The organism is Bacillus sp. FSL W8-0770, assembly GCF_038008705.1.
GTDB lineage: Bacteria > Bacillota > Bacilli > Bacillales > Bacillaceae_G > Bacillus_A > Bacillus_A cereus.
Genome location: NZ_JBBOZR010000002.1, coordinates 1 through 57671, shown reverse-complemented (window position 1 = coordinate 57671; position 57671 = coordinate 1). Strand labels below are relative to the sequence as shown.

Sequence of the window (57671 nt, the reverse complement as noted above, 5' to 3'; positions counted from 1 at the left end):
CTTTTCTCTCTCTGAACGTTTACGGGTGGTTCTAGTATTCTCCACGTTCTATTGTCACCTCCTCTAAAAAGAGAAGGGCAAAGACGGCACATATTCAGTGTACAGTGTTTGACAAATCTCTACAAGAACTTATTTTCTGGTATGGAACATTCGAATATGTAGGATCAATTTCGAGTAAGATGTTTGAAGAAAAGTACAAAGGTTATATGTACTGATTCTCTTTTACTAGATAAATAGTATCAGTGGATTTAAGATTTTTTCATGTTGTAATTAAGCTAAGTTAATGGAATACTATGATGAAATTTAGTGTGATAAAGGGCATAAGTGAATGGAGGGAATTGGATGGTTCATAACATAATACATAATAGATTCAAACTACGAGAAATCGAAGAAAATGATTGGAAGGATATACATATATATACATCACAGTCCATTGTGTACCGATACCAAGCATGGGGCCATAATTCGGAAACGGAAACAAAAGAATTTGTAAACCAAGTTCTTCAAGATGCAAGTAAGGTCCTGAGAAGTCGATTTTCTTTTGCATTGGTTGAATTGGAGTACGAAAGAGTGGTAGGGGGCAGGTGCGATTATGATTCGAGATTTTACTAATAGGGAGGGAGAAATAGGGTATAACATAAATCCAGATTATTGGGGAAAGGGAGTTGCAAGATTGCTGATTACATTTGGATTTGAGGAATTAAATCTTCATCGTATTATCATGATGAGTGCGAATGCTGATGTACGGGTTTGCACTTACATGAAGCAGAAAGTACACAGAATGTGGTTACACCGATTGGTAAAGTAGGGGGGGAATGTGACTTGAAAAACAGCTATATAAAGGGATTTACAATAAATCACTTTATATAGCTGTTTACATAACTGTTTACATAACATATCTAATAGGGATTTATAAAAAACAAGTGAATAAATCTCAAAACGAAAAAAATACTTATGTCATTGAGACGGAAAGAGAAATTTAGTAGTTACATTTTGAAATTTGCATTTAAATAATATTTAGCAGAATGCTTAGCTAAACCGGCTATAATGAAAAGAATTAAAGGAAATGCTCTATTTCGACATCACAACAATTAAATTTTGTAAAATACACCATCTATTTAGTCTTAAGGAGTTAAAGTAAACTGTTTCGCATTAAAATGTTATATATTAGATATGTTCTATAAGCAATCTTTTATAATATTAATATGTATAGCTGAACGTACCAGAAACTAAAAGATATTTATACTGATGAAAGGTAGGGTATATGATGCCTTTATAAAAGCGTGAAAAAATAATCATTAACAACTTCGCACGAAATACCAATTTTACGAACAATAAAGTATTTATATAAAATCAAATAATAGCGTCTAGGGATTTCGAGCTTAGTTGCGTAAATCTTCGTATGTTTGAGTGTGCCTATATAGTTCATATTTTATATAGAAATTATTAAATTTTGAGTTACTCATTAATAATTTCTATAGTAAATTACATATTACTTTATAAGATTTTTTCTCACGTTGATTTAATTAACTCCCTATAATTATGATTAAATAAGCCGATTTATATTTTTATAAAGAATTTTAAACTATATTCATGTATTGATCTTTTGTATGAATTTAGATATCAAATTTGTTTTATTTAACATACATTTATATATAGTTTTTGCACTAATTTTTATAGTTAAATACAAATTTCTCACTTGATTATCTATAATTTTTATTTGAGTAAACACATTATTCCATTCACTATTGAGTGTGTTTTAGTATTTCATAATTTAATTATGTAAATAAGTTTGTGTAAAAATTGAATTTAATGCGAACTTGTGTTCGCGTTATTTTTCTGTTATAGTATATATGAGGTGATTTTTATGGATTACAGCAAGCAACGTCAAAAATCCGTACATCGTAAAAAATTATACGAGAATCTAAATGAAATGCCCTTTTACATAGAAGAATTTGTGGAGTACAAAGAATTGCATGATGCCTCTCCCTCCACCCTACTGAATTATGTATATGATTTTAGGGTCTTCTTTAACTGGCTATTATCTGAACAAATTATTGAATTTAAGCCTATTAAAGACATATCCTTCTCTGATTTGGAGAATTTAAAGAAAAAAGATGTTGAGAACTTCATGAGGTTTCTAAAACTACAACAAAACATGCAGAATTCCTCTGTTAACAGAAAAATTTCAGCCTTAAAGTCTTTATTCAAGTACCTTACTTCCCTATCAGAGAATGATGAGGGAGAATGTTATTTTTATAGAAATGTAATGGCCAAAATTGAAATACATAAAGATAAAGAAACATTAAATGCCCGTGCAAAACGTATGAGATCTAAGATATTTCATAATGATGACGATCAAGAATTCTTGAATTACGTTAAGTACGAACATGAAAAATCTTTAACAAAACATCAATTGTTCTATTTTCTAAGAGACAAAGATCGTGATGTAGCTATTCTTTCCCTTTTTCTTGGTAGTGGTATTCGTGTAAGTGAATTGGCCGATCTCCGTATGGAAGATATAAATATAAAAGAAAGGCTAATTGATGTAATACGAAAAGGAAATAAAGAAGATTCAGTATGGATTACTCCAATTGCGTTAAATGATCTTGAAAAGTATATGGAAATTAGAGATAGCAAATATGCACCAGGAAAAGAATTAAAAAATGTGTTTTTATCGAAGTATAAACATACTGCACAGCCTCTATCAGTTAGGGCCATCCAAGATATAGTAGAAAAATATACTAAGGCCTATGGAAAAAGAATGTCTCCTCATAAATTAAGACATACATTGGCAAATAAGTTATACATGGAAGAGAAAGACTCGTTACAAGTGATGCAGCAACTTGGACATACTAGTCAAGATACAGCATTGTTATATACTCAACTTGGGGAAACAACTATTAAAGATAGCTTAGGTAGACTGGGAAAGAATAAAGAATAAAAGTTCAGCAATTTTATTTTGCTGGACTTTTATTCTGACATTTAAACAAGGTGTATTACTCGGTTCAATCTTTATTTTATTGTGTAAAAAATACATAGTTGGAAATCTGCAGTGAATTTATTTAATATTACAGGATTACTCTTAAAATTACACCAATTCTATTTGTTAGTTTTAGCGAAGACTCTTTAATAATTAATTTAAATAGCAATAGAAAGATTACTTAACATCTCAATTTCCAAATGAATTTGGTTTTTCAGAAAACAAACAGGATTAGTAAGATTTCAATATTATTTTATAACACAATTTTTCATCACGTATGCTTAGCAGATAAATTTTAAAAATACATAAGATGTTGTTAATAATAAAAAAACCAAATTCTAATTGAGAATTTGGTTTTTTTATTATTTTTCCATCTTTTCTTTAATAGCTAAATTGCGTAAATAATCTAAAACGGGGAGCATATCTTTTGGAGCTGTCAAATCGTTTACTGAAAAGGATACATTCTTCTCATCGTCTGTTATTCCCAACTCATAAGAAAAAGCATCCGCTCCTTGGATAGCAGCCCCATTTACTTCACTTGGTTTAAGATGTAAAAGATTAGATTGATGAATTAAATTAATTAATTCCTTAGCTTGTTCCTCTGGTAAATCCATCGTATCTGTCTGAAAGGTTAAGTGGAGGTTAGCTAGTCCCCCGGTACAACTAAATTTAATATGCATATTAGCCCCTCCCTTCATGATACAGAATCTGATTAAGAAGGTAAACCAACCGATTTAAAAGCTGATTCTACTGTTTTTGCAGCTGTTTGCGGAACTTCGCCACTATCTACAAGTTTTTGTGCTGCTTTAGTTACAATTTGCGCAAATTGATTGAAATTAGTAGTTGCAAATAAGCTGTGCATTGCATTATACCATATTAAAGCTGCTTTATCTGTTCCAATTTCCATAGATACAAGATAAAACACTTTATTTGGTATACCACTATTTATATGAACACCGTGGTTATCCTGAGATCCTTGATAATAGTTTTTCATATGATCTGGTTGCATATCCTTACCCATTAGTTTATTGTCAAATGCAGTGCCAGGTGCTTTCATTGAACGAAGAGCTTGTCCTTTTAATGTTGGTCCCATTATATCAGCACCAATTAACCAATCCGCATCGTTTGCCGTTTGCTTTAAATAAGATTGCTTAATTGCAATTCCGAACACGTCCGAAATATGTTCATTCAAAGCTCCAGACTGTCCATCATATTCTAATCCATTAGTAAATTGAGTAATTCCATGTGTTAGTTCGTGCCCTATAACATCAAGTGAATTTGTAAAACTAGTAAAAATAGTTCCATCCCCATCACCAAACACCATTTCATCCCCGTCCCAAAAAGCATTTTGATAGTTATGACCAAAATGAACATTCAAAATGAGATCAAGACCATTGTCATCAATAGAATTGCGGTGGAACACATTTTTGTAATAATCACGTACTATACCAGCATAATCATACGTATGGTTAACTGCGTTATCCTCAATTGATCTATCTCCTTCTTTTCTAACCTCTTTAACTCGAAGGTCTCTTCCACCATTACAATCATATACATGGCGTGCAGATTCACCTTTAGGTCCTGCTCCTGCATCAGTTAAAGCGACAACCCCATTAATATCATATTCTTTCAAGCTTCTACGTTTTCGAATTTGGCGACTTTTTGCTAAACTGATTCGTGCGGCTTCTATATCGTTTTGTGCTAAATTCTCCAGAATATAGGTTGGAACAATAAAGCATTGACATTTCTTATGCGAACAACGTTTTGTATGCATAATTTACACCCTTTCGTGATAGTAGTTTATAACATCTCTATTAATTTGTTCTTTATGTTGGAAATTTATACACTTTATTTAATAAATTCATTAACAATTTATATGCTTTGAGATTATCAAGATCTAAATTTTATAAAGTACTTAAAATAAGTTAGCGTCTCCATATCTTTTTCAATTCATCTATTATTATATGATTAAATTTTAATATACCTTTATTACCTTAAAGAGAATTTAACATGTACTTGAAGGTTATAAGTTAGTTGCCCCTGCCTTTGTAGAAAGCTGTAACAAACTAGAAACCGATATTATCATATAGCAATTATTTAAGTTTTATAATTATATATCCTATTATAAAATTATAGTGAATAAATAAAAAAACGTTCTTAAAAAAAGAGTCATTTTTTGGGTAGATTTTAATTATACAACTAACTATAAACACTCACTTTATTCCTGACTTGATATTAATAATAAAACTAAAATCTTATATTTTTTTCAGCATCGCACCCAAATTTTTACCCTTAACTATATCTTCTATTTATAGCAGCAAATCTTTTTATTTTTTCTACCACTTTTTGTCCCAATACTTATTAAAAGGATATTTTACAAACATTATTTACTTTATAAAGCTTCGTTCACCGCATTGAATGCATCCACTCTACCATGCCCAAACCAAGAGACTCCATGTTCCATCACAACTTCCAATATCAATAAATGCCCCTTTATCAAATGGACTTGGTGGCATCTTTAATTTAGAAGCGGTGCTTTTTAGGATAGAAATTATATTTAGAGCTGTTAATTCAGGATTCGCTGAAATAGTTTAAGCAGCAATTCCCGCTACTAAGGGAGTGGCACTAGAAGTACCTCCAAAACGACTTGTTACGTTTTCTGATATACAAGCTCCATGCAAAACGGAGATAGATCCAGTTGCTGTTGTAATTGATATTCCTGTAATAGTCATTAGAAAATATTCGTGCAGCTTACTACTAGCCGCTGATATTGAAAAGTCAAAACCATAAATTGATTATAATTTCTTAATAGAAAAAAATATTCCCTTCCATTTTATTAATATAACTTTAGAATAAAAAACAAAACACAGATAATACTATATTCTGTTTAAATAAATTTTTAGGAGCTGTTAGCAATGCCGTTAAAAAATTATGGAGTTTTAAAAGGTCAAGTTGTAGGATATACCCCTCCTGACAATCAGGATAGTACACCTCATTTTACAGTTAATATCTCAGATAATAATAACCGTGAATACGAAATTATTATTAATGTCAAATCAAAAGAAAGACCATCAGAGTTATTGTATTATGCAGGTAAAAATTTTCATTCTGAGCAAATTACCAACCTACCTAACTTAAATTACGGCTTCACAAACATTACTAGTAATAATAGAGAAATTGCACTTGATTATATTCGAGGTAATTTACTTGACCGTTGTAAATTAGTCCCACTTCCAGTAACTGCACCTGGTGAGGATAACGATTTGCAAGATAAATTTTTAAATTACATGAAAACATCTGAAAATAATCCAAAAGTTGATATTTATGCATATGGTGAAGAAATCCCTCCTGGAATTCATGATGTCCACATGAACCAAGGAAATGTAGGAAGTTTTAAAAAAGATGACGGCATTTGGCAAGATGGTGGAGTACTTTTCCATTATAAAGACACTGATAAATGGGAAGCTGTCTTTTTAGCGTTCCAGTCACAGTCATGGTGTACAGATGACTCAGGCCATGCAATTAAACCTGTTGAGGATTGTAATTACAAAAGCGATTGTTAGTAATAAAGTTTAGAAATATATTCCTATTAAAAATTAAGAGGTGGTGTAAACTTACACTATCTCTTTTCTGAAATCCAAATAATTTGGGTTATCATTATGTATCTGTTGCTCAAAAGAAAAATAGCATTCAGATTAAAGAGTATTAAAAATATATCATTTACCTTGCATCAAGATAATTTGGCACAAATCCAATTTATTTATTGCTCAAATACTTAAATCTTATTATTAAATTATTAATAATATAATAAAAGAATGTACAATTAATATTATTTTATTCGATTATAAGTATCAAACCTTTTTGGTAGCAAGGTTCTTAGTATAAAAATTAAAATTCACTTTAGTGTTAATGAACAAAAAGAATTATTAATATTCTAGTTCCTTCACTGTAACCAAGGATATTCATAAGTAACCCTATAAAATTATTCAATAAATTATACGAATGTAAGCATACGATTATGAAGAAAGGGCTATTACGTATGACAAAAAATAATTCAAGTATTCCAGAAAATGAATTTTCAGCCTTATTAATGAGTGAAAATGAACAAATTGAACTTCTTAATAAACTTAATAAAAATAAAGGTATTATTGAAAAAGATTCAAAAAAATACTTTGATGATGATGCGGAAAAAAACATTATAGCATCTTATTATAAAACAATAAATTTCGATCAATTAAAACCAAATGAATTATTTAAGGCTTTACATTCCTTAATAGAAAATACACATAAACCGGTTATATATGATCCCACAAAATATTTATATACTTGGGTGGATTTGCAAGAAGACGGAAATTTAAAAAGTATCTACTCAGGGAAGATTCGAAATCCTGAAGACGTTATTGCTGAAGATTTTAAAATACTCACCAAACGAAAAAATGAATTGGACTCACTTCTTGCTAATCAATTATTAACAGAAAATGAGTTAAAAACTCAAAAAAAGCGAATTGAAGAAAACAATAAACTAAACTGTGAACATGTAGTACCACAATCATGGTTCAATAAACAGGAACCAATGAGAGGTGATTTACATCATTTATTCGCATGTGAACCATCATGTAACTCATTAAGGAGTAACTACCCTTATCATGATTTCTCAGATTATGAAGGAGGGAAAGTACTGAACATTATTAGACAAGAATGTGGAAAATTAGAGGAGAGTTTATTCGAACCTGAATATGCTAAAGGAATAGTGGCTCGAGCTACTTTATACTTTTTACTAAGATATCCAGATAAAATTGCAAACGACAAAGAAAAAAATATAGACATTGAATTATTACTTAAATGGCATGAAGAATTTCCAGTAAGTATATACGAACGACATCGAAATCAAAGTATTCAAGACACCCAAGGGAATAGAAACCCCCTTGTTGATTTTCCTAACTATGCCCGTAAAATTAATTTTTCATTGAGTTCTTCTTGAGTTTTTATAATTCAAATAAATATAAGTTAAAAAAGCTTAATACTTACTCCCTTACCTTTTTTAGAGGGAGTTTTCTTTATTTTAACAAAATAAACCTTTTAATAATTATCTACAGAAAAACCATAGAACGTAACTACTTCTACGGTTTTTGATTTATCTATATTTTAATAATAAACTTGAATCCATATACCATTTGTAATTCATCTTACCCCTAAATCACATCATACCTTTTTACTAAATTATAAAAAATAAATTTGAGCTAATGGATAATAGCTCTTTAAAATACCTACATAATCCATACCTTGATCAGCAAGATATTTACTGCTCCATCTACAAAAGTATTCATTTGAATCATTTCTTATACCACTACTATATACAATTAACATTGGTTCGATACTATACGGTTTTGCAATATATTGATTAAACAACTCCTCAACTATATCATCGATTTCAGAAAAAGTACTTCTACCATAATTATAAGATTGATCAAACAAAGGAGTGCTACTAATAGTAAACCCTCTTTCCAAATAATGCTCATTATATATACGATTTAATACAAAAGATGTTATACAAATTATATTAGCCTTAATTGCTTCTTTAGGCCATGTTGGATAAAGTTCTGAAGCAGCTACGTTTTTTACATATTCCTTAAATTCCACTTTATATCTTGGAGCTAATTCATTAGGATTTCCATCATGAACGATAATGTATTGAGGGATGTTTAGGCTATTTGCATGTTGAGGAAAGTGAGAAAAACGGGGATAGTTTGATCGAAGTTGTCTCTCTAAATAATATTCAGTTAATGCATGTTGAGGAATATTAATTGTTTCAATTAATTGGCGTTCTCCTGTTCGATTAACAGGAAGCATTTCCACTCTTTGTTTCGCTGTAGTTTCCGGGAAGATTTGTACACCCCTAATTATTTTAACACCATAGTTAGGTGCTTCGATTGTAAGGACATATTCTGTATAAGGTTTAGGTCCTGAAGGATTCTGAGAATACTCTTTAGGAGGCGCTGATAGAGAAATGGGACTTGTTAAACCAATGTCATTTGTTTGGAGTGTAGCAATAATTTGACTACCTTCATCTTGCTTACGAATGAATACCTTTGCACCCTTAATAGGTTTATCTGTATTCATTTCATAAACAGATACAATTAATTTACCAGTTGATGCCCGATAAGAATGCCGTGTATCATAATAAATTTGATTTTCATTAAAAAATAGATGTGGTTGATAATAAAATTGCTGTCCTAAATCCAATGGATAAGAATAATTTTCATTCAAATCTATTCGTCCTCCCTCTATGTCTGTTCATTTAATTACTCCTTGTTACTTTTACTTACATCACTAATTAAGAATAGGGATAATATCTATTATTATTGTAGAATGATTGTGTCTGCTGATAATTGGACACATTTGTCATAGAAGGGGGATAAATAGATACTGGATTTTGATTTTGAGAAGGCGCTTGTGTTTTAAGATTTAATCCTCTATTCGTTTGCTGCGGAATTGAATTGCTTGTTAAAGCCCCTCGGGAAGTTCCCATAGTATATTCTATCGCTTCAAGGACCATCCATAATTCCTTACGCACTACTCCTGTAACAGTAAAACTTTTTATCTTCTGAAACTCTTTCACTGATACTTCAGTTCCAAGTCCAAAAAAACCATCTAATTGTCCTTCATAAAAACCATAGTCCTTCAATAAATTTTGTAATCTCCTTACAAGTTCTCCTTGACTGCCATTCTGCAAAATAGGATACATGCCAGGGAGATTTGTAACATACACATACATATCATTCATTTTATTCCAAGTTACCTCATCTACAGCTCCATTTTCAGGAAGTTGGAACTGCCTTTGAAAAGCCTTAACTGCATTTGCAGTACTTGAATTGTACGTACCGTTTACTCTTACTTCAGGAATATCTGTATATCTTTTTCTTATATGGTATAAATATTTTTGAATGGTTTCAACAGCAAGATTTTGATCTCCTTCCTTCAAAATTTTCCCAGGGAAAGATTTAACGACTTGTATAAATTCCGCTAAACGGACTTCAATATCTTTATAGTAATGTTTCAAAATATCCAAATGGCTCATGCCTTTTTCTGCCAGGCAGAATGTTCCCCATTGATATAGCATTCCTGGCCGTTTAGCAAATTGGCATGTTTGTTTTTTACCATCACGATATTGTGTAAAAAATGGTGTATTTTCTCCATGCTTTGCAAGATATTGCTTAAATACCTCATCCACTGCATCATCAGTAGATTCAAAGGTATTTCTCCCATGAGTATACTTTTGATCAAACTGTGTAGTACTTGTGATGTCGAATCCTTTTCCTTTAAAAGGGTTTACATAAAGACGATTTAATGTAAAAGTCATTATACAAAGAGCATTAGCTAACAATGCTTCTTTTTTCCAATTCGGATAAACCTCAGAAGCGACTACATTTTTTATATAATCTTTAAATCTCATTTTGTAATTTCGTGCAGGTGTATTTGGATGACCATCGTGAACGATAATAAATTCAGGTATTACAATATCCCTATCCCTATCCTTATCGCTATCTACTCTTATCTCTTGTTGTGTCTCGAGTTCTTTTTGTAGTTCCTGTTGGGATTCCTGCTGGGGATATTGTCCGATTAATGTATGTTCCGGAATATCAATTATTTCAACAGAATCCCGTCCTTCCGTTCCACTAATGGGTATAAGTTCCATTTTCTGAACAGCAGTAACGTCTTCAAAAATTTGTGTACCGCGCAGTACTACAGGTGCATAACCTGCAGCTTCAATGGAAATTGCATATTCTGAATAAGGTTTAGATCCTAAAGGATCGCTCGCATTCTCTTTAGGGGGCGTAGGCAAGGCAACTGTATTTGTTTCACCGAATTCATTCGTATATAAAGTAATAACCTCACTTTGTCGGGAAGCTAAAATACGCCCTTCATTTGTCATTTTATAAATTGATACTTTGACACCCTTAATCGGTCTTTCTGTGTCTTTTTCATATATTTTTGCAAATATCTTTCCGCTTGGTTGCCGATAAAAAGCTTCCTGACCTTCATCACTCACTCCTGCTATAAAATGTGGTGGTTTAGAATTCCCTGAAAAATATGGTGGATAATTATACAAATTCATCTCTCCTCTCATCAAATCCTATTTATATTAAAACTCTCGTATATAAACAAAATAAAAAGGCCCTTTATCCATGATATTATGCTCAACTCTATTTTTTTGAAATCATATAATTGCCTATTTTCTTTAAAGATTCTATAGATTTTTTTAAAAATAAGTATGGACTACTCTATTAATACTTGACCACTTCCTGCTAATCTACCCAAAAACTCCTTCAATCCAAAAGGTTAATCTAGTTATATTTTTGTTACATACTATAAAAGTCAAATAACCTTATTTATAAAGATAATTTTATATAATTCAATTCGATACTTTGCTGAGGCCTTTCTAGAATTAACAGAAAGAATCCAGGCAATATGGACAGCTCTATTTTTATTTCAACTTCTTTCACCATTCTATCCAAATAATTCCTTCAATCTAAACGGTTAATATAATTACATTTTTTACATACTATAAAAGTCAAATAACCTTATTTACAAAGATAATTTTATGTAATTTATATTCATACTTGTCTATTACAAAGAAAGTTATAAATTGAAGATTTCAGTTGATTTATAAAGAGATTTTTTAGAATTACTCCTTTAAAATCTATATTTTATGAGTAGAAAAAACACTTACAAACATTCAAATATAGTAACTTTAATAAAATTGATTTTATTTTTTACGATTAGTACCTGTCATATTAAAGTTCAATTTAACTATAATAAGTAACAGTATTCTAAAATCAAGGGGTGAAATATGGAGAAATTACCCATTCTTAAATTAGGTTCCACAGGCTACTACGTAACCGTACTCCAATTAAATTTAATTGGTTTGGGAGTAAACTACGAGAAACTTCCTATTACCGGCTTTTTTGATGAAAAAACACATAAATGCACAAAAATTTTCCAAGAGAAAACTAAATTAAATCCTAATGGGATAGTAGAAGTTAACACATGGAAATCATTATTTAAGAACGTAATATTAATACAAAAGAAGCTACAATCTATAGGGTTTTATTTTGGACAACTTGATGGATTATTCGGTTTATCAACTACCCAAGCCACACAAGAATACCAAAAAGAGCAAAATTTATACCCTTCTGGTGATATTACACCGAGAACACGCCACAAATTATTTAATCCCAATTCTCAATCTGAATTTTATACTAGCTCTAATCATTTACAATCCTTACATCCATATGTAGAGATATTGGCTAAAGAATTTCTTCAATTAACAAAAACTAATGGCTTAGATGTTCGAATATATTCAGTGTTTAGGAGTTGGAGTGAACAAGATAGGTTATTTTCTTTAGGTAGATGGAAACCGGGTAAAAAGGTTACAAACGCTCGAGGCGGAGAATCATATCACAATTGGGGATTAGCTTTTGATGCTGCACCTTACGAAAATAACTCTATACCCTGGGGTGACATCAAGAAATTCAAGCAAATGGGGTATATAGGAGAGAAACTTGGTTTAACTTGGGGTGGACGCTTTACTACCATAGTTGATTATCCGCATTTCGAATATTCTTTTGGATTAAGTTCTTGGGATCTCCTTAACGGTATTACCCCTCCAATTTTGAATATATAGCTTTTCATGTAACTTAAATCACATCAAGAGTTTTTCTATTCATAAAGAGAAAAACATCTTCCAGATGAGATGCATGTACAGGATTAGGCAGGCCTGATGGAAGCAAGTTAATAAAAGATCTTTAAAATCTCAATGGTTAAAATTAGATGGCCTTATAGGTTAATAGAACATGAAAATGTAACTGTATTAAAAATAACACTAATCTATTTATGAATTTTATCAAATAGATTAGTGTTATTTCCATTTTTTACTTTTCTAAAACAATTTCTGCTATTTCATTAGCATATTTTTTAGAATCAAATCCATCATAGTTACTTAGGACCACAACAGACAAATATTCTTGTGGAAACCGCATGAAGTGTGAACGATAACCCGCCCAACTTCCTGAATGTTCTAAGTACCGACAGTTAAAACCTTCAGCAAGTCTTAGTCCAAAAGCATAATCTTCGTTTTCAATAATCGTCTCTCCAGCTGGAGAAAATTTCGGACCTATTTCGCTCATTCTTTTAACAAGTTCTTTTCCACCAACGGTGCCTGTAGTTAAATTTTCTCCCCATCTTACAAGATCTTCAACATTTGTATGAACTGCTCCATCCCCTGTATGTTCCCAAGGGCTTTCATAGACCATATATGCTCCTTGTTCATTCTTTGAATACCCTCTAGCAATTGATATAGTAGTTGGGTAGCAATCCACAATTGTTGTGTCTTTCATATTTAAAGGATCAAAAATACGTTCCTTTGCAAATTGACGTAAAGACTTCCCGCTTACCTTCTCTACCACTAGTGACAATAAAAAATATCCTGTATTGCTATACTCAAATTTTGTGCCAACAGGGAACCTTGCAATTTGATGACCATTAAGGTGTTTTAACGATTCTTCCACAGTTAATATATCAGTAAATTTAATATTTTCTGCTTGAGCCAATTCCATATAATCAACTAGTCCACCAGTATGATGAATTAGATGTTTCAATGTTACAGGTTCAGCATATGTTCCTATAAAAGGGACGAACCTTACAATTGAATCATCTAAACTCAATCTTCCCTCTTGTTCTAAGAGTAATATAGAAAATGCAGTGAATTGTTTAGAAACTGAGGCAATATTAAAAATATTTTTTGTGGTTATAGGTAAATTTTTCTCTATAGAAGCTAAGCCAGCCGTACCTTTATAAGTTACCCCGCTATCAAAACTAGCAATATATGCAAAGCCAGGAGCTTTTGGTGAAAACTTGTTAAATAATTGTTTAATCAATGTATGTGTCTTTTCATGATATGAATTATTCATCTCAATCTCATACCCCTTTCATTAAATAATTCAAAATAGATTACCCTATTATCTTTCTCATATTGAATTCAATTAACCTTCATATCGAATGTTTGATATAGGGGAAATCTCAAGTTAACTCATTTTAGTTTCCAAGGAAACTAAAATGAGTTATAATTATATTTGCACAATAGATATCGTTTACAAATCCATTGTGCAAATTCTTGTATTAGCTCTTAATTAAATAAAAAAATGGAGGGCATGACATGGAAAATTATTATGATGTAGCGGTAGTTGGCGGTGGTCCGGTTGGACTTATGACAGCATGTGAATTAGCTATTCAAGGTGTAAAAGTTGTCGTTGTAGAGAGAAGATTAAATCGGATAAGAAATTCTAGAGCACTCACACTTCACCCCCGCTCCTTAGAATTAATGGCTATGAGAGGTATTGAAAATCGATTTTTATCTAGAGGGAAGAAATCAGATACCAGCCATTTTGCTGCCCTAGATACAAGATTAAACTTTAAAAATTTAGATACTGATTTTCCATATACGCTTTTTATTCCCCAATCTATTACAGAAGAAATATTAGAAGAGCGTGCGTTAGAATTAGGTGTAGACATTAAACGTGGTCATACTTTAAAAAATTTAAAACAGTATGAAACATTCGTACAACTAGAAATAGAACAAGCAGAAACAATATATAAGATAGAAGTTCAATATGTAGTAGGCGCTGATGGCGCAAGAAGCGTAGTTCGTGAGTTATCACATATACCTTTTAATGGAACAGATACAACAACTACAGCTATATTAGGCGATGTCATTTTAGAAGATGTACCAGATAACCCATTTTTTTCTACATCTAATATAAATGGGTTAATAATAATGGTACCTATTGCACCTAATGTATTTCGTTTTGCAATTGTAGATCCTAAGAATCAGACAATACCTGTTCATGTTGCTGTCACAGAAAAAGAGCTTATCGATAGTATTTATAGTATTTATAGTATTACAGGTGAACATGTTCAAATTAATAGCTCAATATGGCTTTCTCGTTTTGGAAATGCAACCAAACTAGCAAATACTTATCAACATAAGCGTGTATTCTTGGCAGGTGATGCAGCGCATATTCATTTCCCTGCAGGAGGACAAGGTTTGAATATAGGTTTACAAGATGCTTTTAATTTAGGATGGAAATTGGGACTCGCTATAAAACAAAAAAAATATGAAAGCCTATTAGAAAGTTATCATTTTGAACGACATGCTGTGGGAAAACAATTTTTAAAGGATGTACAAGCACAAGAACAATTAATGATAAACTTTTCAAATGCAGGTATAGAATTAAGAGAGTTATTCTCGCATTTACTCACATACCCAGAGATGAATAAAGATTTAGCTGAAAGAGTAAGTGGCTTAGGGGTTATATATTCCTCTATGCATACGAAAGAAAAGCATCCATTAATAGGGAAAAGATGTACAAATCTTACTATTTCTTCTCAAAATAAGAAAACTTATAAACTCTTTGAATTGATGCAAGATGGTAAATATATTTTATTAATACATCCTTCTTATAAAGAAGAAATAGATAAAATAAACATTGATTCGCACACAAAGGTGGTTGTAGGAGAAATACAGGATTATCAATTAAAAAATATTGATGTCATTTTAATTCGCCCCGATGGTCACATAGCTTACATTGAGTATGATGAAAGAAAAGACTGTACAGATTTGAAAATAAAATTGAATAATTTTTAAAAACTACTATTTATGTAATGTTCTTATGGCAGTTAGCTTTTGCTAACTGCTTTTTATTATTAAGTATGTCCTCATCAAAATGATGAATCCCTAACTATTAGCTCAGCTCTTTCTATCTAGAAGAGTAGTTTGTACTTTTACTTAAAATTCCTTAAAAACAATTTGAGCATAGATTTTTCCCATAAAAAAAGGAGAGATTATAATCTCTCCTTCTAATCCATACACTATATAATTAGCGAGTGAATCGACCGACAAGTTGTTCCTCAGCCATTGCTATTAGACGTTTTGTAATTTCATCACCAACAGTCCGTTTGGACGAGCGGTTGCGTCTGCACCAAGTTGTACATCAAACTCTTATGCGATTTTATATTTCATTTGATCAATTACACTTTCAGTACCACGAACTAATAATTCGTTATGGCTTCCACTATTCTTACGTATACTCGTCAAATTTCATGCTCATACTGTTTAGAGACGGTAGTCCATGCCATTCGGATTGACCTCCAGCACATGATAAATTTATAACCGTTCCTATAATTAGGAGCGGTCTTATTTCATTTCCTATAATTCTAATGATAAGAAATCATTATTTGTTCCCTTCCGATAGCTATCTATAGTCACCTTTAGAGGGAAACATATCAATTTATTAGGAGAATACCTTTTTAATATGGATAATATAGTATCATTAGATTCTTTAAAGCCACTAAAACTCTCTTAACGTTTTTAAATACGAGGGAAGCGTCTTAAAATGGGCATAGCGTTGTAAACCCGCATTTTTCTGATGGTACCCCATGACCATTAACTTAATAATTTTATAAAACCCCCAGGATGAAAATTTTGTGTATTTCTGATAGAGGGCAACTTATTTTTTCGTTTTGGGGAAGAATGTATTTCTTAACCTGATAGCGATGGGGTATAGCCGAGATACGTATAAAAATAGGCCATAGACTTACGTTTATTTCCAATTTCGTTTGAAATCAGCTATTATATTTCCATAAAATTACAGCTTAGATGATATTTAGCTAATTGTCTAAAGAAAATGTATGCATAGCTTTGCTGTGTGTTTTATCAATGTAGTTTTTGAATTTTAGAAACAAGAAAAGGAATCCTTAATAGCTTAAGGATTCTGCAACAGGAAAGAACAAATATATAATAATAAAAAGAATTACTTATATTATAATTTTTAAAAAAGACAAATATGTTGAGAAAACTCGGAATGGATTGAATATTTATATGTGCTTATTTATAATTAATTAAGAGTTGGAGTAGTAATCTGTCATCTGTTCCTTTTTTAAAGAAGATTGATCTCAATCTTCTATTTTTTTGTGTTTTTTCCTCTTCTCTCGAAAAAAGGAAAAAGAATTACTTAAGAATTGTGGAAATTACTTGCTTGTAGACTAGTTGTTGCTTACCATGAACCATTATTAGAACGGTAATTTTATCTGTTGCAAGGATCTGCCCACGTACTGGAACACCATTTCCTAAAAATACAGTTACTTCCCCTTTTTTCTCTTTCAATTGTTCATACATATCTTCTTGTAAGTTATACATGAAATACGCACCCTATTTGTATCTACTTTTCTTTTAATACTTGCTGCCGCTCATTGTTATCTATTTGTATTTCCCATTCACCTTCTATTTTTCTAAACCATTTTCCTATTTTGCTTACATAATATTTTTTCACTTCACCATTTGGAATCCATATTTCTTGTTCCTGTATTTGACTCATCACTTCATGAAGAATCTCATCATGCTCGTTTTTTCTAGGTTTTCGATGATGCGTTCTTACAAACTGTATGTATTCCCTACGTAACCAATTAGAAATATGATCTTTTTGTTTTTGCCGGAGATGTGACCACTTTTTATTAGTCTGAAGGAGTTTTCCGTTTACCATTGTATGGTTTTTCATCAACACTCATCCCCTTTTACCTTCTAAATGCATATATACAATTATCGTATCACATTTAAATTAATATACGGCTCTAGATACATATTTCGAAAGAAATCTATCCTAAATAAAAATAATATCTCCATTTCACATAAAGTAGTATCCAAAATAGACGAGACCGAATCCATTAAGCGAATTAATTAGAGAGTCCCACCAATAAAACGCGAGTTTCGTACGCTAAGGATTTATTTCTTTAAAGAACTTGGTTTTTTCATACGTTAGGAAGGTTCCTTAAATGGTCGTTTTTAGAATTTGATAATCGAGTATATTTTATTGAAAATTTAGAGTTGACCATAAAACCAATATCCGATATATTGGTTTTATGAAAAAAGATATTATTAAACCCATTAAACGTATGTCATTTAGAGATGAAGTATATCTAACTTTGAAAAAAGCAATCGTTACATTAGAGCTGCAACCGGAGCAACGCTTAAATGACAAAGAATTAGCAGAAGAATTTGGAATTAGCCGTACTCCAGTTAGAGAGGCGTTGAAACGTCTTGAGGATGAAGGACTTGTTGAATCTATTCCTGGTTCAGTTACTCGTGTTGCACCATTAAATATTGAGGAGGCGAAACACGCATTTACTGTGGTAGCAGTTTTACATTCGTTAGCTGCTCGTTTAGCAGTACCATTATTAAAAGAATCGGATATTCAAGAATTAGAGTTCAGTAATAAGGCTTTACTATTATCTATTGAGAAAAAAGATATTATAAAATCAATTGAAGCTGACGAGTTATTCCATAATGTTTTTTTAGATGTGGCAGGAAATCCTGAAATCATTCGTGCGTTAGAACGAAGTATATCTAAGATTCAACGTCTCGAAATTTCTCAGTTCACTTCGATAAATGGTCTAAAGTCAGTAGAACAACATCAGCAAATTATAGAGGCGTGTAAAAATAAAGATAAAGAAACAACAGCGCATCTTGTAGAACAAAACTGGTTAAGCCTTGAGAAATTAATGACTTATGAGGTAGATTAAAGTGAGAAATTTGCGTCCTCTTTTTTTAGGTATATGTGCTGCTTTCTTTTTTGCTTTCACATTTATATTAAATCGAGCAATGGAATTATCAGGTGGTAGCTGGATATGGAGTGCTTCATTAAGGTTTATTTTCATGCTGCCATTCCTTTTACTTCTTGTTATGAGTCGAAAAAAATTAAAAATATTATTACAAGTTATGAGAGAGGATTTAAGTGCATGGTTTTTATGGAGTTTTGTAGGTTTTGGTCTATTTTATGCTCCATTATGTTTTGCCGCTGCACATGCACCAGGATGGATTATTGCGGGGACATGGCAAGTTACTATTATATCAGGATCTTTGTTAGCTCCTCTTTTTATCCAAACTTATCAAACACCAGATGGAATTATTAAGAAAAGAGGAAAAATTCCAATGAAGGGTATGAGTATGTCATTAATTATTCTTCTTGGTATTTTCCTTATGCAAATGGAACAAGCAAAATCGCTTGCTATAAAAGATATTATGTTAGGTATTATCCCTGTTATTGTAGCTTCTTTTGCTTACCCACTCGGGAATCGTAAGATGATGGAGGTTTGTGGAGATCGTCTAGATGCTTATCAACGTGTCCTTGGAATGACATTAGCTAGCTTACCATTTTGGTTTTTATTATCCTTGTACGGTCTTTTTACAGCAGGAATACCTAGTAAGGAGCAAACTATGCAATCTATTTTAGTTGCTATTTGCTCTGGTGTAATTGCAACTATCTTATTTTTTAAAGCTACTGATATGGTTAAAGGAGATATGCAGAAACTTGCAACTGTTGAAGCAACACAATCTATGGAGGTCCTTTTTGCTGTTATTGGAGAACTAATCTTATTACATTCTTCATCCCCCTCTATTTTATCTTGGTATGGCATTTTTGTAATAATGCTAGGAATGATAGCACACAGTTATGTTTCCCATAAAGGTGAAACAGTGCATAACCAAAATATTAGTGCTTAATTGATATTTTAAAATGTACAGTATCAACCCTTTTCTAGCTAGTAAAAGTAATGTTATTATTATAGGTTTTATGTCAGAAATTAATTAAGTAAAAGAATATGAATAAAAGCCGATACCCTTAATATATAGGGAAATCGGCTTTTTCTTTATAAAATTTTTTCTTAGCTTCCTTTACATTAAAGGATTAGTTTGTATACTTGAGGAGATGTGCGGGACAGGTGTACATTTAGGATGATCTAATATTTTCCATTCGAATATGATAGAATAGAAGTATATCCAAAATGGAGGAATAGCAAATGAACTCAAACACAAAACAGTTTATTTATGATATCCAGCAAAGAAAGAACAATTATATAGAAAATGCTTTAATAGCAATACAGCACCCTAAAAAAGAGCAATCTGAACAGGTCATTCAAAATATAGTAGAAAAGATGGATATGATGATTAGTCTAGTTACTACGTACATGAAGATTGAATCAGGATCTACGGAAGAATTAAAAGAACTTCAGAAAGAAATTATCCATGCTCAAGCATATATCCAAAAAAGAAAATTTGAAGAAACACAGAGATAAACCCCTGTGTTTTTCTTTGGACGTCTATTAAACCAATTTTTTATAAATCAAATTACATATAATTTGATCATTGTTTTGGCATAATCCATACAATTTGTTGAATTCGTACAATATACGGTACCGTATATTCAATGAGCAAATGATCTGGTTTCACATCCTTTAACTTTCCTCTTACATTACCTCTTACAGTTTCAATAACCACATGTTTACCCATTACTGATTGTAATGTCTGATATACGTAGGGATTAGGCACACTTACCATATTTTATTCACTAACGTCATTTCCCTCCAAATTACTCACTCTATAAGACTCCCTTCTAACTTTCATTCTTTCTCCTAATATATGATATAAATCTTATATATATGCTAGAAGGATAATTCATTATAGGAACGGAAATAACATTTTAATAAGGTACGGTTTCTATTCCTAAATTGCTAAAAAACTATTTATATAAAGTTACTTTTACTAGTTAACAGATGATGATATAGGGATATTTTGAATGTACATCTAGTTTATTCCTTTCAGGATATGTATCATTTTAAATACGCCCTTTATTTGAATATTGCTCATGCTTTTTTGAGGTTCTTTAGTAATACGAACGTTAAGTAAAATTACTAACAATAAAAACACTACATATTTTCCTCCTGTAGCTCCTATGATAACTACACTACTACAAACAAATAAAATTAATAGGAGAAACGAAATAAATACGGTTATAGTTCTTTGACATCTTCTCGTATTTTCTGCGTTCTTTCCTTGCATCCATTTAAATTCCTCCTTTAAATTATCTATTTCACTTTAAATAATGCCTTAAAATCCTCTTTTTTCACCCTCTATTCCTATCATGTGGTATCAGCCTTCCTTTTTAGTAATACTTTAGTAAACTAGACAACAAAAATGATATAGTCTAACATCTGTAAACGGTTTGCAGGATTCCGATTAGTTTTCATAAAAAATCTGTTGTTTTCGTTGAAATGGATAAGTTGTAATCTCATCTGCATCTAAATTTTCATGAAACAAATTGACAGCTGTAATCTGCCGACACTCATAGGTATGGTAATAATAAGTGCCTGATTCCATGCACATTGCGCTGGTATAGATGGTATTATCTAATACTCCTTCTTCCGTTATCACTCCACCTTTAGGAAGCTCGCAAGTTGATAAGATATGAAAAACTGCCGATACCCCCTCCTCTTCGTTATCTATACCTTGGATATTTTGTTTGCCATATGCTGCCCGAACAAATCTTGATGGTGGGGTAAAATCACCCGGAAGCCCTATTGAACCTGAACCTTGTCCAAAAGCACTTAATGATAAATCCCCCCATTGTGTAGACTCATAGGGCTGCGATCTAAGACCAATATATTGTCTTAAATTTTGAAGATGCCAGTTAAACTCTGGACTATTGGTCATTACCCCTAACGGATTGTCATACACTTTTAGCCCCTCAGTTGTCGGCTCTAGTACAATACATTCTCCCCATTTATCCGCTATAATCCAATGTAGTGGAGGAGTAAGTCCTAAAATAGGTAATGGTACATCCAAAAAAGAAATACTATCAACAGACTTTCTTAACTCTTCAATAGAATTGAACTGCGTGAGACTCCAAGCCACAAAATCAAATGGAGCCAGATTCGTTTTATTGTCATCTATACTTTCATTATAAGTGGCGAAACCTGGGAAATAGAGTGTTGCACAAGTCATACCTGCTTCATTTACTCCATCTGCCAGAATGACCCTTCCTTGATAGTTAATCCCCATCCCGACAACTGCTTGTTTCGTTTCGATGGTTTCACCTGTTATATTGTTCCATCGATAACTTCGAGGAACTATTATTACTTCTTGATTGAAATCTAATGTAAAATCCATCGTTCTTGCAAAAAAATGTTGACCATTTTTTGTCTGTAATGTCAAACTAGTACACATAAAGAACACCCCTTTGTTTAGTTTATTTAAACAAAAACCCATTTAATTGCTATCCTTAAGTTGATAGGCACGTATCTTTTTTCTTACTCATATTTATTGATACTCCTTTCAAAATTTGAATTTTCTAATACAATAAGTCCATTACTATAAGGAAAATAAAAATGATCAAAGAGATTACTAATCTCCTTTATGATTCCCCCTAACAAGTTAAAAAGCTATTATAAACAAACTTCAATAAAAGATACTTTCTCCCTCCTTTTTTATTACTGGATTTTTAAGTGGTTGGATGTTATCTAAAACAGAATTATTTATTGCATATGCTTCTTTCTAATTAACTAAATCCCCTAGTGAATAAAAATAAATGTTTGATGTGAATGTGTTAGATTTATTAAATGGAATGCAAGCAGTACTTACTTCTATTATTGAGTGCCAAATAAATAATTAATAAAAAATTAGGGGTTATCTGGAATATGTTTAGAATCACTTATTTTGCATTTTTCTTATTCTCCTATTTAAAAGGTATTTACTATGTAATTGTGCATATTAACCAAATACTTAACAAACTCAATATTACATGTGGTAAAATATATGAGAAAGGTACTTTCTATAAAGTAGGTTCTTAGACCAGAAGCCATAACGCATCTTATATTCATGATGTAGCGTTACTGTTATCACCCATACAATATGTAAACTATTTTTCAAATGAAGTCTATTGATGTCTAGGATCCTGTTTTATAGGAAGTGTTTTTATGGGATGGGGAACATATATAGGAACATGGTTCAAGTTAAAGAAAAGGCACTCCTAGGAGTGCCTTTTCTTTAACTATTTAAATGTGCGAACGCTTTCAAAACTATTGGATATAAATTGATGTACGCATTGTATTAAATAGTGCATTTATAGATGTCTTTTGGTACTCAAACGTTCCTTGTGTGAAAAGCATAGTAATAAAACTGAAGTGGTTCTGTAGATTTTTAGTAAGGATGGCTCCAACTAAATCTTAGTAAACATTATTCGATTGAGGATATATCAAAAATTCAATTAATGTTAAAAGCTAGTTAACTCAATGTTAGGTGATTTTCTTTAAAAAGATTTCTACATTTCTTTGGTAACGTACCTCTCCTTTCATACAAAAAACTGAACATTATTACATCAAAAAGGTTCTTTATCAAAGCATGTGGAATTAGCACATATGCAGGTTTTTATAAATGAAGAGGTGATTGTGTTGAAGTATTTAACAAAAGCAAAAAACTCATGAACAATTCTGAGAGGGTATTTGGAATCCTATCCGTTAACTTCATTTTTTGTAATGGCATATTTATTTTCATGGGTTGTATTAATTCCATTTATCTTCTCACAATGGGGTATTTTCCCTAAAACAAAAGTATTTGATATTTTCTTTTTTGCCAATGCATTTGCAGGCCCTATGTTAGCAGGGTGTATCATGTTTCGAACTCTTGAAGGCAAAGAGGCATGGAAAAAAGTTAGAAAAAGCATTCTCACTACTAAGGTCGGTTTAAAGTGGTACTTGTTTACTCTCATCGTTATCCCCGCTGCAATGTTTCTAGGTATGGTGATATTAAATGGAGAGGTACCCACTTTCCGTGACCTTAATTTTGAATTTTTTATAACCTATCTTTTCTCTTTTGTAGCAATTTTCTTTCTCGGTGGACCTTTACCGGAGGAAATCGGATGGCGTGGTTTCGCTCTGCCCCGATTACAATCGAAATTTGGACCGTTAAAAGCTACATTACTACTTAGTGTTTTGTGGACTTTTTGGCATCTTCCACATTTCTTAACAGCTGCACAAAGGGGTGGCCCAGGTTCTGACCTTTCTCTCCTATATATTCACTTGCCAATTTTTATTTTACTATGTTTGCCGATCTCAATCATTCTTACTTGGGTCTATAACTGCAATCACGGTAACTTATTTATTGTCATGCTAATTCATGCGAGTGTAAATACGTTTAGTTTGGCACAAACTCATTCCACCAACCCTATTTTAAAGAATACAGATATATTTGTAGTGATAGGATTGGGATTTGTCGCTTTACTTATTCTTATTTTCACACGAGGCAATCTGGGATATAAACAAACTTTTAATGAAGTAGAGTACAGTAAAAATGAAAATATAAGTAAATAGAAAAAAATCATAGAATAATAGGTTAATGACAATAGTGTACCGCACTGCTATCAAGTTATAAATCATATTCTTCTTCAAAAAAACGTGCTTCTTTATTCAAGCTAAAATACAATTGTTTGCAAAGAGATTCTCAGATATTTGGTATCATATACCTTGCAGAAATAGGATTTTTTCAACAGGAAAATAATTTATAGTGGAAAGAGTATAATCATATTGATTATACTAATGTGTTTTGAATTGTACCTTTAAGGAGGCGTTGTCGATGAGAAAATATTTATATTTAATTTTGAAAAAAAACAAGAGGATAACGTACCACTAACCCCTAAAATACGTGCTTCCTCTTCAATATTGGAAGGAGAGTATCAGATTGAAGAAACTTTATTTAAAGGCTATTGACAAAAATAATTGGGAAGAAGCAATTAGGCTGTCAGTTAAAGAAGAACAACAAACATTTATTGCATCCAACCTTTATTCTATTGCAGAAGTTCAATTTCTAGATAATTTCTATGCAAAAGGGATTTATTTTGATGAGAAAATGATAGGATTTACTACGTTTGGGATAGATCCTGATGATAATAATTATTGGATTTATAGACTTATGATTGATGAAAAATTTCAAGGGAAAGGTATAGGTAAACAAGCTATATATCTGGTAATTGATGAGATAAGAAGAAATAATAATGCAAACATTTCTATAATAATGATTGGATATGCTCCTGAAAACCTTACAGCTAAATTTGTATATAAAAAAGCAGGATTTATTGAAACGGAATTATCATCTTGGGGTGAACAGTTAGCTAAGTATTCCTTGTAAGCACTTGAATCTTTTAGACTTATTAAAGAAAAGAGTCTGATAGTATAGTAATGCAGATAGGAAATAATTAAACTTTTTTCAAACACGAATTTTTTCTATTCTTAATGGTTCTAATATACAAATAAAAAGTAGGAGGAGCCTATCGTGATAGACTCCTCCTAAAATACAACTCCCGTATACATATCGGAAATGAATTTATTTTACTAATAATGAATATTCACCGTTTTTATCATCGAATTTATATACATTTAAATAATATTTCCCTGGTTTCGCTACGACTTTTCCCTTTATAGTATTTCCTTCATCTTCACCACAAGCTACATAATTTTGCATGTCTGATTCATGATAAAGTACCCATGTCATCCCAATATTTTGTTCATTTACCACAGAAATCTGTTTCAATAAATGATTGATGTAGATGGAAAGGAATACATGAATGAACTATAAAGTAATTTATGTATATTAATTAATAATTACTTATTAATATTTATTTTCAGAAAAGAGGAACTTATTTTGTGGATCTTTACATAAAGTAATACTATAAAGAATAAGTTCCAAATAACACTAGGGATCCATGGTGGAATCCATTTTATACTGTTTTTATATGAAAAATTCTCTTCAAAACGCAAATAAAAAAGGGCAATTTCAGCCCTTTTTTATTTATAAATCCTCTATATCATATTCAGTATATCCCTCATAATAATAACTAATATCAATGCCTTTCATGAATACTTCACGACTATTAATTTTATCTACTAGTGCATTTTTGAGTAAATGCTTAATTTCAATATCTTTAATCGGGCTGCGTTCCATTGCCAGTAAATAATCTTCTTTATCAATCCTATTCCAGTCAACCACCTGTTGAATTTCATTCTTAAAGATTAAATCTAACCATATTCTAGTCGCTCTACCGTTTCCTTCTCTAAAAGGATGAGCAATGTTCATTTCAACATACTTTTCAACGATTTCATCAAAGGTTGTTTGTGGCATAGTATTTATATGTTCTAGTGAATGGCTTAGATACATAACAGGAGCAAATCGAAAGTTCCCCTTCGCTATGTTAACCTTTCGAATCTTCCCAGCAAAGAAATAAATATCTTCAAATAGATAATTATGAATGTCAGAAAGACCCTTAAATGTGCCAACTTCTATGTGGTTTATTTCTCCTGAATCATATAAATCTTTGGCTTTCATTTTTGATAGTCGTTCTTCCACTCGATTCAATTCCAACTGATTTTTGATACCTAATTTATTTTCTAGCACGGTCATTCTCCTCTTTTTCTGCCATTAATCCTTTTAGCATATCCAAATCTTCTTGTGTGGCTAAATTCTTGATGAAACTTCTAGCCATAGTTTTATAATTGAGATATTTCGTTTGTTCTGGATTACGTTTTTTATAGTTTTTTGTGGCTTCATTTTGCGCCTTGCTATATGCCATTCTCTCCCTCACTTTCAAGTATATAAGCATATTATATATGACTTAGTAATATATTCAAGCGAAAGAAAAGCTAGTGCCGAAGCCCTAGTCTAACACTATACCAAATATATAATTTTAAATTTTATCATTTCACAATATTTATCTTTTTAGAATAATCTCTCATATGTAATCAAGATTTTTCACTCTCTGTAAAAAGTGATTTATGTTCTACTGGAGAAGAAAGCACTATTAAGGTTGTAGGCTTTCCATACTCTAAGCACAAATTAATATAGTCTTCAAGTGTATGTACTGATTCTGTCACTACCTTTGTTAGATAACTGTATAAACCGGCAATACGATGGCATTCGACTACATCTGGATGTTCCATTGCAAATTTTTTATATTTGTTGCAATCTCTTGGTTCCATTAAAACAAACGCGGTAATATGTTTTTTTAATTCTTTCGGATTAACAATCGTACGATAACTTATAATGACACCCTGTTCCTCTAGTCTTCTGACTCGCTCTGTAACAGAGGGGGAACTCAAACCTACCAGCTTTCCTATTTCAACCATACTTAAACGTGCATTTTCCTGAAGATGTGAAAGAATCTTTAAATCTGTTTGATCCATTAATGTATCTCCCCTTGATTAATTAAGAATACAATTAATAATTCTTAAATTTTTTAAGAAAATTATAATTAATACATAAATTATAGCATGTTATCTTTTTTTAAAACTTTATATAATTGATATCAATTAACGAAAGAGAGGCTGAGTATCTTGACACAACAATCATTGAAACGTTCAATTACTTGGGTACAAGGGACTGCATTAACCATAGGGGCTGTGTTGGGTTGTGGAATTCTTATATTGCCCTCAATTACTGCAAATAGCGCTGGACCAGCTTCGCTTTTATCTTGGGTTATCATGTCTATATTAGCTTTTCCCATTGTCGCAACTCTGGCGCATCTTGCTAAAATAATTCCTAGTGCAGGAGGAATTACAGCTTATGTTCAAATGGCATTTAATGCAAATACGAGTGCAATCCTAGGATGGATTATGTTAGGATCTATTCCTATTGGATTACCTATTATCGCTTTAACAGGTGCCCATTATATTGGTTATGTTTTTCCAATAAGTAATGTAGGAGTTATAGGCATCGCGGCAGTAATTTTGATTACTTCTTTACTCTTACATATTAAAGGAATTGAGTTATCATCAAAAATAAGTGTGTTTGTCATTTGTATAATTTCACTTCTAATAATTGTGGCTGTTGTCGTTTCTATCCCCTATGTAAAATTAAGTTCTTTTACACCTTTTGTACCAAACGGATGGTCTTCTGTTGGAGCTTCTTCTGTAATTATCTTTTTCTCATTTGTAGGATGGGAGATGATAACCCCATTAGCTGAAGAGTTTAAAAGACCTGCTAAAGATATTTCCATTAGTCTATTTTTAGGGGCAATTTGCATCTCAATTATGTACATTGCAATATCTTTTGTAACAATAGGGACTCACTCATATGGTGATAAGAACCAGATAGCTTCCCTTAGCATTCTAATATCAAAAGGATTAGGACCAATAGGTACATATATAACCACTATTTTAGCAATTTTCATTTCATTTCGTTTAGTGCTGTACATGCTAACATTGCAGGTTTTTCAAGAATGATTTACGCCCAAGCTAGAGAAGGACATTTCCCTTCCTTCTTTGCTAAATTACATTCTAAATTCCAAACTCCAACTAGGGTTTTACTAGTTTTAGGCGGAATTTTTAGTTGTATTTTAATTTTTTATGGTATAGCACGACCAAATTTAGAGATGCTTCTAAAAGGCCCTAGTGTAATTTTTATTACCTCGTATATTTTTACAATGCTAGCTGCTCTTAAGTTATTAAAAGTTCAAGATATAGGTTGGTGGATGGCATTCTTATCTTTAGTTATATGTATTTTTGTATACTCATTTAGTGGTTGGGCGATTTTCTATCCAGTAATCTTATCATTCATAGGTGGGATCTATATACTTATGAATAAAAGGTCCAGCACAGTAATCAATCATCAATTAGATACACCCAATGAAAAATAGTTTCATAATCTCTATAAACTAATTCTACAAATTATATAATGTTATTAACACTATCAGATTGGAATAGATATAAATTCTGCTAACTTATAATTAACTCAAATTAATTTTATGAAATATGAATAATTATGTGTATTCAAGAAAAACCCAGGATAACTTTTTAAAATCATCCTGGTTTTTTCTGTATAAAATGAATTTCGTTATTTTATTTATTTCCCCAATTATATATTTCTTCACAATTAATAAACAAACATATAAATCATTTAATTATGTAAAAAATATATAATTAAATACCCCTATAAACTATATAAAGTTTAAACCAGCATATCAGCGAAAGTAGATCCAACGTTGTTTTTACGCTTCATATGCTTTTCTAAATATATTTTAGTCGTTTGAATATTTTCATGGCCAAGTGTTTGCATTAAATGATATAAATCTGCATTACCTTGTTCTACTGCCATAATTGCGAAAGCATGACGGAATGTATGCGCCGTTACTGGATTTTCACGATACAGTAGAAACTCTAAGTTTGTCTTTTTTATCATATCTGTTACTTGATTCGATAATGTTTTAGAGTTATAAGTATTTCCTCTTTGATTTATAAATACCGGACTCTCATCCCCTTTATCCAATACCGTTTGGAATCCTCTTCTCAGCCTCATTTCACAAATACATTGATATAAATGTTCCGAAATAAAAAGTTCACGCACTTTATCCCCTTTTCCAGTGACTTTTAACCAGTACTTTCCGTCGTAATGTAAATCTTTCACTCTCGCGGTGCACAATTCTTGAATTCTTGCACCAGTACTTGCTAGAGCCAGTAAAATTGTATAGTTTACTAAATGTCCTCTTTCTTTAAAAAACCCTAAAATTTTCATAACCTCATCATAGGATAGGTCCCGATTTGGCCGATCCTGCTCATTTACATTTGCGCGCTGTAGTTCTTCATGAAGAGGCTTTTCAATATAAGAAAATGCATGAAGATGTTTTAGAAAAGAACGAATGAGCACTGTTTTCTTTGCAAGTGTTGCGACTGCATATGTGTCACCATTCCTACCGTTCTCTACTCGTTTCAGCCAAGAATTGTATTTACGAATATGCCAAGGTTGCAATGTTTTCAATAAAGAGTCATTTTTCTGTACCTCTTCCCCATTCAATTCAAATTCTTCTGCATGCTGCACCATGCACTGACAAAATGACAAGATTTCAGAAACATAACTCTTTTTCGTATCCTCTTTTCTATTCTTCTTCTCATCCATATCTTTTTGTAAATGTACGAAATGATAAATAACTTCCAGGTCACTTAAATACGTATATTTACTCTTTCCCTCTTTTTCTGCAAGCTCCATTTTCTCTTCCAATTTATCCACATAACTATCGTTATACAGAAATGGCACTACATCTCTTAAATTCTCTACATATGTATCTATATATTCACTATGTTTATTTATAATAGATAAATTTTCTTTTTCATTTTTATTATCCATATTTCAAATTTACCTCTCCTATTGAAGATTATAATAATACTTCTCTTTATTACCTATAATTATTATTTTATTTTACTTCTATTAATTATACAAATGATAATTCATTTTCCTTCTGTAAGAACGTTATATTCTTCACTATTTACTTATAATTATATTTTTTTATAATTTATTATTAAATAGATATCTTTTAACAATTAAATAATTAAAATCTATAGTGATTTTATAATAAAAACAACTATAATAATTCATTAACATATAGTTTGAATGAAAAATATTTCTAAACGATAACAATGAATACTATATTTAATAAAATCTATTTCTTATTTTAAATATAAATCAGATTCTGATATGATATATACATACCTAAAATATTAACAAACAATAGTTATGGAGGTGTCCTTTTATGACACAAGATTTATTGTTCATTACAAAACCTACTGTAACGACCAAAGAGGCAGCTGACTTATTAGGAGTAACGGTACAAACAATTTTAAAAAAAGAAAAAGATGGATTAATAGAATGTGTATATAAAGATAACTGGAAGCAATTCGGTAGTAAGATTTTCTATTTAGAGGATATTGAACGTTTACAAAATGAAAATAAGGTTAAAGGCCTTAGCACAAAAGAAGTAGCTGAAATTCTTAATGTTGCACCATCTACTATCTTTACATACATCAAATCTGGAAAATTACCCGCCACAATGGTAGAAAAAAGAGGAAAACAAGTATATCTTATCGATGAGGAAGAACTAGAGATTTTTATGCTTGATTATGAAAAAACCAAAACAAAAGAGCGAAAAACATTCATTACGAAAATTCAAAATGAAGATATATACTTATATCAATTATTAACACATCAACATAACGGAAAAACAGCTAGGGTAATAGAGATCAATGGAGCAGACGGTAAGATTCTTACAGAAGACGAGGATATTTTCCCTCTATCCACTTATAAACAACATGATTACACCTTTGAACCATTCATTAAAAAAGCGGTAATTACAAAACGAGGGTATTTATCTTTTTCCTTTAAAAAACCTCAATTATTTAATTCCATTACTTATAATCTAATAAACTTATTTTATAAGGAGCTAGGTATCACAAATATGAGATTGAGTATTTCAGCAGATACTATCAAATTAGAAATTAAACCTTTCGTATTACAAGTAGATCCATTGCAGTTTCAAGAAGAGATTAAGTACTTACATTCTCATATGAAATCTGGCACGATTCTTCCACATGTAGAAGGTATTTACTTTAAAAGTAATGTAGAGCCATTAACTTTTCATGCAGATCATGAATTTAAGCAAAAAGTAGTTCAAATGGCAGCGGAAGCTGGTATGAGGCAGGAAGAATTCTTATTGCAAGCTGTAAAATCTTATATAACAAATTTAAAAAAACACTAAATCTACTACTTATTAAAAGAAGCGTAGAAATAAAATCTTTCTACGCTTTTAAAATATTTGTCACTCGCAATGAATACAACAAAGGGAAAATATCATAAAATCAAAATGTACATTTCCTATTTTTGTAAATCAAAGGGATCCATACCAAAAAATGTATAATTTATTTGTATATAATTATATAAAAGCGATTAATTCTTTATAGATTACTCAAAATAGTCACTTAACTTAAACTAGCTATGAATTATAAACCTAAAAATCAAATAAGCTACCGCTATAATAGGAATAGAATTTCAGTATCCAAGAGTTCGTTATATCAGAATTTAACGAACTCTTGGATGATGGTCAGTTCATCTCCCCTTCTATTATTGTACTGTACAAAGACATGAAACTCTAAACTATTTAGACAAGAAAGTCTAAACTTTTGTTTTTGGAACTTGATTGGGACAAGAAAGTCTAAACTAAAGCTTTTTTAGATTTACATGCTAAACCAAAAAAAATTTCATTTTGCGGATTAAATGTACTATACGTATAAACGTTTCAAAACTTGTTTCATTTCTGAATTAATATTAATAATTGAACTAATCTCTTTTGCTGATTGTTCGAGATATTTTAATTTATACTTAAAAAACTACACCCTATATAGAATGTAGTTTTTTATCTAGGTTATTACTTCTTATTTAATTTCTTTAATATATTTTCTGGAATCTCTTCTTTTTTAATAACTGAAATATCATGCATTCTTGTATCACTTCCCCTTTTCGCAGCTTTAATATATGTGCCAATAGGGAATTTGTTATCTGACCCAAAACCTAAGTCTATTTTATTTAAACTCTCATCATATCCAATTAAATCATATGAATAATGAATTACATCTTTAGGGGCCTTAGTGTCTCTTTTAGCTTCTTCTTTCACTACACCATATACATCTATCGCACTTACAAACGGACTATAACGATTCCATTGCTCGCAGCCAGCCAATCCAATACTAAATAGCATAGATAACATTATTATAAAAAATCTATTTCTCATTCTTATTCAATCCCACTGTAATTTATAGTTCTATAAAAATAGCGTACAGACGTACATATATGGATTGTTCTCCTAAGATTGCTTCTTAGTTTGTATATCCCTTACAGGCATCAATCCACTTTAAATATTTTGAGTATCGTTCTAGTTCTTCTATTGTTAATTCAATAGCACTATTTCCACTTCCACAAGCAGGACAAACAGTTATAAATCTTTGTAGTGATACATCCAAATACACTTCTACATCTTTATTTACAGCAAACGGGCAAACACCACCTATTGCATGTCCAATTAACTCTTCCACTTTGTTTGCATCGACCATCTTAACTTTAACACCAAACTGTTCCTTGTATTTACGATTATCAATTTTAGTATCACCTGCAGTTACTATTACTAAAACACGATCTTCTATTTGAAAAGATAAAGTCTTTGCGATTCTTTGAGGTTCACATTGTAACGCTTTTGCTGCTAATTCAACTGTTGCACTAGATTCTGTTACCTCTATAATTCTATCTTCCATACCATATTGTTTAAAATAGGAAATAACTTTTTCTAATGACATTTTACGGACCTTCCTTTCCCTTTTGGGGTATCATGTTAATGTGAGATTTATAAAAATATTAAGATTTATTTATATATCCTCTAAATAAATGTTTTACATATCTGTTTGGATATAAATCATTAATCATTGCATACGGACTATTTTCATATTTATGTTTCAATACGCCACGTAAACGATACTTTGCAATTAATGCGTTATTCCAATTCTGTTTGATTTCTTCTTCGTTCCAATTTAAAATGTTTGTTACTAAATATCTTGTTACTCTTTAGCCATTTCATTATTTTCATCTAATTTCCAAGTGTTTGGCGGGAATCTATTTCTTTTTCCATCTAATATCTCCTGATAAATTTCCTCTATAGTAATTGCTTTAATCTGCATTTCACAAGTTGCATTCCTTTCCTGGAGTTTGAATGAAGAAAATTCTGACTTTATGATGTGAGTTAATACTATTACTTTGCTCTTCTAGTGAAAAATTTCAATAAAGCTTTACATGAAAATACAGGTTGGTATCTATAAAATGATTCATATTGCCACTGATCATTATTGGAAAGTTTAAGAGCTTTACATTTGGTTTGATTATCATTGAAATCGTTCTTTTTATTCATATATTCTTCTCCATGTAATGCAAGTATTATAATTGAAAGTTAAATTTTAATACTTGCTGAATATGTCTAACACTAGCATGTGATTTTAGTATTAATTATTATTTTTAAGGGGAAATTTCATTTATAATTAGCTTATTGGCCCTGAATTTCGAAGATAGAATCAATTTCCACTGTGATATTCATGGGTAGCTGATTCACTCCAATTGCCGTTCGGGCATGTTGACCTTCCACTCCAAAGATATCATGTAATAATTTTGAAGCAGCATTAATAACAATATGTTGTTGATTGAATTCAATTTCACAATTCACAAAGGCTTGTAGTTTCACTACATTTACAATACGGTCTAAATCACCAATATACTCTTTGACTGCTGCCAGTGTATTAATAATACAAATTCTTGCTGCTTCTTGTGCTTCTTCTAAGGTTCTTTCTCCACCGACTTTTCCTGTATAAGCGGGTGTACCATCTATAAATGGAGCTTGTCCTGAAACAAAAAGGGAATTCCCTAATTGTTTGACAGGTACGTATAATGCTTTAGCAGGCGAAGTATTAGTTAATATAATACCTAGTTCTTCCATTCTTTGTTCTATTTTCATGTTCTAGCCTCCTTTTTATTAAATTTGAATCTCACCAATGGCATATACAACTGCTGTTCCCGCAATCTTTACTCTGTCTCCCTCATGTTTACAATATAATGTTCCGCCTCGGTCAGACAGCTGCCTTGCTACCATTTCATCTTTACCAAGACGTTGTGCCCAAAATGGGATGAAACTACAATGCGCTGAACCGCAAACTGGATCTTCATTTACATTTAGTTTTGGAAAAAAAACTCTGGAAACAAAATCATATTTAGCACTTCTGGCAGTAACTGATACGGCTAATCCTTCTGTTAGCTCCTTCATTTTCGCAAAATCAGGAGTTAGATTTTGAACATCCTCTTCATTTTCTAATATGAAGATCAAATCTCTACCTAAGTAGCTTTCAATAGGGTTTATTCCAATGGCTTTAACCATCTCATCTGTTAATGTAATCTTTTCAGGCATTCTGCTTGGGAAATCCATCTCATAAAGATTACCGTTCTTGGATACAACAAGTTTTCCGCTCTTTGTTAGAAATATAATTTCCTCAATACCTTTTTCATAATAATTTGCAATAACGTATGCTGCTGCTAAAGTTGCATGGCCACATAGATCAATTTCTCCTCCAGGAGTAAACCATCTTAGTTGATAGCACTCCCCTTCTTTTACAGTATAAGCTGTTTCAGACAGATTATTTTCTATCGCAATTTTTTGCATCATCTCATCTGAAATCCAATCTTCCATGATACAAATTGCTGCAGGGTTTCCTTCAAATATGTTTTCTGCAAATGCGTCTACTACATAATATTTCATTACATATACCTCCATAGTGTCCCATTGTGTATTAAGATCAAATGATTATGATGTTTTTATCTCAACATCGGAACACCTTTAGGTGCCTCAGTATGTTCCGAAAGTACGTTCCTTATTTCTTGAGATAAAGGAATTGATTTTTGTGATTGAAAATTAAAATGAACTAAAATAACTTTTCCTCTTGCAATCCAATTTTGATTTTCATCTTGTATAACATGTTCAACTTGAAAACTTGCATTACCAATTTTGCTAATCCATGTAGAAACAACTAATTTTTGACCATAAACCACCTCACGAATAAAGTCACATTGAGTCGAAGCAACAATTAAATTCCAAGATTCTATTTTTAGACTCGGGTTAAAAATTTTAAAGAGGTCATTTCTTGCTTCTTCAAAATACGTAAAATAATTTGAGTTGTTTACATGTCCTAAAGAATCACATTCACTAAAACGTACAATAGTATCGTGTTTAAACATAATATCTCCCCTTTTAAGCGTGATAATATTGCAATCTCTGACTACCTAAAAAATTATTTGATCAAAATTAAATATTTGCATGAATCTTAAAAATCACGTATATTGCCTCTATACTATAAGTCTCGTTTAATTCACATTACTTAATGGGTTATAAATATAAATCGCTTTTGTGCGAGATAATTAAATTATCATCACATATGGGTATCATTTTAAGTAAAGACGTTTAACCTAATACTTATTAATAGAGCTATTACCTCCTTTCGCATTTTAAATTTTATTTTAAAAATCCCTTGAACTACTTGTATGTTATATCGGAACCCTATATAACACGCAACCGCCTTCTATAACACTGAAAGGAGATTTAATATGCATTTTGAAATTCAACGCAATAGTGAAATTTCACTTTCCAGCCAAATATATCTATCTATTGTGGATCATATACGTTCTGGTTTTCTACAAGAAGGAACACAATTACCTTCTATACGCACACTTACAAAACAATTGAAGGTGAGTCTAGTAACAGTAGCAAAAGCATATAAGAAACTCGAGGAAGATGGCTTCGTTACTTCTATTCAAGGGAAAGGGTCTTTTGTTAATCCCGAAAGAAAAGAAGTTGTTAATCGACAACCAAAAGTTTCACCTTATAATTGGCAGCTCTCAATTCAGGATTACTTACCTAGATCTCAATTTTCTCGTTTTCATCAAGTTCCAGAAATGATTCAATTATCATCTTCAATGATTGATCCCAGGTTATTTCCTAACCGCTTTTTAGAACAAGAAGTTCAAAAAATATTTGTTCATAATCCAAGGATCTTATCCCAGTATGCAGAAGTTCAAGGAGATCTTGAACTAAGACATGCAATGGCTGCATATTTAAAAAGAACTGATATTACTACGGATCCAGATAATATATTAGTTACAAATGGCTCTCAGCAAGGAATCGGTCTAATTGCTCGAACATTTATCGGGCCTGATGATGTGGTTATTATGGAGGCTCCTACTTATCCAGGAGCAATCGATGTTTTTCGTGGGAGAGGTGCTATAGTCCTTACCGTTCCAATTGATAAAGATGGCATGAGGATAGATATTCTTCAGAGTTTATGCGATAAATATAAACCAAAGGTTATATATACAGTCCCTACTTTTCATAATCCAACAGGTGTTATCACAACTGCCAAAAGGCGTAGACAGATTCTTGATATAGCCCAAAGTAGCAATAGCATAATTATAGAAGATGATCCATGGAATGAAATTTACTATAGTAAAAAACCACCGATTCCTATAAAAAGCTTAGATGATTCCGGGCATGTTATTTATTTAAAAGGATTAAGTAAAACATTTGCACCTGGTTGCAGAATTGGGGTTTTAGTTGCTTCTGGTTCCATATTTAATCGATTGTTAGCAGCAAAAGCTAACGCAGATTTGGGTAGTCCTTTACTCACTCAGAAGATGATTTTACCGTTTATTAAATCAGAGAAATCAATGGAGCATATAAAAAAGTTACGAACTGCTTTGAAATTACGAAGAGATCTAGTTTTAGATTTATTATCAAAGTATGCTCCTTCTGAAGTTTCATGGTACACTCCTGAAGGAGGATTAAATCTTTGGATTAGTCTTCCTGAGTGGGTAGATACAAATTCTATTCTTTTAGAAGCACAAAAGAAAAAAGTGACATTTTTGCCTGGTTCAGCTTGTTATCCTGTAGAATTAGAAACTCATCATATGAGATTAAGTTTTTCTTATATGAGTGAACAAGAATTAAAAGAGGGTGTTAAAGTTTTATGTCATATATTCCATTCGGTTATTTCATCGAAGACAACTCATGACAATTCACCATTCTTTTAATTACAGTATGGTGCCAAATGATTAGTAGTTCAAAAAATCTATTCAATCTTATAAATATAACAATAGGACTGCCTCATTTAAAAACATATAACCTTATCAAAAAACAACTTGTAGCTAGACTACAAGTTGTTTTTTGATAGTAATAAGATTAAGGGTTAGATGTTAAATAATTTAAACTGAAAAATCAAGATTTTATACATATGTTGGTTGGTATAACTAATAGAAAAGTTTAGCGATAATTAAATAGACAGTGTTGTATTAAGACAAAATCCATTTAGATACTTGTATGTTACATTGGAACCATATATAACACTCCCCCCCATTTATAACACTGAAAGGAAATTCAAAATGTATATAATGATGCTACTCATAAGACCCATACATTACGGATAATTACATCTATAAATTCAGATTTTTAAATTCCGAACTCTCTCTTTTTATTTACTTTTCCTCCGTATATTACAGAATTTTTATGATATTAAAATCCAGGTGTTATAATCAAATAGTGACTGTTATATATACATACCTATTATCATATTCCTTGTAACTGGAGGATTGTTCATTAATCTGTATATAGCACTTTCATCAGACCGAACCGTTCGGTCTGAAATAATTATAGGATGTGTATAAAATATGAAATTTCAAGTTGTTTTATTTGATGGGTTTGATTTAATGGATGCACTTGCTCCTTATGATGTCTTTCACGTTGCAGCAGCTCTTTCTCCAGAAGAAGTAATAGTGGAGTTAGTAACTCTTGAAGGGAAAAGATTAGTTAAAAGTGGAGTAAATGGCGTAAGAATCGAAGCCACAGGCATACTCGATCCAACCGCTGAAGATGTAATTTTAATTCCAGGTAGTGCTGGCGAATCCTACGATGATGGACCAAATTCAGTTGTAAATAGGTTAAAAAAGCTTCTGAGACAGAGTTGAAAACTATACTACACCAAGCAGCACACAACCCTAATATTACTTTATATACAGTATGCGTAGGTGCTAACCTTTTAGGCATGATTGGACTACTAAATGGTCGGTATGCTAGTACACATTTTATGGGGATGGGTGCTTTACCTAAAATGGGAGCTACACCAGTGCATGCTCGTATCGTAGATGATGGAGATTTAGTATCTAATAGTAGTTAGCCACACGGAACAATCTGAATTTATTCTGAAATCTCGATACAATGTAGCAGCTGCAGCTTGTAACATCACTTTGCCCACCGTCAGCAGTAAAGAACATTTCGTATCAATCACCCAAAACAACATGTTGGATGTTTTTATCCATATCAAACATGCTGTAGATAACACCTTGAGGCATTACTCGTTTACCATACCAATCTCGTTCCAATAGATACGGATTCTTAGGGAAAACCTCATGTATTTCCTGCTTACGTTGTTCTGATAATATCGGATTATCATTAGGAGTCCAATGAGTCCAACGTGTGTTTTGAACGTCGAATACTTCCGATATAACAGGATGGTTAGGAGCAGGAGAGTTTAGTCTGCTAAATGATAACGGTCCTGAGCAGCGAATGTACGACGGAAGTACTCTTGGATCATACCCATGTTTAATAAGTTGATTTCACAAAAGACTACACTACCGAGTGACATACCCGTTATAGCGCCGACACTGTTACTTTTGCCGCCGTCTTTATAAAAAAGTCTCTTTATGCCTCGCGGCGTGTGTATCTCTAAATGAGATCCGAGCTCGTTATGTTTTATAACCGCTAAATCTCCGAATATATGAGCTAATCCACTTCCGTCTCCATCAATAAAAAGTCGTTGCGCCTGTTCTTGATTGTACGCAACGACTAAATGGTTTTCATCTCTTGAATTAGTTAAATAACGAGCATATCTGAAGTGCCCGGCAGTTGTCTTACCGGAACGTGGCGTTATGTGCCTTCATTAACTTCTAGCGTGTAATTGAAAGGGGCTCTAATTACTTGTAATTGTTTATCACTGAAGTTGATTTTAGGCATAGCACCACCTCCTTTTATACTAATTCGACTTTATAACCTTTTATCGAATTGTAATATCTCTTGCTAACTTGTTCAAATCTCCATTATGAAGTGCAAGACTCATTTCTTCTCCTCCTTATCTTTCCCTTAACAACAAACAAGACGCCACCCAGATCACGGCAGCGCCTACGATAATTGCTATACACATGTTTGTTCTATCTACATGGTAAAATAAAACACCCATAATTGACACATCATAAGATTAGTAACCATATTTTCTGTTCGTTAATTATTATGTTTATAGGCCTAGATTGTGCACATCTATATTCAGTGAGCGCATACCCTATTACATGAATACTACTTTAGGAGTGATTATATTATGAATCCTTTAACGATGAGGATTGTTGTAGCCCCAGCTTCATCTTGGCAACATTTACCTCAATACCCTTCATATGGTCAATATGGTATGCAACCTGGGCACATTCCCTTTACTCCTACAATTCCGCCTTCTCCCGTAATATACCAGTATCATTATCATTTCCCGACATTGTATTTCCAAGAGTTTCACGGTACATTTAACATCTAATCTAAATAGAAAAATATCCGTTATCTAATTTGTTGAATTCATGTTATACCTAAAACAGTATTTAAATACGTTTAATGTGTAATTTCTATATAACAAAGAAAAAAGCACCCGTTATGGATGCTTTTTTAGATAGCTTTGTATAAGTCGATAATGGACTTTGAATATTTTGATACCCAATGCTTATTAGAATCTTTTGTACTGCTTAAGAAGAACTCTTTCCCATTATCAAACTTTACTTTTAATTGATGTTCATTATATTCATACAGTTTCTTAGTTAGAGACTTAGACAATACTTTTCGGTAGATAACATCGTCATTGACGACATACATATTTCTTATGTATTAATAATTTAGACCCGTATATTCGCAAGTTTGCCAGTCCGTTATTTTGGACATTCTCACCATAGATATTTTGTAGCATCCCGACCTATCCATTACCATATGATTTCTCACTTAGGTTTTGTTCAGCCGACTTCACCTAGCTTCATACAATTTGCGACTACTATCACGCTTTGCATGTAGGAGTATCAGATAAGTAGTTTCAGCTCAACTTGACGGCTTTCATTCCTACTTTCAGTCAATCAGTTATTGTTATCAAATTGATAACCCTCCTATTTCGTGTTTACACACTTATAAGGAAACGTGTCGCGCAAAGGATTATTTTGTTCAAATTTTTGATAGATGTTAATATTTTCTATAAAAGAGGTCTACTAATGAAAAATTCCTGGAAGAAAGTTTCTTTAATTGCTTTCATAGTAATTGTCATTTTAATAATTTTATATTTTGGCGGTATGTCACTTTTTTGGAACCAGCCCTGAATAAAACTCAATATTCCGTCAATACTGTAGACACATGGTTATCTTTCTCCTTGTTCCCTCTTGGAGTACCGAGCAGTTAGCCTTTGCTAGCTGCTCTTTGTTTTTCTTCCTGTCTCTTTAAAAACACTTTCGCTTTCGTAATTGCCTCTGCCCTTGTTTGACCTTCAGCTATACCTTTTAATCCAGTGTCGTCCTTAATGCACAACATCTTCTTGCCATTATCCATAACAACTTCAACATGCGAATAATAAGCACTGTGTAATGTATCGTCTTCAAGAAGAAAACTCATAAATTCCGCACCGACTTTACCTGTAAACTCTTTAACCTTCCTCATATCCATTCCTCCTTGAATAAATCCCTAAACCTTGTCCATACTATAAATGCACTTGAGTTCTGAACTTCCTTCTTAATGCTTTTCTGGAGAGCAGTTAGCTTTTGCTAGCTGCTCTTTATTTGTACAAGGTACTCAATTAACTGACGCACATATAATATCCTGAGTTTCTTTCTTTATAAAATAGTCGTTATAAGATGAGTCTCGTCACGAGAGCACTTTATTAAGTGTTCTTTTTTGGTTTTAAAATAAAACAAAATGAGATTTTTGTTTAGTTTTCTTTCATGCATATTATTTTGATATTTGTTTATAATATAGTTGTAACTTTTTGTTACAACATATATCTGTATCTAGTTGTACTTCTAAAATTGTACGACAAAGCAGTTAGCTACTTCAGCTTGCTGCTTTGTTGTGCCAAATAGCGTTTTGGTTTAAAAAAATGCCCTTACCCATTTGGACACATTTACCAGTATTTTTACCAAAAAATTCATGATATGGTTATTTAGTCGAGTACGTCATTACTTGACAATTACCCTTAGAAGCCCCGTGAATAAACGGGGTTTCTTTTTTTAACATTCGAGTTTCAATATATATATGTAAAAATAATCAGTTAAATGTTAAAATTCCATAGATACTCTTTAGGGAGTTTTCATGTAATTAAACAAGAGTTTAAAAATTCTCGAATCTTAGCCCCCTGGAGCGCCCTTCAAGGGGGCTAAACCATTTAAAATAACGATTTTATCTAAATCCATTCACTAATCTCATACTTTGACATACAATAATAGTGCCTTTCTATATAATGTGAGCTCGTCACTGTCGTTATAATGAGGTATAAGGAGCGCTCTCAATTTGCGCTCTTTAATTTTAAAATCTTTTCACATTTAAACTGGACAAGCATATATTATTGTATCTCCTCTTTTCTTTCATAGAATGTTACATTTGTTGAGAGAACATTCCCCTTCGGATGTTGTCTTTTTTTATGCATCCAAATAAGAAGTTTGTTAAACAATTTAATAAAATTCAATATTCCGTCAATAATAATCACAATACAATCTGTTTCTTACCCAGGTTGTAATTCACAACAGAGAGCAGTTATTAAAAAAAGCTGCTCTTTTTATTTTTGTTACATAAACCTAGAATTTTGGCCTATATTATACTCAACCATGTAATTTTGTACTCCTAAATTCATGGGTGTAATTTCTCATTGCAGTTAGCTTTTGCTAACTGCTCTTTTGTATTAAGTTAAAAATAAGTTTTAGGTCTTATTCCTTTTCTACAACATATACTTTTAACCTAACCGTCCAGCTCAAAGTGTTACCTCCTATCTTAAAGAGCACTTATGCATGTTGCTCTTTTTCATTTTATTTTTTTCATTTCTGCATAACATTTTCTACCCTGTTCATATTATTTTTGTAATTTAAAGTTACAAACTATTTCTGTAAGCGCAGCGTTTCTTTTGTACAACAAGCAGTTAGTTTTGTTAACTAGCTGCTTTGTTGTGTAAAAGAAAGATTTTGTTTTAAAACTGAACCTATCTAAAAAACATACATATAATATCTTGGGTATCCTTTTTCAATATTAGTTTTAGTCAGAGAGCACTATCAAAAGTGCTCTTTTAATGTATTGCAATGTATCACGTTTTCCATACAATAAACATAGAATGCAATGGGCACGCAAGACATAGTTTCTATATAAAAACTGCACATATACTAGAAACATACATACAATACTCATGATCATTTCAGAATTAGCCATTGAGCACCTTTTACGGTGCTCTTTATCGTTTTCCGACAGAAGACTCCTTCCTCAAAAATGTGAAGGTGTCAAACACCAATTTTAGGTGGGAGATGAATGTCGGTTGGCATAAGCCAACATGTTTGCTATCATTTACTTGTACAGATTGCTCTTCGAAAACTGAAGATATGAGGTTGGTTGCAGAAAAACGTTGCAACCGTAAAATCTTCAACGTTCTATCGCCCCATGCTTGCCGAAGTTGCGAAAACCAGGCCTAAAGTAGGGAGTGTGGTGCGTCAACGTACAAGATACTTATGTTCTCACCGTAGGGACTACGGGTAGAGCCTGCTAAGATAACCGGTGGATACATCGGTGTTCGCAGGAATCTCCCACTTCAAAAAGTCCGTAAGGACGTTAAGTGGTGAGTAGTTCAATTGTTACTAAATAAGAAGTTTGTTTAAAATTCATTAACCTTATTGATTCCTTTGCATACATTACAATCACAAGGAATTCTACAGGTTTCCCTAGGCCAGTTACCTTGTATTCCTTGCACACCTTAAGGGAAGAATCCGTTTATAACAAACGGGTTCTTTTATTTTGGGTTATAAAATAACTATTTTGTCCAGTTTTCTAAAATCTCTAAATTCTCATAGATATTACCTTTTACATGATTCAGATTTACTTCGCTCCACAGCAATTCAGCATGATCCACTCCATTACAAATCCACCAAGCACCTTCCTTCTGCTTAACTACTCCTGTAAATCCATGTTTTTCTGATATACGATCATAAAACTCTTGATATACAATGGCCCCTTCGAATATTTCCGTTTCGTACGCATCTTTTTGTCCTGTATATTGGAGTAGTTCTACATCTTCAAACTTCCTTCCCCAATACAAATTTGTTTTTTGATCTTTAATATGAACTACACCAGCATCAAAATTTATATTTAATACGTCACACATGATTTGTTTTCGTTTATCCCACGCTTGTATGTTGAAATCCATTTGAAACATTGCTTTTTGGAATACAATTGCTATTATAATCGCAATTTATTTTCTACAAACTGATTGGGTTGCAACCCAAATTGCGGCTTTATTCCGCAGTCCTTAACAAATTGTTAAGGACCTTTTTTATTTGTCCTTTAGTTGCAAAAAAATAAAGTTTTCATTCTGGGGGTATCTTAAATGGAAATTTTGTTTTTTTAGCACCGAAGTTTACTTTTATCGTTTTGGAGGCGTTTATTTTTCTTAAGTTGATGGGTATGGGTCCCACCATCATTTTAACGAAAATATACACTAAGTAAATTTCGACATAAAAAAGCCGATTATTCCCACGTTAAGGAACTATCGACTTTAATTTATTTAAATTATAAGTTTCTGTACATTCATGAGTAAGTAGATGGTTCCCAATTATTAAGATTGATAGTAAGGCAATAAATACAGAAGTAAGATCCTTGCCACTAAACCAACTCAAAAATCCCATATCTTCATCACGGTTGTTCCCTGCTTATTCATAATTAAACTTTTTATTAATAATCCAATAATTCGTTACGAAGAGTGTGAATAAAATCAAAAAAACAGTTAGTAGCATATTGCTTATTGCGCTTGAATTTACTAATCCCGTAACTAGCGTTTCCATTGCATGTTTACTCATACTGGCTGGATTAATCTGATTCATTATTGGACTCAAACCGACGATTAATCTACAACCTAAAAGGAAAACAATTGAAATTAACGCAATAATACCTTGACTGTAAAAAATAGCACTTATCATTGTTGTGAAAGATACGATAAAAAGAACCCAAATTAGATAAAATATTAATCCAGTAATCATGTGTAAAAATGGAACAGCAGTAAAAAAATAATTTACATATAGATAAGAGGTAAAGTATCCAATTGTTACACTAAAAGCTACCATTAAATAATTAGATACTATTTTCCCACCTATATATGAAGTAACAGTAACGGGCCTTGTTAAAATAAAGGCCAACATACCGTTTGCTTTATCTGTTTGAATGACACCCATCATAGAAATTACCAGAATCATAATTCCAAGCTGATCAAACTGCGATCCCAAAGTACTCGCTAGTACTTCGCCTCCTTTTTGTGCTGCCATACTCGAATCAATGGTAATACCCTGACCGCCACCTAATGCTTCTAGAATTGATGGCAAGTAATGAGTTACTACTGGCTGTGTTGCCCCTAAAAATATAAAAACAACTGGTAGCCAAATCACCTTAAAATCACGTGACATTTGAACACATTCTTTTTTTATCAATACCATTAAGTTATTCATTTTTGCACCACCAATTTCAAGAAAATTTCTTCTAAAGTATCGTTGCTCACTTCAAACTTAATGATGTCCACTTTATGTTCGAGTGCATTTTGTAGCAATAAATTTTTGTTTACTTCGATACTTTCAACCCTCACTTTAACTTTAAGCCCAATCACTTCTACGTCCTTCACATACGGTAATTTTTTAACAACGTCAATCCATTTTTGATCTTTAGCTGTGATTTCAATAATTAATTTATTTTCACTATTACGTTGTAAAAGCTCAGTAATCGTTGTATCTTCTATTTTTGTTCCATCTTTTATAATGACAAATCGTTCACAGATTTCTTCTGCATCGCTTAATATATGGGTTGATAATAAAATGGTTGTATCTTTTTTTATTTCTTCAATCAGATTCAATACTTCCCGTCGGCCGATTGGATCTAATGCGGATACCGGTTCATCCATGACAATTAGCGAAGGTTTATGCAATAATGCTTGTGCAATACCAAGTCGTTGTTTCATTCCACCAGAAAATGTACCAACCTTTGAGTTTTCTTCGCCCCTTAGTCCAACTTTCTCCAAAATTTTTGGAATTGACTTTGACAATTCCTCTTTTTTCAATCCCGAAAGTTGCCCCATAAACGTAAGGGTTTCTCTCGCTGTCATCCAATGAAAAAAATTAGGATATTGCGGTAGGTAACCAATTTCTCTTTTCATTTTTGATATTTTTATCCCATTCAACAAAACTTCACCAGCATTCGGATTAATAATATCCGAAATCACTTTTATTAATGTGGATTTACCTGCTCCATTCGGCCCAATTAATCCGACGCATTCCCCCGATTGCAGTTCCATCGTGAAATTATTGACAGCAATTTTCCCTTTAAATGATTTTGTTACATTTCTAATTTCTAATTTCATAATTTCTCACTGTCCTTTCTCCCTATAACAAAGTACAGAATAGGTCCCAATACATTAACAAAAAGAATAATTAGCGTCCATACAAGTACATTTTTTCTTGTTTTCCTATGTCGGTATAAATCAATTAGTGCAATGAAAACTAATAGTGCCCCCACTGCAATAATCGGCAATACAATGGGGAGAAAAGCCATAATATCAATGTCTTTAAGGTCATTCAATCCATAATGTAGTTGCATTTTCACCATTCCTTCCCAAGTTCGTTATCATTATTAATAATGATAAAACAAGAGCTGATACATTGCAATCATTATTCTCATTATTTATAATGAGAATAAAAATAAACAATAAATAAGGTGATATAGTGAGTAATAAAGTTGAAGTTTTAATGCATCCCGTAAGAATGAAAATTTGCCAAGTACTTATGAGAAATAAGGAAGATGGGTTAACACCATTAGAAATGGTAAAAATCATTGAAAATGTACCACAAGCAACTCTATATAGACATCTACAAACCATGGTTGATTCTGGTATTGTCCATGTGATTAAAGAAAAAAAAGTGAAATCTGTTTCTGAAAAATATTACGCAATAAATGAAGAAGATGCAAAAATTGAAGGAAGTGAATGGAAGGGATTATCTAATAAGGAAAAGTTAAACTACATTTCCTATTACCAGTTATCACTTATGACACAATATCAAAGTTATCTTAAGAAATTAGATGAACAAAACAGCCAAGAAGATAATGCTTCTTTTTCTGTAGTGGAATTAAAGTTAGATGAGGAACACTTTATAAATTTTCAAAATGAACTTAATGAATTAATGACTAAATACTACCATGCCCAAAGTAAGGGCAACGCAATAGAGGATCCAGTTCGGACCATCGCTATTACAATTATTCCAGAAGCTTAAACTAGTTCGATATAAAAAATACAGGCTGATGATTCTTTAGCGTAGGAAAAATCGGCTTTTTTTATGTCGAAATTTACTTAACGTATGTTTTTCGCTTTTTTTGGTAGGACCCCATGCCCATCAACTTAAGGAGTGTAAACACCCCCAAAACAAAAAATGAGCTGACTTCTCAAAATAACTAACTGTAGAGAAAGAGAATTTTCATTTAGGGGGTACTTTTATGCTAAAAAAAGGCTTATAAAGTTGGTAGCTCAAAAATTAAATTAGGATACTCCGTAAGTATATGCTAGACTTGGTTTACCATTTGATTTACTGTTTTCATGTCCTTTACGAGTCGGGGTTCTTTGTTTCACGGAAAAAAAGCAGACTCTTATAAAAGAGCCTGCCTCCCCTGGTTTGTAAAATTAAGAAGCTTTACGTACGTTTGAAGCTTGAGGTCCACGTTGACCTTGCTCCAAATCAAAAGTCACTGCTTGACCTTCTTCTAAAGTTTTGTAACCTTCGCCTTGAATCGCTGAGAAATGAACGAATACATCGTCTCCACCTTCACGTTCGATGAATCCGAAGCCTTTTTCGCCATTAAACCATTTTACATTACCTTTTTCCATTTGTATTGCCTCCTAGTGTGTAAACACACACAATGTAATACTATCCTTGCTCTCAGTGATCATAAAGGTGAAAAGTTACAAATCCTTTACACCGAACAAAAATAATTCATTTTAACAATAACATTTTTTGTAATAAATGTAAAGGTGAAGAAAAGACAGCTACTATGTTTATGCAAATGTTAGAGCTAAAGAAAAACACGTTTCATAAAATAATGACGGAATATGAGGAAATAAAGTAGGATCTCTCTTATTAGAAATCCTACTTTTTCTTTGGTTGTAAGAATCTTGATGTTTTTGTATCAGAATAGTATTGTGTATATCGAACAAAATAAAAGACAACTCCAATTAAGAGTTGTCTTTTTGTGTAATAAAATCCCTAAAATATGGAAATATACAAACGAATATAATACGCTATGGTTGATATTATAACAAAACCGATGAGTATTGAAAATAAAAAGAATGTAGTAATGATTTTTTAAGGTTTTAGTTAAAAAAGCCTCGAAAATAAACCTTTTATAAATGTTTCCTTTAAATATGATTATTGTATTTCGAGGGGTTCCTTATAAATCTTAGCTATATATTTTACAAAATCAATGACGGGATAGTATATGAGTGAACGGTGCTGCGTAAAACGAATCCCTGCTTTTTCCATTTTCGAAATGAGTTGTTCAACTTCCATCTCTTTTTGTTGTATTCTATCATAATTTTGATATACAATGTTTTTCCATTGATAGGAAGAGCCGTGAAAATAACTCTCCCCTTTTACCCTGTGACTAAATATAATTTCTATTTTTTCTCTACGTTGTTTTTCCTTCATATGCGCTTCTGTTGACTGCATGTTTATCGCCTCTTCCCTTTTTTGTTGTATAACAAAATTTGGTCTAACTCACCATACATAGCCAATGTACATTGTTCTAGTTGGGATTTGTCATTTAAGGCTATCTCATCCACTTTATTTGGTTTTCAAGTGCTTAATCTAATATATTGGATTTACATCTAAATAAGTTGTTAATGTGTATAAAACACTATCTATCTTTATTATAAAATGATTCTTTATAAGCATGCACCTTTTTACACTCACGAAGATTTATAACATGACGAGTATCTTCATCCATGAATGTTATTCTGAATTTACTGAGGTTAGTTTCTTTATTTAGGCTAACTAACATATTGTATGCCTCAGTATCTATTTTATAAAAAAAAGAAAATAGATGTAACGGTCCCCCTTTTAATAAAAAAATCCTATAAAAATATAGCGCTCTTAAAAGGTTTTGTTACAAATTTATTATGTTTGACTTAAAAAAAGGAACGTAATATTTATTTGTAGAAAATTTTAAGAGTAAAAATAGAATGACTATCTGTGATAAGAAATGGGGGGACTTTTATGCTAACAAATGATTTAGATTTCCGATTAGAACCACGTTTAAAAGAACTGTATGAACAACATAAAATTAGAGCGCAGAAGATAGACTGGGGTTATCATGAGTTTTTACCATGGGATAAGGGAATGGACTTTAAAAGAGTTCCTTGGGATGAAAGTCAAGTTACTCTTCCTACTGGTGTAATTACAGCCATTGAAACAGCTTTATTAACAGAAGTGAATTTACCTTGGTTTACCACGTATTTATCTGCGACTTTTAAAGGGTCCCTCTCTGTTATTACAGACTTTATTCATACTTGGACATCAGAAGAGGATCAACATTCGAATCTATTGGAGACATATTTACTACTCACTCGAAGTGTGAATCCTAAACGAATACATGAATTAAGAAAGTCAGTCGTTGAGGGGGGATTTGAACCTGATTTTCATACACCAATCGAAGCTATGACGTATACGACGCTACAAGAACTTGCAACGATGGTGTTTTACAATAATGTTGCTAAGGTTGCAAGTAAGCATGATCCAGATCTTGCTACGTTATTACGTCGTCTTGCCAAAGATGAGACTCTTCATTATGCTTTTTATCGAGACGTCATTCGAACACATTTGGAATTAGAACCTAATTATTGCTATCATATTGCCAATGTAATTAAGAATTTTAAAATGCCAGGTGCCGTCATGCCTGATTTTGAAAATAGAATGGCTGTAATTGCAAAAGAAGCGAACTATGGACCACTACAATATTTTGATCAAGTACTTGATGTAGTGATTGAGTATTGGGGGTTAAAAGCCCTACGACCAATTGCACCTCTAGCTGAAAAAGCAAGAATTGAGATTTTGGATTACCACACAAGATTGAAAAAAATAAGGGATCGATTTGGTCGTTTTCAAGGGAAAAACTGATCTACGTTAATGAGTAGAGGTTTCAGAATATACGAGGGGAAATTCCCCTTCCCTTTATGGGAAATCTGACACACTCCCTATGTTTTTTGTGCTATTTTTATTCGATTTGATTTTTAAAGAAAAAGTAATTGACAGAAAAAATATTTTTATGATATTATAAAATATTTGATAAAAAAACACATATATGTTAAGGTTAAGAAGGTTACCATATATGGAGGTGGATTATATGTTTCAAATTGGCGATAACATTGTTTATCCAATGCACGGAGCAGGTATAATTGAAGCCATAGAAGAAAAAGAATTCTCAGGAAAAAAACAACAGTATTTTGTCATAAAAATGTCGATCAGTAATATGCAAGTCATGATTCCTACGGGTAAAATATTGAATTCGAATATACGCCCAGTTATTGATATACTTGCATTAAAGCACATTATACACATTTTTCACCATGAAGAATCCTGTAAATTACTGCCGTGGAAACAAAGGCATAAAGTGAACACGGACAAAATAAAAACGGGTGAAATACAAGAAGGTGCTGAAGTTGTACGGGATTTAATGCGTATGAAGAAAGAAAAAGCACTCAATACAAGCGAAAAAAAATTGTTGGATGATGCATATAGATTTTTGGTCAGTGAACTAGAATTAATTAAAGGAATCACTGAAAATCAAATAAAAAGTTTCTGTTAAGGTTCATTATAAATAATGCGTTATATCCTCTAAAAACATTCTAAATCTTTCGGGAATATGATGAGTATTAAAAGCAACTCATTTCAAAGACATTCGATTTCTTCAACTCACTTTTAGAGTAGGAACCTCTTTTGTTATTACTTCAATCTAATCCATTTTTATTTTTAAATTTCTTTTACGAACGTTCGAAGTTTCATTAAATAACTCGATCAAATAGTCACTTGAATTTTTGCAATCCTGATTCACACTGGCACGGACAAGGAGCCGTAAGGATGAAAGAGAGGTAGGGCTTTCATTGTTTTAGGTATATATCTAAGTCATTATTTCTAAAAGAAAAAACAATCAATCTCATCTCTATCTTTAAGAATTTTTACATTCACTGAGACAGTGAATAGTAATTGTTTATCTTCTTTTCATAAGAGAGATACGCGAGTTGGTAACATCTAAATATATGGTCAACGATACAAATTGATGGGATTTCTAGAACTAGAAACCATTTTTACAATTTATTTAACATAATAAGATTAAATGAAACAATAAGAAGGAGTGAAGATATGAAACGCATGCCAACGCAAGAATTAAGTAACGAGTTAAAGAAGCGGAAAGGGATTACTTCTATAAAGATTGAGCCTTATGAAAAAATTGAAGTTGGTGGAATTGTTGTAGATGGACCGGCTGTTATTTTAATCAATCAAGAATACCTGAAAATTGTTGAATGAAGAAAAGGATGATCCTTTACGAAAAGGGATGATCCTTTTTGTTTGCTGCAACTTTTATTTGATGTGTTGGGATTAAAAGGAAGGAAAGGGTCGGAATTATCATAATGGAAAGCTTAATATTGGTAGGGTTTCTTTTTACGTTATATAAATTAGTTGATAAAAAAACAAACTAATTTACATAACGTTATATTATTTCCTTTTTAAGGGTGAGATTTATTTGATAGTGAAATGGATAATTTAAAGGAGGAATTTAGATGAATGCAAGGAAAGAACGCATAAAATACGAAAAGATGTCAAAAAATTATGACCGTATTTATTCAGTTTCGTTTATCCTATTAATTATACTTGTTTGTAGTAGTGTGATTATCATAGGAGCTACAGGAGGAAAATATGGAGTGTTTTTATTGTTAGCAATTTTACTTAACGCACGTATTACGAAAGAATCTCAAAAAAAGTATGAGCACTATTCTAATAAAGGCCGTATTTAAAATGATACATATCCAGAAACGAACAACCTAGATGTATATTCAAAATATCCCTTTATCATCTCCTATTAACTAGTAAAAGTAACTTTATATAAATCTTTTTTTTTAGCAATGTAGAAATAGAAACCGTACCCTATTAAAATGTTATTTCCGTCCATATAATGAATTATCCTTCTAGCATATTTATAAGATTTATATCATATATTAGTAGAAAGAATGCAAGTTAGAAAGGAGTCTTATAGAATGAGTTATTTGGAGGGAAATGACTTTAGTAAACAAAATATGGTAAGTGTGCCTAATCCCTATGTATATCAGACATTACAATCAGTAATTGGTAAACATGTGGTTATTGAAACTGTAAGAGGCAATATAAGAGGTAAATTAAAGGATGTGAAACCAGATCATTTGCTCATTGAAGATACGGCGCCATATATTGTACGCATTCAACAAATTGTATGGATTATGCCAAAGCAATAATCAAATTTTAAAAAAATTAATGTCATAGTCCACCAAGTAAAAACACAGGGTTTTATCTCTGTGTTTCTTCAAATTTCCGTTTTTGAATATATGCTTGAGCATGAATAAGTTCTTCCTGAAGCTCTTTTAATTCTTTTGTAGATTCGGATTCAATAGCCATGTAAGTAGTAACTAAACTAATCATCATATCCATCTTCTCTACTATATTTTGAATGACTTGTTCAGATTGCTCTTTTTGAGGGTGTTGTATTGCTATTAATACATTTTCTATATAATTGTTCTTTCTTTGCTGGATATCATAAATAAACTGTTTTGTGTTTGAGTTCATTTGTTTTCCCTCCGTTTTGGATATATCTTCATTCTATCATATTTGAATAGAAAATATTGAATGGGCCGTTCTTACTTGCAATATTCATCGGTTAAAGAGGTACAACCAAGATACGTGTAAAAATAGGCCATAGCCTTACTTTTTTTCCAACTATGACCTATTGAGCTTATAGGGGTAGCACCATACATCCATCAAGCTAAAGTTTTGAAGTACCCTCTAAATGAAATTTTTCTTTCTCTACATAACGTGACCTAATTGATACTACGAAATACAAAAACATCCTGCATGTTTGAACCATGCAGGATGTTTTCTAGTCTTTGTTTTTCATAATGTAAGAAACCAGACGAAGGATCTCTAGATATAACCATACTAATGTCATCATAAGTCCTACTGCGCTGTACCATTCCATATACTTTGGTGCTCCACTATGAGTACCATGTTCAATTGAATCAAAATCTAGTAATAAATCTAATGCAGCAACAACAATTACAATTGCACTTATGATAATACTAATTGTCCCACCTTGATGAATATATGGAACAGTCACCCCTAAGATGCTCAATAAGAAAACAATAAAATACATAATAAAAATTCCAAGTGTTGCAACCGTTACAACCGCACGAAACTTTTTAGTTACTTTTACTATTCGAGTTGCGTATAACACTAACATGGAAAATAAAATCGAAATTGTTAGTAATACGGCAGTTAAAGCGATAGAATCACCAAAGCGCATTGTATAATATGCTGAAATACTCCCTAATAAAACCCCTTGTAATATTGCGTAAATCGGTGCGCAAATTGGGGATATGCGCGGAACGAATATAACCACAAAAGCGACAATTAGAGTAACTATTATAATTCCAATTAACACGGGTATTTTCATTGTCTCTTGTGTCATCTGTACGTAGGAATAGACAGATGCTGCAAGAAGTAAGATAAGCAAAATGAATGTTTTTCCTATCGTTCCACCTATTGTCATCGTAGAAGCGCTTGTCTTCTTTTCATGGAATTTGTCTTTTTTTAACATTGGATTAGATGTTTTCATGCTTTCCTCCCAAAATATCTTTTACTTATAAAGTGATTTTTTATATCTCTAATTTCTTATTGATAATGCGACCTGTAATCGCTACGAGTACAATTATTAACAAGCAAGTAAAACATAGACCCAAAATAGTGAAATCTTCAATAGGGTAAAATGATGTATCAAAAAAATCATTCTTATCCATGAACCCAGAACTTTTAATAGTAACTGCATATTTCTCTAATTTACTTAACACATTCATTACTATTGTTTGTATTGTTGAAAAGATAGCAACGAAAATGATGAATAAAATTATTTTACTCATCCATGACTTCACTGGAAACAGCCTTATAATGGCTATGATAAAATAACAAGAAATAAGGATACTCATGAAATCGATTCCCCATAAAAGAAAAGCAAATATGTGTTGGAAGATTCCGTAACTATACAACTTGTGATATTCTTGTCGAAATTCTCCGGTTACTTCCCCACCATAAAGACTCGGATTATAACCAATTACTTTTCCATCATAAAGACTTTGTGAAAAATAATATGAAAAAATTAAGCCTATACCTAATAAAATAATAAACATTAATGTAAAAAATAATAAATTCGTATATATATATTTTTGGGTTGGGATGGCTGTATAACGAGTCATAGAATTTTTTAATATTTTATTGAAAGAAGGCAGCGCTATTAGAAGAAGTAAAAATGCAGCTATACCAATTATTATTAGGTATATGAGTAATACTAAATCCTTTATAAACGGAGGTAGTACCCTTGAGAGTCCTATCGTACTAAATAAAAGAAGTAAAGAAATAATAATAAAACCAGAATAAAAGACTGCTATTTTTTTTCTATTGCACTTATATAAATAGAGAAAAAGTGGGTTCATTGCTCAAACACCTCCCTAAACAATTCATGTACTGCTTTCCCGTGATGAAAACGAATTTCCTCTACGTTTTCATGTAATATAATAGTTCCGTCTTTTAAAAAGATTACTTCATCAAATATATTTTCGATTTCTTCTATTAAATGAGTTGAAATGAGAATGGTACAATCTTCTCGGTAAAATTTAAGAATTAAATCTAGTACATGTTTTCTAGAAACAAGATCAATTCCACCCAATGGCTCATCTAATATATATAACTTTGCTTTCCTGGAGAAAGTTAAGATAAGTTGTAATTTTTCCACTCCACCTTTTGATAAAGCAACTATATGCTCTTCTAATGGCATTTTAAACTCAGCTATTAAGTCCATTGCCTGATGAAAATCAAAGTCACTATAAAAATCCCGATAGAAAACTACAGCATCTTTTATCGTCATCCACTCGTCAAAAACAGGACTATCAGGCATAAATGAAACAGTTTTCTTTGTTTCTATTCCTACCTTCTGACCTTCAATTGTGATAGTTCCTTTAGAAGGATAACGCAAACCAGCAATCATTTTTAATAATGTCGTTTTTCCGCTACCATTATCACCAACAAGACCAATAATTTTCCCTTCAGAAATTGTTGCACTTAAATCTTGAAGCACTGTTTTTAAGTTATATCTTTTCCACAGATTTTCAATTTTTAATAACTCTGTCATTAGTTTTCCTTCCTTTTCTTTTCTAATGAAGAATGGAGGATTGGAAGAATTTCTTCTTTCGTAAATCCTAAATTGTCCATTCCATTTATAAAATTATCAAGCAACTCTGTTGCCATTTCTTTGCGTAGTTCAGTAATCTTTTCTCCTTCACTCGTTACAAATCTCCCTGTTCCTCTTCGTGTCACAGCAATACCTTCTCGTTCTAGCTCTTGAAATGTGCGTTGAATCGTATTGGGATTCACTTGTAATTCACTGGCTAGTTCACGTACAGCTGGGATTTTATCACCCGGTGCTAAACGACTTGTTACAATTTCCTTTTTTATGTATTCCATTACCTGAATATAAATCGGGATATTAGGAGAAAAATCAATTTCCATTTCTTCCCTCCTCAGTATTAGTGTACTAGATGAATAATACACTAATACTGATTGTGTGTAAATGGTAATTTTTCCAAACTATATATAATAAATAAAGGATGATATCTGAAAGAAATACGGCCAAAAACCAGTTCTTAAACTCATTACTAAAAACAAAATCCCATAACAAACATTAAATGTCGTTTATGGAAATTTGTTAACGTACGGTAAAACCCAGGTTTTTAACTTAAAAATTCCTTAACATACGAAGTTCGCGTTTAGTTGGCGCGACCTCATTATTAACTCGTCTATTAATTTAAATGTAGCTCTGTTAATCTCGAAATACACTTTCAACTTACCAACTATGAATTTTATTTTCATCTGCCTCACTCTCTTTTTTGATTTGATAAATCATTTTAGTTAATCGGACACGTAAATATAATTCTTAAGCTGTTCGACTGTTTTTTATGTAAAAGTAGCAATTGTTCATAACAACCAAAATAACAGTGTTTTGAATGTATCCTTTTTGGATATTTATTCGAAATATGAAGAAATGTTATAAACACAGTGATTGAAAGAAAGTAAACTTTTGGGTAAAAGTTTACTTTCTTTTTTATTGTATTATTATTGGCTAAGCAGTTTAGAGTTTCTTGTCCTATGTTCAAAAAGTTTAGACTTTCATGTCCCGTTATTGAGACATGAAAATGGATACTTTTTAGACACGAAAGTAGATACTTCTTGAATATCTTTCGTTACTAATATAAATTCCAAATGAATTTTCACTTCACATTTAATAAGGTTTTGCTGAAATGCAAAAAAAAGAGAGCAAAACTCTCTTTTCATTTAATCAATATTATTTTTAAAAATTTAAATAATAAAAAATAGCCAGTTAAAAGAGCGTGTTGTTATATATTTAGCTAAACACACTCTTACCAATATTTAAACCCTATATTAATTTCTTATTCCATTCATTTAACTTATTCATCCTTTTTTTTATTCGGTTATAAGCTTCAAATTCATAACCTTTTTCATTTAATCTTTTTATAATCTGTGAGCTGCTACCATCCTGCACTTGCATTCATACCAGATCCCATAAAATTAATAAATAATGGCCATAATAACGGCCATAACGTAAGAAGTATATTTAGAATTATAAGTATACTATATACCCCAGGGAAATTATGATTTTTACTACTTACCAATACTAAAATCAATAATAATATTATGGGTATTAAATATAAAAATATCATTATAAACCAATACCATGTCATTAAAGTAAGACTCAATGGTCCTAATATCTCGTGTACAACTCCGAATGATATTCCTAATGCTCCAAAACTAAAGGTTGTAATTATTGTTTTTAGAAGCACTTTAGCCAATTTTGAATCGTACGTTTTTCTACTATATAGACCTATCACAATATACAACGATAGATATGCCATTAATACACCTATCCAAATCAATAGCCAGTCTGCATCTAACATAAAGATGTCAAACAGCGCCCAACACACCCCTACTATTGAAAAAACAAGGGAAATAATTATATATTTTAAAACTGGTTTCATGTTCATTTCACGTCCTTTAAAAACTTAAGAATACATTATTAGCTTGTATTCTTCTTTTTCTATCGCTTTACTATAGTCTGTTGTATATTCAATAACAGTAATCCCTTTACTTCTAAGTAGATTTTTTTCCACGGTTTCGCATCAGTTGACAGTTTGAAAATTAATATTAATTTATTTTAATTAAATATATATTAACATTATATTAAGTATAAGTAAATAAAATTAATTTAAATTTAATATACTCCACTCATTTAATGGAGATTATTTATATGAACAATATTAATGTTGTTCAAAAAATTATGGCATTTCGAAAAGGTGCAGGATTAACTAGTAAACATTTAGCTGAAATAGCTGATACAACGCCTTCCATGTTAAGTAAGATTGAGCAATGGATCACGAATCCACCCTTACAAACACTAAAGTTAATTTCTGTAGCATTAAATATTCTTTTATTAAATTTTTTCTTGGAAAATACCAATACAGAAGAATTAGTTGTAAGAGCTAACCAAAGATAAAAATAACTTTCCCTGAAAGCGGTAATGTTTCGTATGAGTTATTATCTCCTAATTTAGATGGATCACTGGAATTGGCTTTAATCAATCAGCTACCTCAAACCGCTTCATCTATGGAGCCTGTGGCACATAAAGGTGAAGAAATAGCATTTATTATAAAAGGGCAC

54 protein-coding genes and 9 pseudogenes are annotated in these 57671 nt (G+C 31.7%); 26 read left to right on the top strand and 37 right to left on the bottom strand.

Going from position 1 to position 57671, the window contains the following annotated elements; genetic code table 11:
- Nucleotides 1-592 precede the first annotated feature (592 nt).
- Nucleotides 593-808, top strand: coding sequence for a GNAT family N-acetyltransferase (locus tag NST27_RS27165; protein WP_241770818.1), 216 nt, complete (start codon nucleotides 593-595; stop codon nucleotides 806-808).
- Nucleotides 809-1867: 1059 nt separating this feature from the next.
- Complete coding sequence (gene xerS / locus NST27_RS27160; RefSeq protein ID WP_000386594.1) at nucleotides 1868-2944, top strand: tyrosine recombinase XerS; 1077 nt, start codon at nucleotides 1868-1870, stop codon at nucleotides 2942-2944.
- Nucleotides 2945-3345: 401 nt separating this feature from the next.
- On the opposite strand, the gene NST27_RS27155 is transcribed toward xerS, so the two are convergent.
- Both NST27_RS27155 and NST27_RS27150 read right to left on the bottom strand, forming a co-directional pair.
- Nucleotides 3346-3663, bottom strand: coding sequence for a protealysin inhibitor emfourin (locus NST27_RS27155; RefSeq protein WP_047387399.1), 318 nt, complete (start codon nucleotides 3661-3663; stop codon nucleotides 3346-3348).
- 32 nt (nucleotides 3664-3695) lie between these two features.
- The gene (locus NST27_RS27150) at nucleotides 3696-4757 is read right to left on the bottom strand and encodes a M4 family metallopeptidase (RefSeq protein WP_061662016.1); all 1062 of its coding nucleotides are present in this window, start codon (nucleotides 4755-4757) and stop codon (nucleotides 3696-3698) included.
- A gap of 845 nt (nucleotides 4758-5602) precedes the next feature.
- On the opposite strand from NST27_RS27150, the gene NST27_RS27145 reads away from it, so the two are divergent.
- The 3 genes from NST27_RS27145 to NST27_RS27135 all read left to right on the top strand — a co-directional run bounded on the left by NST27_RS27145 (nucleotide 5603) and on the right by NST27_RS27135 (nucleotide 7964).
- Nucleotides 5603-5773: a hypothetical protein gene (locus NST27_RS27145; RefSeq protein ID WP_154698605.1), complete on the top strand. Its 171-nt coding sequence runs from the start codon at nucleotides 5603-5605 to the stop codon at nucleotides 5771-5773.
- Nucleotides 5774-5898: 125 nt separating this feature from the next.
- Nucleotides 5899-6546: a YukJ family protein gene (locus NST27_RS27140; protein WP_001128579.1), complete on the top strand. Its 648-nt coding sequence runs from the start codon at nucleotides 5899-5901 to the stop codon at nucleotides 6544-6546.
- 476 nt (nucleotides 6547-7022) lie between these two features.
- The gene (locus NST27_RS27135; RefSeq protein ID WP_065845735.1) at nucleotides 7023-7964 is read left to right on the top strand and encodes an endonuclease I family protein; all 942 of its coding nucleotides are present in this window, start codon (nucleotides 7023-7025) and stop codon (nucleotides 7962-7964) included.
- Between the two features lie 239 nt (nucleotides 7965-8203).
- Here NST27_RS27135 and NST27_RS27130 read toward each other — a convergent pair whose 3' ends face one another.
- Nucleotides 8204-9250 (bottom strand): SpoIID/LytB domain-containing protein, encoded by a 1047-nt coding sequence (locus NST27_RS27130; RefSeq protein ID WP_065845736.1) that lies wholly within the window; start codon nucleotides 9248-9250, stop codon nucleotides 8204-8206.
- Between the two features lie 67 nt (nucleotides 9251-9317).
- A complete protein-coding gene (locus NST27_RS27125) occupies nucleotides 9318-11093 on the bottom strand; it encodes a peptidoglycan-binding protein (RefSeq protein ID WP_061661905.1) in 1776 nt (591 codons plus the stop codon).
- Nucleotides 11094-11834: 741 nt separating this feature from the next.
- Between NST27_RS27125 and NST27_RS27120 the strand changes: the two genes are divergently transcribed.
- Complete coding sequence (locus NST27_RS27120) at nucleotides 11835-12668, top strand: peptidoglycan-binding protein (RefSeq protein WP_061661944.1); 834 nt, start codon at nucleotides 11835-11837, stop codon at nucleotides 12666-12668.
- A gap of 247 nt (nucleotides 12669-12915) precedes the next feature.
- Here NST27_RS27120 and NST27_RS27115 read toward each other — a convergent pair whose 3' ends face one another.
- Nucleotides 12916-13953 (bottom strand): serine hydrolase domain-containing protein, encoded by a 1038-nt coding sequence (locus NST27_RS27115; RefSeq protein WP_047387380.1) that lies wholly within the window; start codon nucleotides 13951-13953, stop codon nucleotides 12916-12918.
- Between the two features lie 245 nt (nucleotides 13954-14198).
- Between NST27_RS27115 and NST27_RS27110 the strand changes: the two genes are divergently transcribed.
- A complete protein-coding gene (locus NST27_RS27110) occupies nucleotides 14199-15686 on the top strand; it encodes an FAD-dependent oxidoreductase (protein ID WP_061661920.1) in 1488 nt (495 codons plus the stop codon).
- A 232-nt stretch (nucleotides 15687-15918) separates the two neighbouring features.
- Here NST27_RS27110 and NST27_RS27105 read toward each other — a convergent pair.
- The 3 genes and pseudogenes from NST27_RS27105 to NST27_RS27095 form a co-directional block, all read right to left on the bottom strand.
- A pseudogene (locus NST27_RS27105) lies at nucleotides 15919-16127 on the bottom strand (small, acid-soluble spore protein, alpha/beta type).
- A 921-nt stretch (nucleotides 16128-17048) separates the two neighbouring features.
- The gene (gene hfq, locus NST27_RS27100; protein WP_000282530.1) at nucleotides 17049-17237 is read right to left on the bottom strand and encodes an RNA chaperone Hfq; all 189 of its coding nucleotides are present in this window, start codon (nucleotides 17235-17237) and stop codon (nucleotides 17049-17051) included.
- A 22-nt stretch (nucleotides 17238-17259) separates the two neighbouring features.
- Nucleotides 17260-17595 carry a hypothetical protein gene (locus NST27_RS27095; RefSeq protein ID WP_000788719.1) on the bottom strand — a complete coding sequence of 112 codons (336 nt, stop codon included), beginning with the start codon at nucleotides 17593-17595 and terminating at the stop codon, nucleotides 17260-17262.
- A 361-nt stretch (nucleotides 17596-17956) separates the two neighbouring features.
- Here NST27_RS27095 and NST27_RS27090 point away from each other — a divergent pair, with 361 nt between their 5' ends.
- From NST27_RS27090 to NST27_RS27080, 3 genes are all read left to right on the top strand, one after another.
- Nucleotides 17957-18616, top strand: a complete 660-nt coding sequence (locus NST27_RS27090) for a GntR family transcriptional regulator (protein WP_000710778.1) — start codon at nucleotides 17957-17959, stop codon at nucleotides 18614-18616.
- A gap of 10 nt (nucleotides 18617-18626) precedes the next feature.
- Nucleotides 18627-19595 (top strand): DMT family transporter, encoded by a 969-nt coding sequence (locus NST27_RS27085; RefSeq protein ID WP_061661858.1) that lies wholly within the window; start codon nucleotides 18627-18629, stop codon nucleotides 19593-19595.
- 296 nt (nucleotides 19596-19891) lie between these two features.
- Nucleotides 19892-20167, top strand: coding sequence for a hypothetical protein (locus NST27_RS27080; protein WP_001087710.1), 276 nt, complete (start codon nucleotides 19892-19894; stop codon nucleotides 20165-20167).
- A gap of 67 nt (nucleotides 20168-20234) precedes the next feature.
- Here the strand turns inward: NST27_RS27080 and NST27_RS27075 are convergent, their stop codons facing one another.
- The 4 genes and pseudogenes from NST27_RS27075 to NST27_RS27060 form a co-directional block, all read right to left on the bottom strand.
- The gene (locus NST27_RS27075; protein ID WP_000255396.1) at nucleotides 20235-20429 is read right to left on the bottom strand and encodes a YuzF family protein; all 195 of its coding nucleotides are present in this window, start codon (nucleotides 20427-20429) and stop codon (nucleotides 20235-20237) included.
- A gap of 277 nt (nucleotides 20430-20706) precedes the next feature.
- Nucleotides 20707-20934: pseudogene (locus NST27_RS27070) on the bottom strand (hypothetical protein).
- Nucleotides 20935-21107: 173 nt separating this feature from the next.
- A complete protein-coding gene (gene bsh / locus NST27_RS27065) occupies nucleotides 21108-22094 on the bottom strand; it encodes a choloylglycine hydrolase (protein WP_047387375.1) in 987 nt (328 codons plus the stop codon).
- A gap of 851 nt (nucleotides 22095-22945) precedes the next feature.
- Nucleotides 22946-23023 (bottom strand): annotated as a pseudogene (locus tag NST27_RS27060) (DUF4879 domain-containing protein); the annotation flags it as partial.
- Between the two features lie 330 nt (nucleotides 23024-23353).
- On the opposite strand from NST27_RS27060, the gene NST27_RS27055 reads away from it, so the two are divergent.
- Nucleotides 23354-24235: a CPBP family intramembrane glutamic endopeptidase gene (locus NST27_RS27055; RefSeq protein WP_233276720.1), complete on the top strand. Its 882-nt coding sequence runs from the start codon at nucleotides 23354-23356 to the stop codon at nucleotides 24233-24235.
- A gap of 367 nt (nucleotides 24236-24602) precedes the next feature.
- Nucleotides 24603-25049: a GNAT family N-acetyltransferase gene (locus NST27_RS27050; RefSeq protein WP_000737862.1), complete on the top strand. Its 447-nt coding sequence runs from the start codon at nucleotides 24603-24605 to the stop codon at nucleotides 25047-25049.
- 195 nt (nucleotides 25050-25244) lie between these two features.
- Here NST27_RS27050 and NST27_RS27045 read toward each other — a convergent pair.
- The 4 genes and pseudogenes from NST27_RS27045 to NST27_RS27030 all read right to left on the bottom strand — a co-directional run.
- Nucleotides 25245-25442, bottom strand: a pseudogene (locus tag NST27_RS27045) (pre-peptidase C-terminal domain-containing protein); the annotation flags it as partial.
- 267 nt (nucleotides 25443-25709) lie between these two features.
- Nucleotides 25710-26318, bottom strand: coding sequence for a protein adenylyltransferase Fic (gene fic, locus NST27_RS27040; protein WP_033667260.1), 609 nt, complete (start codon nucleotides 26316-26318; stop codon nucleotides 25710-25712).
- A complete protein-coding gene (locus NST27_RS27035) occupies nucleotides 26299-26487 on the bottom strand; it encodes a hypothetical protein (RefSeq protein ID WP_000331758.1) in 189 nt (62 codons plus the stop codon). Before NST27_RS27035 ends, fic begins: the two co-directional genes overlap by 20 nt.
- Before the next feature lie 169 nt (nucleotides 26488-26656).
- On the bottom strand, nucleotides 26657-27097 hold the full coding sequence (locus NST27_RS27030) for an Lrp/AsnC family transcriptional regulator (RefSeq protein ID WP_000372880.1): 441 nt from the start codon (nucleotides 27095-27097) through the stop codon (nucleotides 26657-26659).
- A gap of 150 nt (nucleotides 27098-27247) precedes the next feature.
- Between NST27_RS27030 and NST27_RS27025 the strand changes: the two are divergent.
- A pseudogene (locus tag NST27_RS27025) lies at nucleotides 27248-28548 on the top strand (APC family permease).
- Nucleotides 28549-28859: 311 nt separating this feature from the next.
- Here NST27_RS27025 and NST27_RS27020 read toward each other — a convergent pair.
- Nucleotides 28860-30032, bottom strand: a complete 1173-nt coding sequence (locus tag NST27_RS27020; RefSeq protein ID WP_000369036.1) for a tyrosine-type recombinase/integrase — start codon at nucleotides 30030-30032, stop codon at nucleotides 28860-28862.
- 403 nt (nucleotides 30033-30435) lie between these two features.
- On the opposite strand from NST27_RS27020, the gene NST27_RS27015 reads away from it, so the two are divergent.
- Entirely contained in the window at nucleotides 30436-31437 is a 1002-nt protein-coding gene (locus tag NST27_RS27015; protein ID WP_000189827.1) for a helix-turn-helix domain-containing protein, read from the top strand.
- 666 nt (nucleotides 31438-32103) lie between these two features.
- On the opposite strand, the gene NST27_RS27010 is transcribed toward NST27_RS27015, so the two are convergent.
- The 6 genes and pseudogenes from NST27_RS27010 to NST27_RS26985 all read right to left on the bottom strand — a co-directional run bounded on the left by NST27_RS27010 (nucleotide 32104) and on the right by NST27_RS26985 (nucleotide 35498).
- Nucleotides 32104-32466 (bottom strand): DUF1093 domain-containing protein, encoded by a 363-nt coding sequence (locus NST27_RS27010; protein ID WP_001988071.1) that lies wholly within the window; start codon nucleotides 32464-32466, stop codon nucleotides 32104-32106.
- Between the two features lie 85 nt (nucleotides 32467-32551).
- Complete coding sequence (locus tag NST27_RS27005; RefSeq protein ID WP_000051121.1) at nucleotides 32552-33025, bottom strand: YbaK/EbsC family protein; 474 nt, start codon at nucleotides 33023-33025, stop codon at nucleotides 32552-32554.
- Between the two features lie 79 nt (nucleotides 33026-33104).
- Nucleotides 33105-33403, bottom strand: a pseudogene (locus NST27_RS27000) (DUF4046 domain-containing protein); the annotation flags it as partial.
- A 359-nt stretch (nucleotides 33404-33762) separates the two neighbouring features.
- Nucleotides 33763-34227 (bottom strand): RidA family protein, encoded by a 465-nt coding sequence (locus tag NST27_RS26995; RefSeq protein ID WP_000687853.1) that lies wholly within the window; start codon nucleotides 34225-34227, stop codon nucleotides 33763-33765.
- 18 nt (nucleotides 34228-34245) lie between these two features.
- Entirely contained in the window at nucleotides 34246-35022 is a 777-nt protein-coding gene (locus NST27_RS26990; protein WP_000878690.1) for a PhzF family phenazine biosynthesis protein, read from the bottom strand.
- 56 nt (nucleotides 35023-35078) lie between these two features.
- Nucleotides 35079-35498 (bottom strand): acyl-CoA thioesterase, encoded by a 420-nt coding sequence (locus NST27_RS26985; RefSeq protein WP_000472449.1) that lies wholly within the window; start codon nucleotides 35496-35498, stop codon nucleotides 35079-35081.
- Nucleotides 35499-35864: 366 nt separating this feature from the next.
- On the opposite strand from NST27_RS26985, the gene pdxR reads away from it, so the two are divergent.
- The 3 genes from pdxR to NST27_RS26970 all read left to right on the top strand — a co-directional run bounded on the left by pdxR (nucleotide 35865) and on the right by NST27_RS26970 (nucleotide 38482).
- The gene (pdxR, locus tag NST27_RS26980; RefSeq protein WP_000545351.1) at nucleotides 35865-37343 is read left to right on the top strand and encodes a MocR-like pyridoxine biosynthesis transcription factor PdxR; all 1479 of its coding nucleotides are present in this window, start codon (nucleotides 35865-35867) and stop codon (nucleotides 37341-37343) included.
- Between the two features lie 633 nt (nucleotides 37344-37976).
- Complete coding sequence (locus NST27_RS26975) at nucleotides 37977-38273, top strand: hypothetical protein (protein WP_240525116.1); 297 nt, start codon at nucleotides 37977-37979, stop codon at nucleotides 38271-38273.
- On the top strand, nucleotides 38270-38482 hold the full coding sequence (locus tag NST27_RS26970; RefSeq protein ID WP_227414894.1) for a hypothetical protein: 213 nt from the start codon (nucleotides 38270-38272) through the stop codon (nucleotides 38480-38482). The genes NST27_RS26975 and NST27_RS26970 overlap by 4 nt, the downstream gene beginning before the upstream one ends.
- On the opposite strand, the pseudogene NST27_RS29660 reads toward NST27_RS26970, so the two are convergent.
- Nucleotides 38472-39318, bottom strand: a pseudogene (locus NST27_RS29660) (PBSX family phage terminase large subunit); the annotation flags it as partial. The gene NST27_RS26970 and the pseudogene NST27_RS29660 overlap by 11 nt on opposite strands.
- Before the next feature lie 358 nt (nucleotides 39319-39676).
- On the opposite strand from NST27_RS29660, the gene NST27_RS26965 reads away from it, so the two are divergent.
- The gene (locus NST27_RS26965) at nucleotides 39677-39883 is read left to right on the top strand and encodes a hypothetical protein (RefSeq protein ID WP_001068972.1); all 207 of its coding nucleotides are present in this window, start codon (nucleotides 39677-39679) and stop codon (nucleotides 39881-39883) included.
- An 893-nt stretch (nucleotides 39884-40776) separates the two neighbouring features.
- Here NST27_RS26965 and NST27_RS26960 read toward each other — a convergent pair.
- The 5 genes from NST27_RS26960 to NST27_RS26940 form a co-directional block, all read right to left on the bottom strand.
- Entirely contained in the window at nucleotides 40777-41040 is a 264-nt protein-coding gene (locus tag NST27_RS26960; RefSeq protein WP_033689766.1) for a hypothetical protein, read from the bottom strand.
- A gap of 2338 nt (nucleotides 41041-43378) precedes the next feature.
- Nucleotides 43379-43771 carry a YopX family protein gene (locus NST27_RS26955; protein ID WP_000347052.1) on the bottom strand — a complete coding sequence of 131 codons (393 nt, stop codon included), beginning with the start codon at nucleotides 43769-43771 and terminating at the stop codon, nucleotides 43379-43381.
- 502 nt (nucleotides 43772-44273) lie between these two features.
- Nucleotides 44274-45062, bottom strand: coding sequence for an ABC transporter permease (locus NST27_RS26950; RefSeq protein WP_001061468.1), 789 nt, complete (start codon nucleotides 45060-45062; stop codon nucleotides 44274-44276).
- Nucleotides 45059-45964, bottom strand: a complete 906-nt coding sequence (locus NST27_RS26945; RefSeq protein ID WP_000764127.1) for an ABC transporter ATP-binding protein — start codon at nucleotides 45962-45964, stop codon at nucleotides 45059-45061. The genes NST27_RS26950 and NST27_RS26945 overlap by 4 nt, the downstream gene beginning before the upstream one ends.
- Nucleotides 45961-46200 carry a PLD nuclease N-terminal domain-containing protein gene (locus NST27_RS26940; RefSeq protein WP_001175966.1) on the bottom strand — a complete coding sequence of 80 codons (240 nt, stop codon included), beginning with the start codon at nucleotides 46198-46200 and terminating at the stop codon, nucleotides 45961-45963. Before NST27_RS26940 ends, NST27_RS26945 begins: the two co-directional genes overlap by 4 nt.
- A 125-nt stretch (nucleotides 46201-46325) precedes the next feature.
- On the opposite strand from NST27_RS26940, the gene NST27_RS26935 reads away from it, so the two are divergent.
- Nucleotides 46326-46871, top strand: coding sequence for a transcriptional regulator (locus NST27_RS26935; protein WP_000066861.1), 546 nt, complete (start codon nucleotides 46326-46328; stop codon nucleotides 46869-46871).
- Between the two features lie 404 nt (nucleotides 46872-47275).
- On the opposite strand, the gene NST27_RS26930 is transcribed toward NST27_RS26935, so the two are convergent.
- The gene (locus NST27_RS26930; protein WP_000410775.1) at nucleotides 47276-47479 is read right to left on the bottom strand and encodes a cold-shock protein; all 204 of its coding nucleotides are present in this window, start codon (nucleotides 47477-47479) and stop codon (nucleotides 47276-47278) included.
- 131 nt (nucleotides 47480-47610) lie between these two features.
- Between NST27_RS26930 and NST27_RS26925 the strand changes: the two are divergent.
- Nucleotides 47611-47718 (top strand): annotated as a pseudogene (locus NST27_RS26925) (integrase); the annotation flags it as partial.
- A 299-nt stretch (nucleotides 47719-48017) separates the two neighbouring features.
- Here the strand turns inward: NST27_RS26925 and NST27_RS26920 are convergent.
- A complete protein-coding gene (locus NST27_RS26920) occupies nucleotides 48018-48317 on the bottom strand; it encodes a hypothetical protein (protein ID WP_001191996.1) in 300 nt (99 codons plus the stop codon).
- 546 nt (nucleotides 48318-48863) lie between these two features.
- Between NST27_RS26920 and NST27_RS26915 the strand changes: the two genes are divergently transcribed.
- From NST27_RS26915 to NST27_RS26895, 5 genes are all read left to right on the top strand, one after another.
- The gene (locus tag NST27_RS26915) at nucleotides 48864-49763 is read left to right on the top strand and encodes an acyl-ACP desaturase (protein ID WP_000957108.1); all 900 of its coding nucleotides are present in this window, start codon (nucleotides 48864-48866) and stop codon (nucleotides 49761-49763) included.
- Between the two features lie 226 nt (nucleotides 49764-49989).
- Nucleotides 49990-50451, top strand: coding sequence for a CarD family transcriptional regulator (locus tag NST27_RS26910; protein ID WP_000486305.1), 462 nt, complete (start codon nucleotides 49990-49992; stop codon nucleotides 50449-50451).
- 554 nt (nucleotides 50452-51005) lie between these two features.
- Complete coding sequence (locus NST27_RS26905) at nucleotides 51006-51170, top strand: BC1881 family protein (protein ID WP_000827566.1); 165 nt, start codon at nucleotides 51006-51008, stop codon at nucleotides 51168-51170.
- 254 nt (nucleotides 51171-51424) lie between these two features.
- Nucleotides 51425-51658 carry a hypothetical protein gene (locus tag NST27_RS26900; RefSeq protein WP_000993974.1) on the top strand — a complete coding sequence of 78 codons (234 nt, stop codon included), beginning with the start codon at nucleotides 51425-51427 and terminating at the stop codon, nucleotides 51656-51658.
- Between the two features lie 240 nt (nucleotides 51659-51898).
- Complete coding sequence (locus NST27_RS26895; protein WP_000120817.1) at nucleotides 51899-52132, top strand: YuzF family protein; 234 nt, start codon at nucleotides 51899-51901, stop codon at nucleotides 52130-52132.
- A gap of 52 nt (nucleotides 52133-52184) precedes the next feature.
- Here NST27_RS26895 and NST27_RS26890 read toward each other — a convergent pair whose 3' ends face one another.
- The 6 genes from NST27_RS26890 to NST27_RS26865 all read right to left on the bottom strand — a co-directional run bounded on the left by NST27_RS26890 (nucleotide 52185) and on the right by NST27_RS26865 (nucleotide 56992).
- Nucleotides 52185-52460 carry a hypothetical protein gene (locus NST27_RS26890; RefSeq protein ID WP_001087724.1) on the bottom strand — a complete coding sequence of 92 codons (276 nt, stop codon included), beginning with the start codon at nucleotides 52458-52460 and terminating at the stop codon, nucleotides 52185-52187.
- A gap of 310 nt (nucleotides 52461-52770) precedes the next feature.
- On the bottom strand, nucleotides 52771-53505 hold the full coding sequence (locus tag NST27_RS26885; RefSeq protein ID WP_000858314.1) for a Bax inhibitor-1/YccA family protein: 735 nt from the start codon (nucleotides 53503-53505) through the stop codon (nucleotides 52771-52773).
- Between the two features lie 40 nt (nucleotides 53506-53545).
- On the bottom strand, nucleotides 53546-54376 hold the full coding sequence (locus tag NST27_RS26880) for a hypothetical protein (RefSeq protein WP_001068584.1): 831 nt from the start codon (nucleotides 54374-54376) through the stop codon (nucleotides 53546-53548).
- Nucleotides 54373-55071 carry an ABC transporter ATP-binding protein gene (locus NST27_RS26875; RefSeq protein ID WP_000137759.1) on the bottom strand — a complete coding sequence of 233 codons (699 nt, stop codon included), beginning with the start codon at nucleotides 55069-55071 and terminating at the stop codon, nucleotides 54373-54375. The genes NST27_RS26880 and NST27_RS26875 overlap by 4 nt, the downstream gene beginning before the upstream one ends.
- Complete coding sequence (locus NST27_RS26870) at nucleotides 55071-55448, bottom strand: GntR family transcriptional regulator (RefSeq protein ID WP_000401821.1); 378 nt, start codon at nucleotides 55446-55448, stop codon at nucleotides 55071-55073. The genes NST27_RS26875 and NST27_RS26870 overlap by 1 nt, the downstream gene beginning before the upstream one ends.
- Nucleotides 55449-56485: 1037 nt before the next feature.
- Complete coding sequence (locus tag NST27_RS26865; protein ID WP_000805760.1) at nucleotides 56486-56992, bottom strand: DUF3902 family protein; 507 nt, start codon at nucleotides 56990-56992, stop codon at nucleotides 56486-56488.
- A gap of 269 nt (nucleotides 56993-57261) precedes the next feature.
- Here NST27_RS26865 and NST27_RS26860 point away from each other — a divergent pair.
- Nucleotides 57262-57671: pseudogene (locus NST27_RS26860) on the top strand (helix-turn-helix domain-containing protein); the annotation flags it as partial.

Bases quoted from the DNA above. Each gene is read 5' to 3' on its own strand.
- NST27_RS27115 (WP_047387380.1), bottom strand. From the start codon at position 13,953: ATGAATAATTCATATCATGAAAAGACACATACATTGATTAAACAATTA.
- NST27_RS27150 (WP_061662016.1), bottom strand. From the start codon at position 4,757: ATGCATACAAAACGTTGTTCGCATAAGAAATGTCAATGCTTTATTGTT.
- NST27_RS26865 (WP_000805760.1), bottom strand. From the start codon at position 56,992: ATGAAACCAGTTTTAAAATATATAATTATTTCCCTTGTTTTTTCAATA.
- NST27_RS27135 (WP_065845735.1), top strand. From the start codon at position 7,023: ATGACAAAAAATAATTCAAGTATTCCAGAAAATGAATTTTCAGCCTTA.
- NST27_RS27035 (WP_000331758.1), bottom strand. From the start codon at position 26,487: ATGGCATATAGCAAGGCGCAAAATGAAGCCACAAAAAACTATAAAAAA.
- fic (WP_033667260.1), bottom strand. From the start codon at position 26,318: ATGACCGTGCTAGAAAATAAATTAGGTATCAAAAATCAGTTGGAATTG.
- NST27_RS26955 (WP_000347052.1), bottom strand. From the start codon at position 43,771: ATGGATTTCAACATACAAGCGTGGGATAAACGAAAACAAATCATGTGT.
- NST27_RS26995 (WP_000687853.1), bottom strand. From the start codon at position 34,227: ATGAAAATAGAACAAAGAATGGAAGAACTAGGTATTATATTAACTAAT.
- NST27_RS26875 (WP_000137759.1), bottom strand. From the start codon at position 55,071: ATGACAGAGTTATTAAAAATTGAAAATCTGTGGAAAAGATATAACTTA.
- NST27_RS26985 (WP_000472449.1), bottom strand. From the start codon at position 35,498: ATGTTTAAACACGATACTATTGTACGTTTTAGTGAATGTGATTCTTTA.
- NST27_RS26895 (WP_000120817.1), top strand. From the start codon at position 51,899: ATGAGTTATTTGGAGGGAAATGACTTTAGTAAACAAAATATGGTAAGT.
- NST27_RS26975 (WP_240525116.1), top strand. From the start codon at position 37,977: ATGAAATTTCAAGTTGTTTTATTTGATGGGTTTGATTTAATGGATGCA.
- NST27_RS27140 (WP_001128579.1), top strand. From the start codon at position 5,899: ATGCCGTTAAAAAATTATGGAGTTTTAAAAGGTCAAGTTGTAGGATAT.
- NST27_RS26950 (WP_001061468.1), bottom strand. From the start codon at position 45,062: ATGAATAACTTAATGGTATTGATAAAAAAAGAATGTGTTCAAATGTCA.
- NST27_RS26900 (WP_000993974.1), top strand. From the start codon at position 51,425: ATGAATGCAAGGAAAGAACGCATAAAATACGAAAAGATGTCAAAAAAT.
- NST27_RS26915 (WP_000957108.1), top strand. From the start codon at position 48,864: ATGCTAACAAATGATTTAGATTTCCGATTAGAACCACGTTTAAAAGAA.
- NST27_RS26945 (WP_000764127.1), bottom strand. From the start codon at position 45,964: ATGAAATTAGAAATTAGAAATGTAACAAAATCATTTAAAGGGAAAATT.
- NST27_RS26940 (WP_001175966.1), bottom strand. From the start codon at position 46,200: ATGCAACTACATTATGGATTGAATGACCTTAAAGACATTGATATTATG.
- NST27_RS26960 (WP_033689766.1), bottom strand. From the start codon at position 41,040: ATGGATATGAGGAAGGTTAAAGAGTTTACAGGTAAAGTCGGTGCGGAA.
- NST27_RS27120 (WP_061661944.1), top strand. From the start codon at position 11,835: ATGGAGAAATTACCCATTCTTAAATTAGGTTCCACAGGCTACTACGTA.
- NST27_RS27075 (WP_000255396.1), bottom strand. From the start codon at position 20,429: ATGGTAAGTGTGCCTAATCCCTACGTATATCAGACATTACAATCAGTA.
- NST27_RS27095 (WP_000788719.1), bottom strand. From the start codon at position 17,595: ATGAAAAACCATACAATGGTAAACGGAAAACTCCTTCAGACTAATAAA.
- NST27_RS27165 (WP_241770818.1), top strand. From the start codon at position 593: ATGATTCGAGATTTTACTAATAGGGAGGGAGAAATAGGGTATAACATA.
- NST27_RS27090 (WP_000710778.1), top strand. From the start codon at position 17,957: ATGAAAAAAGATATTATTAAACCCATTAAACGTATGTCATTTAGAGAT.
- NST27_RS27080 (WP_001087710.1), top strand. From the start codon at position 19,892: ATGAACTCAAACACAAAACAGTTTATTTATGATATCCAGCAAAGAAAG.
- NST27_RS26905 (WP_000827566.1), top strand. From the start codon at position 51,006: ATGAAACGCATGCCAACGCAAGAATTAAGTAACGAGTTAAAGAAGCGG.
- NST27_RS26920 (WP_001191996.1), bottom strand. From the start codon at position 48,317: ATGCAGTCAACAGAAGCGCATATGAAGGAAAAACAACGTAGAGAAAAA.
- NST27_RS26910 (WP_000486305.1), top strand. From the start codon at position 49,990: ATGTTTCAAATTGGCGATAACATTGTTTATCCAATGCACGGAGCAGGT.
- NST27_RS26965 (WP_001068972.1), top strand. From the start codon at position 39,677: ATGAATCCTTTAACGATGAGGATTGTTGTAGCCCCAGCTTCATCTTGG.
- NST27_RS27110 (WP_061661920.1), top strand. From the start codon at position 14,199: ATGGAAAATTATTATGATGTAGCGGTAGTTGGCGGTGGTCCGGTTGGA.
- NST27_RS26880 (WP_001068584.1), bottom strand. From the start codon at position 54,376: ATGAACCCACTTTTTCTCTATTTATATAAGTGCAATAGAAAAAAAATA.
- NST27_RS27030 (WP_000372880.1), bottom strand. From the start codon at position 27,097: ATGGATCAAACAGATTTAAAGATTCTTTCACATCTTCAGGAAAATGCA.
- hfq (WP_000282530.1), bottom strand. From the start codon at position 17,237: ATGTATAACTTACAAGAAGATATGTATGAACAATTGAAAGAGAAAAAA.
- NST27_RS27015 (WP_000189827.1), top strand. From the start codon at position 30,436: ATGACACAAGATTTATTGTTCATTACAAAACCTACTGTAACGACCAAA.
- NST27_RS26930 (WP_000410775.1), bottom strand. From the start codon at position 47,479: ATGGAAAAAGGTAATGTAAAATGGTTTAATGGCGAAAAAGGCTTCGGA.
- NST27_RS26990 (WP_000878690.1), bottom strand. From the start codon at position 35,022: ATGAAATATTATGTAGTAGACGCATTTGCAGAAAACATATTTGAAGGA.
- pdxR (WP_000545351.1), top strand. From the start codon at position 35,865: ATGCATTTTGAAATTCAACGCAATAGTGAAATTTCACTTTCCAGCCAA.
- NST27_RS26885 (WP_000858314.1), bottom strand. From the start codon at position 53,505: ATGAAAACATCTAATCCAATGTTAAAAAAAGACAAATTCCATGAAAAG.
- xerS (WP_000386594.1), top strand. From the start codon at position 1,868: ATGGATTACAGCAAGCAACGTCAAAAATCCGTACATCGTAAAAAATTA.
- NST27_RS27010 (WP_001988071.1), bottom strand. From the start codon at position 32,466: ATGAGAAATAGATTTTTTATAATAATGTTATCTATGCTATTTAGTATT.
- NST27_RS27020 (WP_000369036.1), bottom strand. From the start codon at position 30,032: ATGGATAATAAAAATGAAAAAGAAAATTTATCTATTATAAATAAACAT.
- NST27_RS27005 (WP_000051121.1), bottom strand. From the start codon at position 33,025: ATGTCATTAGAAAAAGTTATTTCCTATTTTAAACAATATGGTATGGAA.
- NST27_RS27155 (WP_047387399.1), bottom strand. From the start codon at position 3,663: ATGCATATTAAATTTAGTTGTACCGGGGGACTAGCTAACCTCCACTTA.
- bsh (WP_047387375.1), bottom strand. From the start codon at position 22,094: ATGTGTACTAGTTTGACATTACAGACAAAAAATGGTCAACATTTTTTT.
- NST27_RS26870 (WP_000401821.1), bottom strand. From the start codon at position 55,448: ATGGAAATTGATTTTTCTCCTAATATCCCGATTTATATTCAGGTAATG.
- NST27_RS26890 (WP_001087724.1), bottom strand. From the start codon at position 52,460: ATGAACTCAAACACAAAACAGTTTATTTATGATATCCAGCAAAGAAAG.